The organism is Mycobacterium sp. IDUB_39 (genome assembly GCF_055419205.1).
In genome coordinates, this window is sequence record NZ_JBVAXF010000001.1 from 859,390 (window position 1) to 917,060 (window position 57,671).

At 67.1% G+C, this 57,671-nt stretch carries 46 protein-coding genes and 1 tRNA gene (2 of these 47 only partly in view); 18 read left to right on the forward strand and 29 right to left on the reverse strand.

The genetic code is table 11. The features are described from left to right. From ACZY0X_RS04145 to ACZY0X_RS04160, 4 genes are all read left to right on the forward strand, one after another. Window positions 1-684 carry the 3' portion of a TIGR03560 family F420-dependent LLM class oxidoreductase gene (locus ACZY0X_RS04145; RefSeq protein ID WP_463768309.1) on the forward strand. 249 nt of this gene lie to the left of the window's left edge, so the window shows 684 of its 933 coding nt (coding positions 250-933); its start codon lies off the left edge, out of view; its stop codon occupies window positions 682-684. Window positions 685-724: 40 nt separating this feature from the next. Next, window positions 725-1,204, forward strand: coding sequence for a hypothetical protein (locus ACZY0X_RS04150; protein ID WP_463768310.1), 480 nt, complete (start codon window positions 725-727; stop codon window positions 1,202-1,204). A 27-nt stretch (window positions 1,205-1,231) separates the two neighbouring features. Beyond that, window positions 1,232-1,795 (forward strand): hypothetical protein, encoded by a 564-nt coding sequence (locus ACZY0X_RS04155; RefSeq protein WP_463768311.1) that lies wholly within the window; start codon window positions 1,232-1,234, stop codon window positions 1,793-1,795. A 153-nt stretch (window positions 1,796-1,948) separates the two neighbouring features. Then, window positions 1,949-3,487 (forward strand): HNH endonuclease signature motif containing protein, encoded by a 1,539-nt coding sequence (locus ACZY0X_RS04160; protein WP_463768312.1) that lies wholly within the window; start codon window positions 1,949-1,951, stop codon window positions 3,485-3,487. On the opposite strand, the gene ACZY0X_RS04165 is transcribed toward ACZY0X_RS04160, so the two are convergent. From ACZY0X_RS04165 to ACZY0X_RS04180, 4 genes are all read right to left on the reverse strand, one after another. Continuing rightward, the gene (locus tag ACZY0X_RS04165) at window positions 3,484-4,977 is read right to left on the reverse strand and encodes a dynamin family protein (protein ID WP_463768313.1); all 1,494 of its coding nucleotides are present in this window, start codon (window positions 4,975-4,977) and stop codon (window positions 3,484-3,486) included. The two genes, ACZY0X_RS04160 and ACZY0X_RS04165, sit on opposite strands and share 4 nt — an antisense overlap. 22 nt (window positions 4,978-4,999) lie before the next feature. Continuing rightward, on the reverse strand, window positions 5,000-6,841 hold the full coding sequence (locus ACZY0X_RS04170; RefSeq protein WP_463768314.1) for a dynamin family protein: 1,842 nt from the start codon (window positions 6,839-6,841) through the stop codon (window positions 5,000-5,002). Window positions 6,842-6,945: 104 nt separating this feature from the next. Next, on the reverse strand, window positions 6,946-7,971 hold the full coding sequence (locus ACZY0X_RS04175; RefSeq protein WP_463768315.1) for an IniB N-terminal domain-containing protein: 1,026 nt from the start codon (window positions 7,969-7,971) through the stop codon (window positions 6,946-6,948). Window positions 7,972-8,229: 258 nt separating this feature from the next. Beyond that, entirely contained in the window at window positions 8,230-8,793 is a 564-nt protein-coding gene (locus tag ACZY0X_RS04180; RefSeq protein ID WP_463768316.1) for an Rv0340 family IniB-related protein, read from the reverse strand. A gap of 262 nt (window positions 8,794-9,055) precedes the next feature. On the opposite strand from ACZY0X_RS04180, the gene ACZY0X_RS04185 reads away from it, so the two are divergent. From ACZY0X_RS04185 to ACZY0X_RS04210, 6 genes are all read left to right on the forward strand, one after another. Then, the gene (locus tag ACZY0X_RS04185; protein ID WP_463768317.1) at window positions 9,056-10,972 is read left to right on the forward strand and encodes an Hsp70 family protein; all 1,917 of its coding nucleotides are present in this window, start codon (window positions 9,056-9,058) and stop codon (window positions 10,970-10,972) included. Further along, window positions 10,969-13,446 carry an isoniazid response ATPase/transcriptional regulator IniR gene (gene iniR, locus ACZY0X_RS04190; protein WP_463768318.1) on the forward strand — a complete coding sequence of 826 codons (2,478 nt, stop codon included), beginning with the start codon at window positions 10,969-10,971 and terminating at the stop codon, window positions 13,444-13,446. Before ACZY0X_RS04185 ends, iniR begins: the two co-directional genes overlap by 4 nt. Window positions 13,447-13,831: 385 nt before the next feature. Beyond that, on the forward strand, window positions 13,832-16,903 hold the full coding sequence (locus ACZY0X_RS04195) for a heterodisulfide reductase-related iron-sulfur binding cluster (protein ID WP_463768319.1): 3,072 nt from the start codon (window positions 13,832-13,834) through the stop codon (window positions 16,901-16,903). A gap of 438 nt (window positions 16,904-17,341) precedes the next feature. Then, a complete protein-coding gene (locus ACZY0X_RS04200) occupies window positions 17,342-18,760 on the forward strand; it encodes a hypothetical protein (protein ID WP_463768320.1) in 1,419 nt (472 codons plus the stop codon). Between the two features lie 403 nt (window positions 18,761-19,163). After that, complete coding sequence (locus ACZY0X_RS04205) at window positions 19,164-20,456, forward strand: pyridoxal phosphate-dependent aminotransferase (protein ID WP_463768321.1); 1,293 nt, start codon at window positions 19,164-19,166, stop codon at window positions 20,454-20,456. A gap of 54 nt (window positions 20,457-20,510) precedes the next feature. Continuing rightward, window positions 20,511-21,740, forward strand: a complete 1,230-nt coding sequence (locus ACZY0X_RS04210) for a YibE/F family protein (RefSeq protein WP_463768322.1) — start codon at window positions 20,511-20,513, stop codon at window positions 21,738-21,740. Here the strand turns inward: ACZY0X_RS04210 and rfbA are convergent. From rfbA to dcd, 7 genes are all read right to left on the reverse strand, one after another. After that, window positions 21,691-22,557, reverse strand: a complete 867-nt coding sequence (rfbA, locus tag ACZY0X_RS04215) for a glucose-1-phosphate thymidylyltransferase RfbA (RefSeq protein ID WP_463768323.1) — start codon at window positions 22,555-22,557, stop codon at window positions 21,691-21,693. The two genes, ACZY0X_RS04210 and rfbA, sit on opposite strands and share 50 nt — an antisense overlap. 9 nt (window positions 22,558-22,566) lie before the next feature. Then, a complete protein-coding gene (locus tag ACZY0X_RS04220) occupies window positions 22,567-23,316 on the reverse strand; it encodes a maleylpyruvate isomerase family mycothiol-dependent enzyme (protein WP_463768324.1) in 750 nt (249 codons plus the stop codon). 1 nt (window position 23,317) lies between these two features. Then, window positions 23,318-24,634, reverse strand: a complete 1,317-nt coding sequence (locus ACZY0X_RS04225) for a cytochrome P450 (RefSeq protein WP_463768325.1) — start codon at window positions 24,632-24,634, stop codon at window positions 23,318-23,320. Between the two features lie 9 nt (window positions 24,635-24,643). Then, window positions 24,644-25,975 (reverse strand): UDP-glucose dehydrogenase family protein, encoded by a 1,332-nt coding sequence (locus ACZY0X_RS04230; RefSeq protein WP_463768326.1) that lies wholly within the window; start codon window positions 25,973-25,975, stop codon window positions 24,644-24,646. A 101-nt stretch (window positions 25,976-26,076) separates the two neighbouring features. Next, window positions 26,077-27,717 (reverse strand): DUF7159 family protein, encoded by a 1,641-nt coding sequence (locus tag ACZY0X_RS04235; RefSeq protein ID WP_463768327.1) that lies wholly within the window; start codon window positions 27,715-27,717, stop codon window positions 26,077-26,079. A gap of 183 nt (window positions 27,718-27,900) precedes the next feature. Next, window positions 27,901-29,226, reverse strand: a complete 1,326-nt coding sequence (locus ACZY0X_RS04240) for an ammonium transporter (RefSeq protein ID WP_463768328.1) — start codon at window positions 29,224-29,226, stop codon at window positions 27,901-27,903. A gap of 114 nt (window positions 29,227-29,340) precedes the next feature. After that, on the reverse strand, window positions 29,341-29,910 hold the full coding sequence (dcd, locus tag ACZY0X_RS04245; protein WP_463768330.1) for a dCTP deaminase: 570 nt from the start codon (window positions 29,908-29,910) through the stop codon (window positions 29,341-29,343). 164 nt (window positions 29,911-30,074) lie between these two features. Here dcd and ACZY0X_RS04250 point away from each other — a divergent pair, with 164 nt between their 5' ends. Both ACZY0X_RS04250 and ACZY0X_RS04255 read left to right on the forward strand, forming a co-directional pair. Next, the gene (locus ACZY0X_RS04250; RefSeq protein ID WP_463768331.1) at window positions 30,075-30,920 is read left to right on the forward strand and encodes a cutinase family protein; all 846 of its coding nucleotides are present in this window, start codon (window positions 30,075-30,077) and stop codon (window positions 30,918-30,920) included. A 68-nt stretch (window positions 30,921-30,988) separates the two neighbouring features. Next, window positions 30,989-31,062, forward strand: a tRNA-Gly gene (locus tag ACZY0X_RS04255). A 12-nt stretch (window positions 31,063-31,074) separates the two neighbouring features. Here the strand turns inward: ACZY0X_RS04255 and ACZY0X_RS04260 are convergent. Continuing rightward, window positions 31,075-32,448 carry a wax ester/triacylglycerol synthase domain-containing protein gene (locus ACZY0X_RS04260; protein ID WP_463768332.1) on the reverse strand — a complete coding sequence of 458 codons (1,374 nt, stop codon included), beginning with the start codon at window positions 32,446-32,448 and terminating at the stop codon, window positions 31,075-31,077. A gap of 37 nt (window positions 32,449-32,485) precedes the next feature. Continuing rightward, on the reverse strand, window positions 32,486-34,375 hold the full coding sequence (locus ACZY0X_RS04265) for an AMP-dependent synthetase/ligase (RefSeq protein ID WP_463768333.1): 1,890 nt from the start codon (window positions 34,373-34,375) through the stop codon (window positions 32,486-32,488). 265 nt (window positions 34,376-34,640) lie between these two features. On the opposite strand from ACZY0X_RS04265, the gene ACZY0X_RS04270 reads away from it, so the two are divergent. After that, complete coding sequence (locus ACZY0X_RS04270; protein WP_463768335.1) at window positions 34,641-35,741, forward strand: ferritin-like domain-containing protein; 1,101 nt, start codon at window positions 34,641-34,643, stop codon at window positions 35,739-35,741. 10 nt (window positions 35,742-35,751) lie between these two features. Here ACZY0X_RS04270 and ACZY0X_RS04275 read toward each other — a convergent pair whose 3' ends face one another. After that, entirely contained in the window at window positions 35,752-37,953 is a 2,202-nt protein-coding gene (locus ACZY0X_RS04275) for an Ig-like domain-containing protein (protein WP_463768336.1), read from the reverse strand. A gap of 241 nt (window positions 37,954-38,194) precedes the next feature. Further along, window positions 38,195-39,052, reverse strand: a complete 858-nt coding sequence (locus ACZY0X_RS04280; protein ID WP_241405881.1) for a glycoside hydrolase family 16 protein — start codon at window positions 39,050-39,052, stop codon at window positions 38,195-38,197. Between the two features lie 328 nt (window positions 39,053-39,380). On the opposite strand from ACZY0X_RS04280, the gene ACZY0X_RS04285 reads away from it, so the two are divergent. After that, window positions 39,381-40,844 (forward strand): hypothetical protein, encoded by a 1,464-nt coding sequence (locus ACZY0X_RS04285; protein WP_463768338.1) that lies wholly within the window; start codon window positions 39,381-39,383, stop codon window positions 40,842-40,844. Window positions 40,845-40,859: 15 nt separating this feature from the next. On the opposite strand, the gene ACZY0X_RS04290 is transcribed toward ACZY0X_RS04285, so the two are convergent. The 10 genes from ACZY0X_RS04290 to ACZY0X_RS04335 form a co-directional block, all read right to left on the reverse strand. Continuing rightward, on the reverse strand, window positions 40,860-42,128 hold the full coding sequence (locus ACZY0X_RS04290) for an amidohydrolase family protein (protein ID WP_463768339.1): 1,269 nt from the start codon (window positions 42,126-42,128) through the stop codon (window positions 40,860-40,862). A gap of 33 nt (window positions 42,129-42,161) precedes the next feature. Further along, window positions 42,162-42,935 (reverse strand): class II aldolase/adducin family protein, encoded by a 774-nt coding sequence (locus ACZY0X_RS04295; RefSeq protein ID WP_463768340.1) that lies wholly within the window; start codon window positions 42,933-42,935, stop codon window positions 42,162-42,164. Next, on the reverse strand, window positions 42,932-44,572 hold the full coding sequence (locus tag ACZY0X_RS04300; RefSeq protein WP_463768341.1) for a class I adenylate-forming enzyme family protein: 1,641 nt from the start codon (window positions 44,570-44,572) through the stop codon (window positions 42,932-42,934). The genes ACZY0X_RS04295 and ACZY0X_RS04300 overlap by 4 nt, the downstream gene beginning before the upstream one ends. A gap of 30 nt (window positions 44,573-44,602) precedes the next feature. Then, the gene (locus ACZY0X_RS04305) at window positions 44,603-45,382 is read right to left on the reverse strand and encodes a FadR/GntR family transcriptional regulator (RefSeq protein ID WP_463768342.1); all 780 of its coding nucleotides are present in this window, start codon (window positions 45,380-45,382) and stop codon (window positions 44,603-44,605) included. 45 nt (window positions 45,383-45,427) lie between these two features. After that, window positions 45,428-46,306, reverse strand: coding sequence for a cytochrome c biogenesis CcdA family protein (locus ACZY0X_RS04310; RefSeq protein WP_463768343.1), 879 nt, complete (start codon window positions 46,304-46,306; stop codon window positions 45,428-45,430). Window positions 46,307-46,318: 12 nt separating this feature from the next. Continuing rightward, entirely contained in the window at window positions 46,319-46,825 is a 507-nt protein-coding gene (locus tag ACZY0X_RS04315) for a protein disulfide oxidoreductase (RefSeq protein ID WP_463768344.1), read from the reverse strand. Window positions 46,826-46,936: 111 nt separating this feature from the next. Continuing rightward, a complete protein-coding gene (locus tag ACZY0X_RS04320) occupies window positions 46,937-47,596 on the reverse strand; it encodes a biliverdin-producing heme oxygenase (RefSeq protein ID WP_463768346.1) in 660 nt (219 codons plus the stop codon). Window positions 47,597-47,704: 108 nt separating this feature from the next. Further along, on the reverse strand, window positions 47,705-48,265 hold the full coding sequence (locus ACZY0X_RS04325) for a TetR/AcrR family transcriptional regulator (protein WP_463768347.1): 561 nt from the start codon (window positions 48,263-48,265) through the stop codon (window positions 47,705-47,707). Between the two features lie 39 nt (window positions 48,266-48,304). Then, entirely contained in the window at window positions 48,305-48,973 is a 669-nt protein-coding gene (locus ACZY0X_RS04330) for a hypothetical protein (protein WP_463768348.1), read from the reverse strand. A 330-nt stretch (window positions 48,974-49,303) separates the two neighbouring features. Then, complete coding sequence (locus ACZY0X_RS04335; protein ID WP_463768349.1) at window positions 49,304-50,071, reverse strand: hypothetical protein; 768 nt, start codon at window positions 50,069-50,071, stop codon at window positions 49,304-49,306. A gap of 319 nt (window positions 50,072-50,390) precedes the next feature. Between ACZY0X_RS04335 and ACZY0X_RS04340 the strand changes: the two genes are divergently transcribed. Both ACZY0X_RS04340 and ACZY0X_RS04345 read left to right on the forward strand, forming a co-directional pair. Then, window positions 50,391-51,149: a type II restriction endonuclease gene (locus ACZY0X_RS04340; protein ID WP_463768350.1), complete on the forward strand. Its 759-nt coding sequence runs from the start codon at window positions 50,391-50,393 to the stop codon at window positions 51,147-51,149. Window positions 51,150-51,224: 75 nt separating this feature from the next. Beyond that, window positions 51,225-52,292 carry a DNA cytosine methyltransferase gene (locus ACZY0X_RS04345; RefSeq protein ID WP_463768352.1) on the forward strand — a complete coding sequence of 356 codons (1,068 nt, stop codon included), beginning with the start codon at window positions 51,225-51,227 and terminating at the stop codon, window positions 52,290-52,292. Here ACZY0X_RS04345 and ACZY0X_RS04350 read toward each other — a convergent pair. The 3 genes from ACZY0X_RS04350 to ACZY0X_RS04360 all read right to left on the reverse strand — a co-directional run bounded on the left by ACZY0X_RS04350 (window position 52,270) and on the right by ACZY0X_RS04360 (window position 55,166). Further along, window positions 52,270-52,440: a hypothetical protein gene (locus ACZY0X_RS04350; protein WP_463768353.1), complete on the reverse strand. Its 171-nt coding sequence runs from the start codon at window positions 52,438-52,440 to the stop codon at window positions 52,270-52,272. The two genes, ACZY0X_RS04345 and ACZY0X_RS04350, sit on opposite strands and share 23 nt — an antisense overlap. 55 nt (window positions 52,441-52,495) lie before the next feature. After that, window positions 52,496-54,307, reverse strand: a complete 1,812-nt coding sequence (locus ACZY0X_RS04355; RefSeq protein WP_463768354.1) for an Hsp70 family protein — start codon at window positions 54,305-54,307, stop codon at window positions 52,496-52,498. 82 nt (window positions 54,308-54,389) lie between these two features. Then, entirely contained in the window at window positions 54,390-55,166 is a 777-nt protein-coding gene (locus ACZY0X_RS04360; RefSeq protein ID WP_463768355.1) for a DUF3159 domain-containing protein, read from the reverse strand. Between the two features lie 45 nt (window positions 55,167-55,211). Here ACZY0X_RS04360 and ACZY0X_RS04365 point away from each other — a divergent pair, with 45 nt between their 5' ends. Next, entirely contained in the window at window positions 55,212-55,673 is a 462-nt protein-coding gene (locus ACZY0X_RS04365) for a nuclear transport factor 2 family protein (RefSeq protein WP_463768356.1), read from the forward strand. Here the strand turns inward: ACZY0X_RS04365 and ACZY0X_RS04370 are convergent, their stop codons facing one another. Next, window positions 55,674-56,327 (reverse strand): L,D-transpeptidase family protein, encoded by a 654-nt coding sequence (locus tag ACZY0X_RS04370; RefSeq protein WP_463768768.1) that lies wholly within the window; start codon window positions 56,325-56,327, stop codon window positions 55,674-55,676. 101 nt (window positions 56,328-56,428) lie between these two features. On the opposite strand from ACZY0X_RS04370, the gene ACZY0X_RS04375 reads away from it, so the two are divergent. Beyond that, a protein-coding gene (locus tag ACZY0X_RS04375; protein WP_463768357.1) for a diacylglycerol kinase family protein crosses the window boundary here: on the forward strand, window positions 56,429-57,671 show its 5' portion. 242 nt of this gene lie beyond the right edge of the window; 1,243 of the gene's 1,485 nt are visible here — the first part of the coding sequence; the start codon lies at window positions 56,429-56,431; its stop codon lies off the right edge, out of view.

Below are 57,671 nucleotides of genomic sequence, written 5' to 3' on the forward strand. Positions count from 1 at the left end.
CTGGCGATCTCCGTCGCCCAGGTGGACGAGATGAGCGGTGGCCGTGTGGAACTCGGCATCGGCGCGGGCTGGTTCGAGTCCGAGCACCAGGCGTACGCGATCCCGTTCCCCGCGCTGGGTGAGCGCTTCGACCGCCTTGGCGAACAGCTCGACATCCTGACCGGGCTGTGGACCACGCCAACCGGGCAGACCTTCGACTACACCGGAACGCACTACAGCGTCGTCGACTCACCCGGACTGCCCAAGCCCGTGCAGACCCCGCATCCGCCGATCATCATCGGCGGCGGCGGACCCAAGCGCACCCCCGCTCTGACGGCCAAGCACGCAACGGAGTTCAACATCCCGTTCGTGCCGCTGGACACGCTCAAGGCGCAGTACGCCCGGGTGGCGGCGGCCGTCGCCGACGCCGGCCGGGCCCCCGACTCGCTGACCTACTCGGCGGCATTCGTGCTGTGCGCAGGCCGCGACGACGCCGAGGTGACGCGTCGCGCGGCCGCCATCGGACGTGAGGTCGACGAACTGCGCAGCAACTCACCGCTCGCGGGCACGCCGGGCGAGATCGTGGACCGGCTGGCGCCGTTCGTCGAGGCCGGTGTGCAGCGCGTCTACCTACAGACGCTGGACATGTCCGATCTCGACCATCTCGAGTTCTTCGCCACCGAGGTGATCCCCCAGCTCGGCTGACCGGGCACCCCGACCGCCGGCGCGGCTACTATCAGTGCCCGTGACCGGCGACAGTGACAACCGCGACTCGGGCGAACCGCCAGAGCCCGCGTGGCACGAGCAAACGTCAACCCTGGTCGCCGCGAGCGCAGCGGCCATCGCCGTCCTCCTGATCGGCTACTTCCTGATCTCGACGATCGTCGGTGACGACGACCCCGACCCTGCCCGGCAGTACTACCTGGAGCCCAGTGCCACCTCCAGTCGCACGTCATCAACGACGACGACCCAGACGGTGACCAGCACACGCGCGCCGATCACCACCGACATCAATCCGGGCGACGAGACGACCACGTCTGGCACGGAGACCACCTCGGGTACCGAGACGACCTCGGGCGACGAGACGACGACGTCGGAGACCAGCGAAACCACGACGACGACCACGGAGACGACCGAGGAGACGACGACGGAGACGACCGAGGACGGAACCTCCCGGACACGACCCCGCCTCAACGAGACACGCACGCTCTACCCTCGGCCCTGACCGGTCGGCCGCATAGCATCTCCCTACATGACTCGTAGCGGACCTCCCGACGATCCCAACGATCCCAACTACTACTCGGACAGCGAACCCACCGCCTACGCGAACTACGGCACCGGCGGCTACGCCGAGCAGGGCTATCCGGGCGAGCCGACGCAGCAGATCTCGTATCCGCCCGAACCCGAGACACCCTGGTACCGCAAGCCGCCCGCACTGGTGGGATTCGGCGCCGTGGCCGCGCTCCTGGTCGCGGCGATCATCTACGTCGCGTTCAACATGGGCGCAGACGACTCCGCGCCGTCGGACGCCACGACCACCAGTTCGCAGACCAGCACGTCGGCCGCCGTCGTACCCGCGCCTAGCGGCACCGTGACCGTCACGCAGTCACCGACCGCCACCGAGACCACCGCGCCACCGACGACGACCGAGTCGACGTCCACCACCACGACGACAACCACCACCCCCACCACCACGACGACGACCACCACCACCACGGTTCCGCCGACGACGAGCACGAGCACCAGCACCGTCACCGAGACCAAGACGGAGACCCAGACGGTGACACCACCTGCGCCGGAGGCCGAGCAGCCCTGATCCGGGCGGTCCCGCCGGGCCCCCTACCCCTGGACTCCGACAGATTCGGTGTGTCTGCCCGGAGTTATCCACAGTCGTGAATTCATCCACAGATCGCCGCGACCAGCGACTTTCCTTCTGCCATGAGCCCAGCGAGCGGGTAAATTCGTACACATGTTCGATGAATTGGTGGCCGAGGCTTCCCCCGCCCGTGGGGGTACCGCCATCGGGGCATGGGCGCGGGTGGAGGCCGCAGCCTGCGCCCGCCGCCTGACCGCGATGGTCGCCATCCTCGATGCCCGCCAATCCGCCGACGACTCCGCCTCCCGCGAGCAGTGGTACCTCGACAACTGGGCAGCGGTCTGCGCCGAGATCGGCGCCGCCCAACAGATCACCCCCGCGGCCGCCTCCAGCCAACTGCTGGTCGCGACCTCACTGCGCGACCGGCTACCCAAGGTCGCCGCGGTGTTCGCCGACGGTGGCCTGACCTACCAGCTGGCCTCGACCATCGTATGGCGCACCGCAGCGATCAGGGATCCTGCCGCACTACGCGCGGTGGACACCGAACTGGCCGAGGCATTGACCGATTGGCCGGCGATGTCACAGCAGAAAACGGTCGACGCGATCGACGCCTTCGTGATCCGCCACGACCCCCACGCGCTGCGCCGCACCCAGAACCGCGCCCGCGGCCGATCGGTGAACATCGACATCAACGACGCCTCCGGCCTGGCGACACTGTGGGGTGAGCTGTTCGCCCACGACGCCAAAGCCCTGAACCAACGTCTCGACACCCTCACCGACACCGTCTGCGACTCCGATCCCCGCACCCGCGATCAACGCCGCGCCGACGCACTCGGCGCACTGGCCAACGGCGCGGACCGGCTGGCCTGCCTGTGCGGCCAACCCGACTGCGACGTGGCACCGGCCCGCAGTTCCGCGGTGATCTACGTGATCACCCACGACGACACCCTCACCGATCAGTCCGAGGCAACCAAACGGCAGGACGCCGCCCTCGACGGAAAGCAGCCCCGACTGTTCGACAAGCCGGTGCGCGAGCTCACACTGACCGAGGCCCTGACCGACACCGACCCCGGCGAGCCCGCGACCACCCGCCCCGGAGTGATGCTCGGCGGCCCGGTCCTGGCCGGCCCGATCATCCGCCGCCTCGCACTGCAGGCCGTGATCAAACGCATCATCCACCCCGGCAACAAGCCACCAGAACCGCGCTATACCCCATCGAGCGCGCTGGCCGACTTCGTGCGCTGCCGCGACCTCACGTGCCGGTTCCCGGGCTGCGACATCTCCGCCGAGCGCTGCGACATCGACCACACCATCCCGCACCCCACCGGCGCCACCTGCGCGTCGAACCTCAAGTGCCTCTGCAGATTTCACCATCTGCTCAAAACCTTCTGGAACGGGCCCAAAGGTTGGCGCGACCGCCAACTACCCGACGGAACGGTCATCTGGATCGCGCCGGGCGGGCAGACCTACCGCACCCGGCCAGGTAGCTACCTACTGTTCCCGTCGCTGTGCAAACCCACCGCGCCCGTCGCTACCAGCACCGTGCGCGACGCCACCCCCAACATCGGGCTCACCATGCCCCGCCGCGAGACCACCCGCGCAGAGGACCGCAGCCGACGCATCGACGAGGAGCGCCGAGAGAATGAGCAGGCGGCGCAGCTGGCGATGGCCGACTCCATCCCACCGTTCTAACGGTTGTGTGCCGCATAGTCGGCTACCAGCGCCTCGGCGCTGCGCACCGCGGCCCGGCAGGCACGAGTGGTGAACGGATCGTTCAGCGGGTGGTCGGCGCGGCGCCGCCACCGCTGGGCTGCGGCGAATGCGGCACGTGGCCCGTCGTATGGCGCGTCGGGCTGCAGCCCCAGCCGGCTCGCGGCGTCGGTGCCCGAACCGCCGATGATGCGGCGCAGCGAGGCCATCTCGTCGTCGTTGAGCGTCGTCTGCCGTGACCGCAACAGGCTGAGCAACCGGAGCTCCTCGAAGGCGTGCGTGTCGGCGAGCAGCGGGTCGATATCGGCCAGGATGTAGGGCGCGGCGTAGATCGGGTTGGCCTCGACGAAGCGCCGCAGCGACACCAGCGCGGTGTGGGCCTTGAGCAGATCGGAGCGCTGCGCGAACTGCTGGTCGATGACGTCGCGCAGCGCGATCAGGCCGCTGCGCTCCAGCAGTTCGTCGGCGAGTGCCACCGAGTCGCTGATTCCCGCGCGCAGCACCGCGATCGAGATCCGGATGCCGAACATCCCGAACCGGTCCAGCAGCGCGGCGCGGGTCGCCGCGTCGACGGGCAGCGCGGCATCCTCACGGACGAACCGGTCAACCGAGAGCATCGCCTTGGTCAACTCCGCCGCATCGACGCCGGCCAGCTTCTCGAGCGCGACGAACTCACTCTGCCGCAGTGTGCGCCCGGTCAGCGCGAGCAGACCCGACACCGGGACGACGGCCTGACAGATTCCCGTCTTGTCCATCTCGGCGGTGAACCGGGTTGCGACGTCCTTGGCCGACAGCATCGCGTCGATGCGCCCGGCGCCGATCTCGTCGGCGCGCGATGCCACCCCGATGACACCGAGCGCACCCGAGGACCCACCGACGAGGGTGCCGATCTGCTTCAGCAGCGCGATATCGGCGGCGTTCAGCGTGCGCAGCAGGAACACCACCGCGTCGACGCGGGGCACGCCGTCATCGGGCACCAGCAGGCGCAGGGTGCGCTCGGAGACGTCGCGGTTCAGCGACGACGTGCCTGGGGTGTCGATGATCGTGGTGTCGATCAGCTCGGCGGCCGGCCAGTCGACGTCGAGATCGACGACGTCGTTGGGGTCGAGGCTGGCGAAGTCGAACGTCAGGCCACGATCAGCGGGGTCACGGGTGATGGGCACATTGGACCGTCGGCCGCCACGGTGATTGGCGGTCACCCGCGGCGTCGGACCGTTGCGGAACCACGTGACGATGCGGGTGGCCTCGGTGGCGTCGGTCGGGGCGATGTCCTCGCCGACCAGCGCGTTGACCAGGGTGGACTTGCCGGCCTTCAGCGTGCCCGCCAGGGCGATGCGGATCGGCTGGTTGAGCCGTCGGCCGATCCACTCGAGTTCGTTGTGCAGATCCGGACGCTGCGCATATGCCGGGTCGGTGCGATACGCCCGCACGGTTCCGGCCAGGATCGCGCGCACTCGATCACTTGTGCTCATCGGCTCACCAGCTTAGGCAGCCTCAGCTCGCGACGGGATCACCCTGCGTCGCGAGGTTCACGGAGTGCTCGGTCACCTGGCGCAGGATGTTGAGCTGACGCTCCAGTTCGGCGACCCTGGTGTTGCGCTCGTTCTCCTCGAGCTTGGCCGCCGACAGCGTGGCCTGCAGCGATTCGTTGAGCGAGCGGGTGGCCTGGTTGGCGATATCGCGGTAGTGGTCGCGGAGCTGACGCTGGACACCCTTGAGCCGATCCCTGGACTCCTTGCTCACCACGAACGACACGTCGTCGACGAAGCGCCGCATGTTGACCTTGGCCTCGTTGCGCACCCGCATCATGCGGTTCTCCATGTCCTCCTTGTAGGCCTTGCGGCCCAGCACCAGACCGGCACCCAGGGACAACGGGTTGAACATGCCCAGGCCCGCGAATGACGTGAGCATGCCGAACATCAGGACGCCGCCGTAGGAGCCCCGCATACCGGTCACCACCTTGTGGCCGGCCTTGATCGGCTTGGCCTCGAGCCTGGCCAGGGACTTGAACTCGCCGAAACTCGCACCGATCTGGCGGGCGTCGACGTTGGGCATCTCGACCGCACCCAGCCCGGCCTCCTCGAAGTTCCGGGCCACCTCCTGGGCCAGCGCGTCGGCCCGCTGGTAGGCCCACACGAAGTTGTCTCCGACCGCGGTGGCGATGGCGTCCTCGAGTTCACCACCGATCTCGGCCCAGTGGTGAGTGGGATCGCAGCCGTCGATGACCTGCTCGGTGTGCTGCGTGATGGCGCGGAACCTGGCCCGCATGTCGTGGTCGACGTCGGCGGTCAGGTCGGCGATGCCGTCGGTGAGCACCTGCTGCCACAGCGCGCTCTGCGCAAGGGCGTCCTGGGCCTCCTGCTTGCGCCGCTCGAGGTCGGCGGTGAGCCGCTCCCGTTCTCCTGGGTCGTTGATCGCCGACAGCTCGGACTCGATGGCCATCGTCAGATGCTCTGCCGCCGAACGCACTTCGGCCAGCACCTGATCGCGGACCCGGTCGTTCTCACGGGACAGCACGCGCTCGCTGAGGAACTTGACGAGCGCCGGGAAGTTGGACTCCTCGTTGAGTTCCTTGTCGTTGAGCGATATGGCATGGCTGCGCAGAACCGACGACACGGGGGTGACCGGCACCGTCACACCCGCGCGCTGCAGGTGGGCCTCATTGGCGGCGACGATCTCGCGCCAGTGCGGGTACAGGTCGATCTTGGTGGCCAGAATGGTTGCCAGCGGGCAGATTTCGACCGCCTGCCGGATGAATGTCATCTCGGGCTCGGTGAACTCCTGGCTGGCGTCACTGATCATCAGCATGGCGTCGGCGTCGGGAAGCAGGCCCAGCGTCGCGGAGAGGTGCGGCTGGCCGTGCCCACCGACACCCGGGGTGTCGACGAACGCCAATCCGTTGCGCAGCAGCGGACTTGGTGCGGTCACCTCGACCCGCAGCACCTCCCGGCGGCCGGCCTGGGGTGCGCGCCGCAGGTCGGTCTGGACCTCGGTCGGCGGAATCGAGATGGCCTCGGGCTCCTCGCCGTCACCCCTGGCGACGATCAGCTTGGCCGAGGCCGTCTCCCCGTAGGACACCACGGTGGCCAGCACGGTGGTCTCGTCGTCGCCGACGCGGGCAACCGGCACGTTGAGAAGCGAGTTCAGCAGCTGGCTCTTGCCCTGCTTGAGCTGGCCGGCGATCACCACGCGGATCTGCGGGTCGTTGATGCGCTCTCTGGCTCTGGCCAGGCGGTCGACCAGGTCTCCACGATCGTTCGTCGTGGCGATCTTGATGCTGTGGTCGATGAGTTCAGTGATGACCTTGACCTTGCGGGGGTCATTGGGTTGCGTCATGGACCTCTCTCGCTCCAAAGGTGTCACCAACCGTAGGCGTGCGAACTGGCGGGGACCAGCCCGCCTAAGGGGGTCCCCGCCAGTCGCGTGGTGGTGCGGTCAGATCAGAACGCGTCCAGAGCGGCCGTGTTGTGCGACGCCAGGTCGGTGTCGTTGTGCGACGCGATGTCCGTGGAGTTGCCCGACCCGATGGCGCTGTTGAAGCTGTGGTCGTCCACGGTGCTCTCGGTCTCTGTCTGCACCGAGGTGTTCACCGAGCTGTCGACCGACGCGTCGATCGAGTTGTCGGTGGCGTTATCGCTGCCCAGGTCGCCACCGGCGGTGGTCTGGTTGCCGCCGACGGTGCTGCTGCTGGTCGAGTTGTCGACGATGACGATGCCGCCGCCTCCGCCGTTGCCACCGGTGGCGTCGTTGCCGCCGTTGCCGATGCCGATCAGGCCACCACCGCCGCCGGAGCTGGCGCCGCCGCCGTTGCCGGCACTGGCGTCGACGTCGTTGAGGACGGGGCCCTCGTTGTCCTGGATGACGGTGCTGCCGCCAGTGGCGGTGGTGCCGTTGTCCTCGATGTCGCCCTCGCCGATGTTGACGTTGGAGCCGGTTCCGGCGATGACGTCACCGTTGTTGACGTGATTGTTGTTGCCGAGGACCGCGCCGTCGCCGGAGACGATGTCGCCCTTGTTGTCGCCGTCGACGACCACGCCACCGTTGGTTGCGGTGTTGGAGGTCTTGTCGCCGAAGGTGATGTCACCGAAGCCGAGGTTGAAGGCGCCGTTCTGCGCGTTCGCACCGGCGTGCTGATCGGGGCTGGCGAAATCGTTGTTGCTGGCGAGGTCGGTGTTGTTCCGGCTCGCGAACTCGGTCTGGGTCTGCGGCGCGAACGTCGTCTGCGGCGAGAACGGCGAGGCGATGCTGTGGTGGTCGGCCACCGCGCGCTGCAGGCCCAGAACCGGATCGCCGCCGCCGAGGGCATAGCCCGCCGGTGCGGCAGTGGCTGCGACCGAGGCCAGCTGCGCGGCGCTGACGTTGGGCAGGCCAGCGTCACGCATCGCGCCGTCGGGGTCCGCGATGAAGGACGCGGCGACCTGGGGGCTGCGGAACAGGTCGAGGATGTAGTCGATCAGGTTCGTCATCGGAGTGCCTTTCGGTTGTGTGTGTCTGGGTCTGGTTGCCGGCGTTCCGGCGAACTGATGACCAATCTATGGACCCCAGCAGAGGCCGGAAACGGGGTCGAAACCCGTGCCTTCACGACGCCATTACGGGGTTCGCTAGGGGTGTCGATTAGGGGGTTAGGGGATGCCCGGGGATACCTCCGAATCGCCCTCTACGTGGGCAAACGCGAGAAAGGCGCGGCCATCGCTGGCCGCGCCTTCGTCGCACTAGGGGGTGAATCAGTCGAACAGGTCGAACCCGGTCGGGTCGGATTGGGGGGTGTGGTCAGCCCCGACGGAATCGACGCCGGGGGTGGCATCTGGGTGGTCCCAGTTGGGGGCGTCCAGCACGGGCACGTCGTCGATCACCGGCGCATCGAAGGCCAGTGCGGCGTCGTCGTCGGTGACGAGCGACGGAACGCCGGGGTCTGCGGTGTCGATGACGGTCGACAGGATGTCGTCGTGCTGGGTGACCAGATCGGTCACGACGGCATGGGTGTCGTCGACACCCTGGACCGGCAGGTGGTCGTCGAACGCGTCGAACGCCGCCGTCGCGGCGCCACTGGCCCACACGTTGGCGCCGGCATCCCCGAAGACATCCAAGCCGGTCTGGTCCACACCGGCCGACGCGGCCGCCGACGGGAACGATTCGGCGACGACGGGAATCAGATTGTTGACATCTGATGCGGTCACACCGCTGAGGTCGGCGTCGGCGATGGCCTGAGCCGGGTTCGCCGCATACTGGGCAGCGATCTCCGGGTCACGCACCACCGACATCACGAAGTCGAGGAGCGAATTCGCCACGGCTGGCCTCCTTGGTTTACAACTGCTTCACGGTGTCGAGAGTTCGTCACCGGATTCGTCTTCGAATGCTATCGACGGAGGCAGCGCCCGGAATCGGTGCCGATCCCACCCCCTCGAACACCCCATTAGGGGGAACGTGATTAGGGGTTTGGTGTCGTTAGGGGGTTACCGCCGGATCCCCATCCCGGCGGTTATGGTGGGGAACTGAATTCTCGTGCTCGGCCCCCGGGCCACCTCCATCCGGCAAAAGGTCTGGACATAGATGAGCGACTCCCTCGGATTGTCAGTCGGCACCACGAATCTGGTGGCGGCGGCCGTCGGCCGCGCCCCGGTCGTGCGCCGTTCGGCACTGGCCCTGTTCAACGACCGCGCACCGGAGGTCGGTGATCAGTTCGGGCCGAATCAGCCGAGGCTTGTCCTCACCGGCTTCGTCGAACGCGTCGGCGACCCCGTTCCGCTGGTTGCGTCGGACGGTTCGTCGCACCGCGGTGAGATCGTCCTCGTCGAGGCGCTCGACGCCATCGCCCGCGACGCGGGTGGCGGCGCACCGGTCACCATCGCCGTGCCAGCACACTGGGGACCCGGCGTGTTGGGTGCACTGCGAAACGCGTTGCGCTCCAAGCCGTCACTGGCCCCTGGCGGTGTTCCACCGGAGTTGGTCCCGGATTCGGCCGCCGCCCTCGCCGCGCTTCGGGTGACACCCGGGCTACCCACCGACGGTGTTGTCGTGCTGTGCGACTTCGGCGGCAGCGGCACCAGCATCACGATCGCCGATGCCCGCGCGGGAATGGCCACCGTCGGCGACACCATCCGCTACCCGGAGTTCTCCGGTGACCTGATCGACCAGTCGCTGCTCAACCACGTCATCGCCGGAGTCGCCGACGCCGGCGACTCGGACCCCGCGGGCACGGCCGCCGTCGGCTCGCTCGCCGCGCTGCGCGACTCGTGCCGGCAGGCCAAGGAACGCCTGTCCGCCGAGACCACCGCCGTCATCCCCGTCACGCTGCCCGGGTTCTCCTCCGACGTCCGGATCACGCGCCCCGAACTCGAGCGGCTCATCGACCAACCCCTGTCGAACGTGCTGTCGGTCATCGAGGAGACGTTGCAGCGCTACCGGGTGCCGCTGGCTGCCGTCACCGCGGTCGCCACGATCGGTGGCGGCGCATCGATCCCGTTCATCACACAGCGGCTGTCGGAGCGCCTGCGCGCCGAGGTCGTGACGACACCGCAACCCCAGGTCGTCAGCGCTGCCGGTGCCGCCGTGGTGGCAGCTGCGGGTGGTCTTGCCGCGGGCGGGCTCGCGGCCGATGCCCCCACCGGGCTGGCTCCCGCCGTTGACGCGCCCACCGGTCTGGCCCCGACGATGGGTTGGGCGGCGAGTGCGCCACCGACCCAGGCTGCCCCGAGTGCGGCCGACACGGCGGCCGCCGACTCGTTGGCGTGGTCCGAGGGTGCTCAGTCCGACGAGCCCGTGCCCTACGAGGGCAATGAATGGACCGGCGAGGACTGGGGTGGGCCGACCGACGCCCGCCCACAGATGGAGTTCGCCCGCGATGAGGCCGTCGAACCCGTTTCGGAACCGCTGCCCTGGTACAAGCGCCCGCCGATCCTGTTCGGTGCGGCCGCGGCGGCCCTGTTGTTGGCGGCCGGCGGCCTTGCCGTGACGTTGACCGGCACGTCGAGTCCGCTCGACCCGGTGATCGAGAACGTGACGATCACCCGCACCGGTGAGGACGGCCGGATCACCACGACCGTCGTGCCCTCGACCGAGACCACCGCCCAGAGCGAGGACGTTCGGACCACGACCGCCACCGCTCCACCGTCCTCGACCACTGCGCCGACCACGACTACAACCACCACCACGTCGCCGACCACGACTACCACCACCACAACAACGACCACCACCACCACGACGACCACCACCACGACCACAACGACGACGACGCCGCCCACCACCACGACGACGCCTCCGCCGACGACGACCACAACGCGCCCGCCCATCACGACCACGACGGTTCCGACGCAGCCCGATACCCCGGACGCCGATCCGCCGACGACCGCCCCGGACCCGGTGGTCCCGTCGACGCCCGCGGCCATGCCCGTCGTCGAGACCATTCCGGAGGTCGCGGCCGTGCCACCTCCGGCCGCCGAAGTCCCCCTGGTGCCTAGCGTTCCGTGATCGCACCCGATGTCGTCGCGACGCTGACGGCCACCGAGCCCATGAAGGCTCTGGTGTCGGGTGGGATCGGTACCGGCAAGACCACGCTCCTGAACACGGTGCGCGCAACACTGCGCGACGCGGGGGTGAGCGTTATCGCGCGTGCGCCACGCGACGGCGATCCGCCGGGCGCCGCGGTCGTGATCGATGACGCCCACATGCTCGACGACGCCGAACTGCATCGCCTGGTCGACATCGTGGACGATGCTGCGACGACGGTGGTGATCTCGGCGCAACCGCTGGTGCACCACGCCGGGTTGACGGCGTTGTCGACCGCGACGGAGAGACAGTCGCCCGCGATAGTGCTCGGACCGCTGACACCACCCGAGATCGCCCGCGTCGCAGCCGAATCACTCGGTTCGACACCACCGGCGGACGTGATCCGGTCGTTGGTCGCCGCCACGGCGGGTCTGCCCTTCCTGGTGCACGCGGCGGTCACCGCCCTCGGGTCAACCGACGCCGAGGCACCCGCCGCGGTCATCGCTCGGGCCGCCCGCGCCGCCCTCGTCGACCGCCTGCGCCGCGTCGACGACGGCGTCCTGGATGCCCTGCTGATCTCGTCGCTGAGCCCCGAACTCGGTCCGGATGACGTCGCGGCGGCGGTCGGACTCAACGGCGCCGAGGGTGCACGCCTGGTCGATCACGCCAGGGCCACCGGCCTCATCGCACCGTCGCACAGCCAGACCTTCCTGCGCGCGCTGCATCAATGCCTCACTCAGACGGTGGGCACCACGCGCCACCACGACCTCGAGATCGCACTGCTGCGCGCCCAGACCGAGAGATCCTCGCTGTCAATGGATCTCGCGTTACGACTGGCCGATCACGGGATGCGGGACCCACTGCTGGCCGATGCGCTGGCCGAGTTCGCCGAGCGCCATCAGGATCATCCCAGTCGGGCCGCCCGGCTCTACCGTGCCGCCGTCCAGGTCGGTGCGAGGACCCCCGACGCGCGCCTGGCCGACGCCCTGGCCGCCACCGGCGACTGCGGCGCTGCCGGCGGGTTGGCCGACGAACTGCTCAGCTCCGAGGACCCCGCCGAACGAGCCGCGGCGGTACGGATCGCCGCCAGCATCGCAGTGCACGACGGCGCCGCCGCCCAAGCCGCCGAGTTGTTCGCCTGGCTCGGCCCGTACCCCGATGCCGTCGTGTCGGCCGCGGGAGTCATCGCGGCGATGGGCGTCGGTGATGCCGCGGCCGCGCGGGCGGCGGCCGGGGGTGACGACGTGGGTCCACCGACGTCGGCCGCCAGAGCCGCCCGCAGCCTCAGCGAGGGTCTCCTCGCGACGCTCGACAGCCCGTATCCGGCTGCAATGTCCCGCCTTTCGCAGGCGATCGGTTCGGAGCCCGCGGCCGCGGGCGTAGCACCGGACACACCCGCGGCACTCGTCACACTCGCCGCGCTGCACGGTGGCGATCCCGTGCGCGCCCGCAGTGTGATCACCCGCGCCGTACGGGCCACCGACGGCGACACCGGCTTCGCCACGCATCGACACCGGCTCCTGCTCGGCTGGATCCGGATGCAGGACGGTCAACTGTCGGCGGCGGCCGCAGACGTCGCCGCCGTCGCCGGGGTGCCGGATCTGCACCGCCGTGACGCGTTGTGGTCCGCGGCCCTGCAGACTGCCATCGCCCGGCGCAGCGGCGACAGCGGCGCCCTCCAGAAACACTGGTATGCGGCCGTCGAGGTCCTCACCGAGTACTCCGTCGACCTGTACTCACTTCTGCCGCTCGGCGAACTGTGGGTCGCGGCCGCGCGGTTGCGTCAGGTCCAGCGTCTCGAGCACGTCATCACCGACGCCTTCGGACTGCTTGCCGCACTGGGCAATCCGACGCTGTGGTCGCTGCCGCTGCACTGGGCGGGAGTCCACGCGGGCATCCTCGCCAACTCACCGGAGTCGGTGGCACCGCACGGACAGGCGTTGACAGCGGCCGCCGGACACAGCGCGTTCGCACGATCGCTGGCGACGGCGGGCCGCACCTGGTTGCGGGTGCTGGCCAATCATGTCGAGGTCGACGACGTGACGGCCGCCGCCCGCTCGCTGGCGCAGTTCGGTCTCGGCTGGGACGCGACGCGGCTGGCAAGCCAGGCCGCGCTGCAGACACCGGACGGACGCGTGTCGGCGGCGATGCTTGCGCTGGCGCGCGACCTCAAGGTCTCGGTGACCGCCCAGGACGACGCGGACAACGCGCCGTTGACGGTGGCCGCGCCGGGGCCGGCGTCGTCGATGCCGACGTGGTCGCGGTTGTCCGACCGTGAACGCGAGGTGGCCGAACTGGTGCTGCAGGGCATGCCCTACCGCGATATCGGAAGCCAGCTGCTCATCTCCGCCAAGACCGTCGAACACCACGTCGCCCGCATCCGTCGCAGGCTGGGGGCGGAGTCCCGGTCGGAGCTGATCTCCATGCTGCGAGCCATCCTGAGCACCCCGGCGTAGGTCGCAGTCCGTGTGACTATGGCCACTGTCACCGCGGCGGCTGCGTGGGCCAGCAACGCATTGGCGCCGGGGGCCATGTGCGGCATCAGGAGCCGATCGACAGCTCCGACCACGGTCATCGGCGCGCTTGGCCCCCAGCGATCGCGGGTATAAGGCATCGGGCGCTCGACCACATCACGTCAAACAGCCTCGAGAATGGCAGCACAACCGGGTTTGTTAGGTGAGCCTTCATAGCGTCATTTGTCGCATGGATGTAACTATCATCAGGCATCTAGCATAAGTTACCCGTAAGTAACATGTCTAAGTTACTGGTCGGTAGCTTGAACTTGGGAGGCACGCGGTGCAGCACACGCTCGAAGTGAGCAGGTTGGTCATTGGATTACTGATGACCGCGGTGGTCTTGATCTTCGCCGCGAAGCGCGTGCTGTGGCTGACCACCCTGATCCGCTCGGGGCAGAAACTCGGCGACGAGCGCGGCCGCAAGGACGACCTGCTACGCCGCTTCCTCAACCAGAACAAGGAAGTCTTCGCCCAGTCGAAGCTCCTGAAATGGTCCATCCCCGGTCTCGCGCACTTCTTCACCATGTGGGGCTTCTTCGTCCTCGGCTCGGTGTATGTCGAGGCCTACGGTGTGCTGTTCAACCCCGAGTTCCACATCCCGTTCGTCGGCCGGTGGGCCGTCCTGGGCTTCCTGCAAGATTTCTTCGCCCTGGCCGTGCTGGCCGGCATCACTGTCTTTGCGATCATCCGCATCACCCGTGAGCCCAAGAAGCTCGGACGGGAGTCGCGCTTCTACGGATCCCACACCGGCGGCGCGTGGGAGATCCTGTTCATGATCTTCCTGGTCATCCTGACCTACGCGATCTTCCGCGGCGCAGCGGTCAACACGCTCGGCGAGGAGTTCCCGTACCAGAGCGGCGCGTTCTTCTCCGACGGTATGGCCGCACTGCTGGCCCCCCTGGGGCACACCGCCAACATGTGGATCGAAACCATTGCCCTGATCGGCCACATCGGCGTCATGCTGGTGTTCCTGCTGATCGTGCTGCACTCCAAGCACCTTCACATCGGCCTGGCTCCCATCAACGTCACTTTCAAGCGGTTGCCGGACGGCTTGGGCCCGCTGCTTCCGATGGAGCACGAAGGCGAGAAGATCGACTTCGAGGATCCTGCCGAGGACGCGGTGTTCGGTCGCGGCAAGATCGAGGACTTCACCTGGAAGGGCTACCTCGACTTCACCACGTGTACCGAGTGCGGCCGCTGCCAGTCGCAGTGCCCCGCGTGGAACACCGGAAAGCCGTTGTCCCCCAAGCTAATCATCATGAACCTGCGCGACCACATGTTCGCCAAGGCTCCCTACATCCTCGGCGAGAAGCCGATGCCCGACGAGAACGCCGTCGAGGAACTGACCTCGACCGAGGGCGGATTCGTCGAGACCAAGCACGACGCGCACGACCACGTTCCCGAGTCCGGTTTCGAACGGATCATGGGATCGGGTCCTGAGCAGGCCACCCGACCGCTCGTCGGCACCGCCGAGCAGGGCGGCGTCATCGACCCCGACGTGCTGTGGTCCTGCACCAACTGCGGCGCGTGCGTCGAGCAGTGCCCCGTCGACATCGAGCACATCGACCACATCGTCGACATGCGCCGCTACCAGGTCATGGTCGAATCTGAGTTCCCCGGTGAACTCGGCGTGCTGTTCAAGAACCTCGAGACCAAGGGCAACCCGTGGGGGCAGAGCGCCCGCGAGCGCACCACCTGGATCGACGAGGTCGACTTCGATGTCCCGGTCTACGGCCAGGACGTGCACTCCTTCGACGGCTTCGAGTACCTGTTCTGGGTCGGCTGCGCGGGTGCCTTCGAGGACCGCGCGAAGAAGACCACCAAGGCTGTCGCCGAGCTGCTGGCCGCCGCGGGCGTGAAGTTCCTGGTCCTGGGCACCGGCGAGACCTGCACCGGCGACTCGGCCCGACGCGCGGGCAACGAGTTCCTGTTCCAGCAGTTGGCCGCGCAGAACGTCGAGACCATCAACGAGCTGTTCGAGGGTGTTGAGACCGTCGACCGCAAGATCATCGCCACCTGCCCGCACTGCTTCAACACCATCGGCCGCGAGTACCCGCAGCTGGGCACCAACTACACAGTGCTGCACCACACGCAGCTGCTGAACCGTCTGGTCCGCGACAAGAAGCTGGTCGCGGTCAAGCCCGTCGGCCAGGACGTCACCTACCACGACCCGTGCTTCCTCGGCCGTCACAACAAGGAGTACTCGGCGCCGCGTGAGCTGATCGGGGCCTCGGGCGCCACGCTCACCGAGATGCCACGGCACGCCGACCGCGGCCTGTGCTGCGGCGCGGGCGGTGCGCGGATGTGGATGGAAGAGCACATCGGCAAGCGCGTCAACCACGAACGCGTGGAGGAGGCGCTGGACACCGGCGCCAAGACGATCGCCACCGGCTGCCCGTTCTGCCGTGTGATGATGACCGACGGTGTCGGCGACAAGGCCGAGGAGCTGGGCAAGTCGGCCGAGGTTCTCGACGTGGCCCAGCTGCTGCTCGCGTCGTTGGACAAGGACGCAGTCGCGTTGCCCGCCAAGGGTGCTGCCGCCGAGTGGTCGGCAGTGCTCGCCGAGAAGCGTGCTGCCGCCGAAGAAGCCGCAGCACCCGCCGAGGCCGCGGTTGTCGAGCCAGAGGAAGAAGTCGAGGAGTCCGCTCCCGAGCCCGCCGCCAAGACCGAGGCCGCGGCTCCGGCCGCACCGGCCAAGGGCATGGGCATGGCCGGTGGCATCAAGAAGCCCGGCGCCAAGAAGCCCGCCGCTGCAGAGGCTCCAGCAGCCGAGACCCCGGCACCGGCCAAGGGCGGCCTGGGTATGGCCGGCGGGATCAAGAAGCCCGGCGCCAAGAAACCGGCCGCCGCGGCACCCGCAGAGGCTCCAGCCGCGGAGACCCCGGCACCCGCAAAGGGCGGCCTGGGCCTCGCGGGCGGCATCAAGAAGCCCGGCGCCAAGAAGCCCGCGGCTGCGGCACCCGCCGCGGAAGCACCCGCAGCCGAGGCGCCCGCCGCCGAAGCCGCTCCCCCGGTTCCGACCGCCAAGGGTGGACTGGGACTCGCCGGCGGCATCAAGAAGCCCGGCGCCAAGAAGCCCGCGGCTGCGGCACCGGCTGCGCCTGCAGAGGCACCAGCGGCCGAGACCCCGGCACCCGAGGCACCCGAGGCACCCGCAGAAACTGCCGCGCCGAAGCCGCCGACCGCCAAGGGTGGATTGGGACTCGCGGGTGGGATCAAGAAGCCCGGCGCCAAGAAGCCCGCCGCGACAACTCCCGCTCCGGCTGAGGCCGCAGCGCCGGCGCAGGCCGAACCCGAACCGCAATCGGAGCCCGAGGCAGCGTCAGAGGAAAAGCCTCGCCCACCGGTCAAGGGTCTGGCGATCGCACCCGGCACGAAGCGGCCCGGCAAGCGCTAGGCCGAACCCGCCACGCACGCGCACCCTCGGCAGCCCAGCAAGCGTTTGCTGGGCTGCCGCCGTCTGAACCCTCGACCGCAGGGGCTTATCGGGCTGGCGAGCTGGCCGATCATCGCGCGCCAGTTGCGTCAGCTCGTCTCGACGTACCCCGAGAGGGGTCTTACAACTACGCGTCGTCGAGGTGGCTAGCGCGTGAGTTGACGCATCGGTACTATTTATGGCTCATCAAAACGTGCATGTCAGCGTCGTGCTGTCGCATTGAACATTTTCATGCGCAACTTTTAGCGAATTTACATTTTCGTAAACAGCAACACGTTCTAGGTGCTAGCGTGCGCTCGGTTGGCTGATAACTACCTGTGAGATTTCAGGCCCATGCACGCAGATCTCCATGAACAGCTCGGCCAGCACGACACAAGTCCGCCATAGGTAAGGATTCACATGCAGGTAGCTGTTCGCCCACGTCTCGCCGTCGGAGCCTCGCTGGTCGCTGCCAGCGCCCTCCTCATCTCGCCGATCTCACCGTCGGCGCCGGCCAACATCCAGGTCCCGGCCATCAGCTCGGCCATGGTCGACCTCGCGGCATCGACTAACCCCATCCAGCAGTGGGCGGACGTGATCGGAGGCGTCGTCACCAACGTCGTGGGAATCGGGCAGTCGGTTGCAACCGATCCCGCCCCGATCCTGCGGGCGCTGCTCACCAACCAGCTCGGCTACGCCCAGACCGTGGTCAGCAGCCTCGGGGCCCTGGGCCAGAGCTTGGGCACCTGGGCCACCGCCATCGTGGTGCCGGAAATGCAGAAGATGGTCACCGCCATCTCCCAGGGCGATGTCGTCGGCGCGGCCAACGCGGTCAACAACATGATCGGGCAGCTGGTTTTCGCGGCATTCCCGATCGCCGAAGTCCTGACGATTCCCCGCCAGATGGCGGACACCCTGGTCAGGGTGGTCGCGGCGGGCACCGATCTATTCACGATGCTGCTTCCCCTGGCCGTTGGCGCGCTGGGCCCGGTCATGGGCACCGTCGAGGCGCTCGGCGACCAGGGCCAGGCCCTGGTGAACGCGCTGCGCACAGCTGATCCGCTGGCAGCGCTGGGCGCCATCATCAACACCCCCGGCGTGCTCGCCGGTGCAATCCTGAACGGGTACACGGCCGCTTACGAGGTTGACGGCTACAAGACCTTCTACCCGGGTCTGCTCACCTGGGATCCCGCGGCGCCGCACAACAACGGCATCATCGCCTCCCTGTTGGTGACCATTCCCAAGCTCATCGCGAATGCGATCGCCGGGCCCGCGTCGTTCGCCTTCAAGACCACCGCCCCGGTGGAGACTCCCGCTGATGGCATCGCCTCGATTCCGAACCTGACCACAGCGACCGTCTCCCTGGAGACACCCACTGACACGGTGGTCGAGACGCCGAAGACCGAGGTGGACCCGGGGTCCAACACGGCTGAGACGAAGCCCGTCACCACCGAGCCCGTTGTTGTGACACCTGTCGCCGTGGAGCCCGTCGTCGTCGAGCCTGTCGTCGTCGAGCCTGTCGTCGAGAAGGTCACCGTGACCGAGGAGACCGACAACGTCGCCGTCACCAAGGAAGACACCGCGACCGCCGCCGAGAAGGAGAAGCCGGCCGACACCCGCACCGATACCAAGGACGGCAACAAGGCCGAACCGGGCAAGGTGAACACCGGTGTGTCCAACAACGGCTCTTCGACGACGACCGCGCCGTCCAAGACCGACACCGAGACCGTCGCCACGCCCGACAAGCCTGCAACGGGTACCGGCACCGCCAACACCGGGTCCGGCTCGGACAGCTCCGGCTCGGACAGCTCGGGCTCCGGCGACTCGGGCAACGAGTAACCACCACCGGTGACACCGGTGTGAGAACACCCTGATCGGTAGGCCCCCTCCCCGCGGAGGGGGCCTACTGTGTTCTCACGTGAGATGTCGTCATATACCTGGAACAACCGATCTTGAAATCCCAAGCTGAACTGGAACTTGACATCTAGCCTGTTCAAGGGCTTCCCGGACGTTCCAACTACTTGATGATGCAAACATTCAAATACTTGCCATTCGGTAAACGGCAACACGTTCCTGCGGTGTCGATACCCTGCTCTTGGTTCACACCAGAGACCCAGTTCCGGACCCCGGCAGCACGTGGAACTGGGCGACTGTCCCCTCGAGCCAGTAAGCCCCCTCCACCCCTAGCGGAGGGGGTTTACTGCTTCCCGGAGCAGCGCACCCCGCCTGGCCAGCTAATTGGGTGGACGGTAATGAGACCATTGAACGCGTGACCACCCATCAGCTTCCCTGGCATGGCACCGGGAATCAGCCACGACAGCGCACGTTCGCGCAGTCGTCCAAGCTGCAGGATGTCCTGTACGAGATCCGCGGTCCCGTGCACGATCACGCCGCCAGGCTTGAGGCCGAGGGACACCGCATCCTCAAGCTGAACATCGGCAACCCCGCGCCGTTCGGCTTCGAGGCACCCGATGTGATCATGCGCGACATGATCCAGGCGCTGCCGTACGCGCAGGGATACTCCGACTCCAAGGGCATCCCCAGCGCCCGGCGTGCGGTGTTCACCCGCTACGAACTGGTCGACGGCTTTCCCCGCTTCGACATCGACGACGTGTACCTGGGCAACGGCGTCTCCGAGTTGATCACCATGACGCTGCAGGCGCTGCTGGACAACGGCGACCAGGTACTGATCCCCGCGCCGGACTACCCGCTGTGGACCGCGTCGACGGCGCTGGCCGGCGGCACTCCCGTGCACTACCTGTGCGACGAGACCCAGGGCTGGCAGCCCGATATCGCCGACCTCGAGTCGAAGATCACCGAGCGCACCAAGGCACTCGTCGTGATCAACCCGAACAACCCCACCGGCGCGGTGTACAGCCGCGAAATCCTGCAGCAGATGGCCGATCTCGCGCGTAAGCACCAGCTGCTTCTGCTCGCCGATGAGATCTACGACAAGATCCTGTACGACGACGCCGAGCACATCGCGATGGCATCGGTGGCGCCCGATCAGCTGTGCCTGACGTTCAACGGCCTGTCCAAGGCCTACCGGGTGGCCGGTTACCGCGCGGGCTGGCTGGTGATCACGGGCCCCAAGGAGCACGCCGCGAGCTTCATCGAGGGCATCAGCCTGCTGTCGAATATGCGCCTGTGCCCCAATGTGCCTGCGCAGCACGCTATTCAGGTGGCACTCGGTGGACACCAGAGCATCGACGACCTCGTCCTGCCCGGCGGTCGTCTGCTCGAACAGCGTGACGTGGCCTGGGCCAAGCTCAACGAGATCCCCGGGGTGTCGTGCGTGAAGCCCGAGGGTGCGCTGTACGCCTTCCCGCGGCTGGACCCCGAGGTGCACGACATCCGCGACGACGAGCAGCTGGTGCTCGACCTGCTGCTGCAGGAGAAGATCCTGGTCACCCAGGGCACCGGGTTCAACTGGCCCGCGCCCGATCACCTGCGCATCGTGACGCTGCCGTGGTCGCGCGACCTCGCCAACGCCATCGAGCGGATGGGCAACTTCCTGGCGAGCTACCAGCAGTAGCCCGCGTTCACGTGGGTACCGTGGTGCCCTGTGTCTGGATCGCATACCCACTCCATGAGTGGGCCCGCGCCCCTGGGGCCGTTGGCCGCCAGGATCGTCGTGGGCCTCCTGATCGCCATCGGCCTGGCTGTCGTCATCGGCGCCGCGGTGCTGTGGCCGAGCCAGGAGAAGGCCGACATCCCGCTGCCATTTCAGAACGCGACCGGCGGCGCGGTGACCACGGAGGCGGGTCACGTGCGCTCCAGCGGTGCCGCGGACTGCGGTAGTCCGTCGGCGGGCGCGGTACTGACCGCCCCGCCTGTCGCCGCACCCGCTGGCGGAGGCGAGTGCGTTCAGTCGCTCGTCGCGATCGACTCTGGACCCAATGAGGGTGCGAACACCCTCCTCGAGTTCAGCGGCGGCCCAGGCCAGCCGCATCTCGCGGTCGGTGACAACATCAGGATCAGCCGGCAGGTCGACCAGAACGGCTCCACCACCTACTCGTTCTACGACTTCGAGCGGACGTGGCCGCTGGTCGCGCTGGCCACCGTATTCGCCGTCGTGGTCGTGGCGGTGGCGCGGTGGCGGGGGCTGCGGGCAATGATCGGGATTGTCGTCGCCTTCGCGGTGCTGGTGGTGTTCCTGCTACCCGCGCTACGCGATGGCGCGCCAGCGGTTCCCGTGTCACTCGTCGCGGCCGCGGTAATCCTCTACGCCGTCATCTATCTGGCACACGGGGTGAGCCTGCGTACCAGCGCGGCCCTACTCGGAACCCTGGCCTCCCTACTGCTGGCAGCCGTACTGTCTTGGGCGGCAATCGAATTAGCGCACTTGACGGGACTCTCGGAGGATCAGAACAACGAGGTCGCCGCCTATATGGGCAACGTGTCGATCACGGGTCTGCTGCTGGCCGGGTTCATCATCGGCTCGCTCGGCGTGCTCAACGATGTGACCGTGACGCAGGCCTCGACGGCCTTCGAGCTCGCCGAGCACGGGGCCTCGCGGACAGCGGTCTTCGTCGGCGCGATGCGGGTGGGACGCGACCACATCGCCAGCACCGTCTACACGCTGGTGCTCGCCTACGCCGGTAGCGCGCTTCCGCTGCTGCTGCTGTTCAGCGTCGCCAACCGGTCGCTGAGCGACGTGCTGACCAGTGAGAGTGTGGCGATCGAGGTCGCCCGATCCGCGGTCGGCGGGATCGCGCTGGCGTTGTCGGTGCCCTTGACGACCGGCATCGCCGCCGTGCTGGCCACCCCTAGCGGCGAGCCAGCAGCTCCAGCAGATAGGCGCCATACCCCGACTTGAGCAGAACGTTCGCGCGGGCCTCGAGCTGTTCATCGGTGATGAAGCCCATACGCCAGGCGACCTCCTCGGGCACACCGACTTTCAGGCCCTGGCGGCGTTCGATGGTACGGACATAGTCGCTGGCGTCCAGCAGCGAGTCGAACGTTCCGGTGTCCAGCCAGGCCGTGCCGCGGGCCAGCACCTCGACCGAGAGTCGGCCCTGCTCGAGGTAGCGCTGGTTGATCTCGGTGATCTCGAATTCCCCACGCGCGGAGGGCTTCAGCGACTTGGCGATCTCGATGACGTCGTTATCGTAGAAGTACAGCCCTGGTATCGCGTAGTTCGACTTGGGGTTCGCGGGCTTCTCCTCCAGCGACAGTGCGGTGCCGTCCTCGCCGAACTCCACCACACCGTAGGCCGTGGGATTGGCCACCCAGTAGGCGAATATCGCGCCGCCCTTGACGTCGTGGAACCTGCCCAGGCTGGTGCCCAGCGTCGGCCCGTAGAAGACGTTGTCCCCCAACGCCAGTGCGACCGAGTCCGTTCCGATGTGGTCAGCGCCGATGACGAACGCCTGCGCCAGACCGTCGGGTTGGCTCTGGGTGGCGTAGGTGATGTCGACGCCGAATTCACTGCCGTCACCGAGCAACCGGTGAAATGCCGGCGCGTCGCCGGCAGTCGAGATCACTTGGATGTCGCGGATGCCCGCCATCATCAACGTCGACAGCGGGTAGTAGATCAACGGCTTGTCATACACCGGAAGCAACTGCTTGCTGACGCCCATCGTGATCGGGTACAACCTCGTGCCCGATCCGCCCGCCAGGATGATCCCTCGCATCCGGTCAGCCTAGAACGGCGAGCGGGCCAGCCACCCGTCCCACACCGCCGCATCGCCGAACACCTCGAGCGAGGCCTCCGCGGCGCTCCGCCGCCGGGTGATGCCCAGCAGCAGGTCGACGGCCCTGCCGCGAACCGCCGCCTCACCCTTGGCGTGGTTGTGCGACCAGCTCAAACCGTCCTCGTCGTTGACGATCGTCCACTCGCCCGTCGGGCCCAAACCGTCGTCGGTGGCGTGCAGGTGCAGCGTGCGCCCCGGCTCCAGCGGCGGCGCGTGGCGGTCGGCACCGTTGATGATCAGCTCGATCCACTCGCTGACTGCGTCGGCGGCCTGCGCGGCGGGCAGCTCGAACTCTGATCCGAGCGCCAACGCGGCGTCGGCGCGGTGCACTGTCATCTCGTGCACACGGCGCCGGATCCACCAGCCCGCGGGCTTGGACCCGTTGAACGTCCACACCCGCGCATCGGCACCGACATGGTCGACGGCGTCGAGGACCTGCTGCGCGCCGGATTCCAGCCAGGCGATCGCGCCGTCGACGTCCTCGGGCGGCTTGCCGTCGCGCACCTCACGCGGGTCGAGCGGCTCCTGGCGTCGGTCGTTGATGATCTGTGCACACCAACGGTTGCCGCGGCCGACGTGTTTGAACAGTTGGTTCAGGGTCCAGCCGGGACATGTTGACACCGGCGTCGTCGGGTCGGCGTCGCGATAGAGATCGCCGAATGCCTTGGTCTCGGTGATGAGCGTTGCCCGGACGTCCATGCTAGGAACGTACCGCTGTCTGCGCCTGGCCAAGGTTGATCGGAAGGGATGCCCATCCGCGCAGCACCCGTGTGTCACGCCGACTTCCCGCACCTGCCAGAGCGGCGTCCGGGTAGCGCTCGAAGAATGTCCGCAACCCGACTTCGCCCTCCGCCCGCGCCAGTGCCGCGCCGAGGCAGAAGTGCCGACCGCCGGAGAACGACAGGTGCCTGCCCGCGTTCTCGCGGGTGACGTCGAAGCGGTGCGGGTCGGGAAACACGTCGGGATCACGGTTGGCGCCGGCGAGATAGATGATGACGGGGTCACCCGCCTTGACCGTCTTGCCCGCCACCTCGGTGTCGACCTTGGCCACCCGTGCGCTCATCTGCACCGGCGACTCGAGCCGCAGAATCTCCTCGACGGCTCCGGGCCAGAGGTCGGGCTGCTCCAGCAGCAGCGCGAGTTGCTCGGGATGCTCCAGCAGAATCCGGATCCCACTACCCAGCAGGTTGACGGTCGTCTCGAATCCCGCGGCGAGCACCAGACCTGCCGTGGCGCGCAGTTCCTCGTCATTGAGGCGGGCGCCGCCCTCACTCGCGTCGATGAGCTGACTCATCAGGTCCTCACCCGGCGAACTGCGCAGATGACGAATGTGGTCGGCGAGCCAGACGTTGAATCCGTCCAGCCCACGCTCGACCCGGCGGTATTGGTCCCAGGCCAGCCCGATGTCCAGGCTTGGGGCCGCCAACTCGCCGAACTCGAGGATGCGCGGCCGGTCGTGGTCGGGCACGCCGATGATGTCACCGATCACGGTCACCGGAAGTTGCGAGCAGTAGTGCTCCACGATGTCGACGGTCCCGCCGGCGGTGTCCAATCCGTCAATCAGCCCCATGGCGGCCTCTTCGACCCGTTCACGCAGGGCGGCAACGGCTCTGGTGGTGAAAACCGACGACACCATCTTGCGGTAGCGGGTGTGCTCGGGCGGCTCGACGGATAGCAGTGACGGCGGCCGCAGCGGGTGCAGTCGCCCCTTGACCACCGTCTTCTGCTCCAGCCAGTACAACGGCCGCGGCAGAGTCTTGCCTATCGCCAAGACGGCGAAGTCATCCGAGCGCAGCAGTTGATGGGCGACTGCGTGGTCGGTGGTCAGCCACGCCGCGCGGCCGCGGACCAGCCGTCCCATGGCGCGGAGTTCGTCGGCGTAACCGCCGGGATCGGCGCGCACCGCGGGGTCCGCGATCAGCCGACCCTGCGGCTCGCCCCGTTTGGCGCCAAACGACGCGAGTCGGCGGATCACCCCGTGCAGGGCGAACCAGTGCAGGCGCTGCCTGACCGTCATGACCCGAGCTTAACGCTCCGGAATGCGCCGGCCCAGGGCGTGCACCCGCCACCCCGCGTCCTGCCACATGTCGACGTCCAGGCAGTTTCGGCCGTCGACAACCACTTTCGCGCGCACGGTGGCCGCCAGCCGATGCGGATCGAGGTCCACGAACTCCTGCCACTCGGTGAGTACCAGTACGGCGTCGGCCCGCTCGCACGCCTCATCGATCGTGGTCGAGTAGTTCAGTGTCGGAAACAACCGCCGCGAGTTCTCCATGGCCTGGGGGTCGTAGACGTTGACTCCTGCCCCGTTGAGCTGCAGCAGCCCGGCGACATTGAGCGCAGGTGAGTCGCGCACATCGTCGGACTCCGGCTTGAACGCCGCACCGAGCACGGCGATGTTGGCGCCCAGCAGCGACCCGCCGCACGCCCTGGTGGCCAGCTCGACCATGCGGGTGCGTCGGCGCATGTTGATGCTGTCGACCTCGCGCAGGAAGGTCAGGGCGTGGTTGGCGCCGAGTTCGCCGGCCCGGGCCATGAACGCCCGGATGTCCTTCGGTAGGCAGCCGCCGCCGAATCCCAGTCCAGCGTTGAGAAATCGACGTCCGATCCGTGGGTCGTGGCCCAGTGCGTCGGCGAGCACAGTGACATCGGCGTCGACGGCCTCGCAGACCTCCGATATCGCGTTGATGAACGAGATCTTGGTGGCCAGGAAGGCATTCGCCGACACCTTCACCAGTTCCGCGGTCTGCAGGTCGGTGACCAGGAACGGCACATCCTCGTCGAGCAGCCGCGCGTAGAGGTCGCGGATCGCGGCCTCGGCACGCACCGAACCCCGCTGCACACCCAGCACGATGCGGTCGGGATGCAGGGTGTCGTGCACCGCGAAGCCCTCGCGGAGGAACTCCGGGTTCCAGGCGATCTCGACGTCGACCCCCGCAGGGGCGAGGTCGCGGGCGCGCGCGGACAGTTCGGCGGCGGTGCCGACCGGCACGGTGGACTTTCCGACGATCACCGCGGGGCGGCGCAGCCGCGGCACCAGCGTGTCAACCACGGCGTGCACGTGCCGCAGATCAGCGCCGTACTCCCCCTTCTTCTGTGGGGTGCCTACGCCCAGGAAGTGCACGTCGGCGAACTCGACCGCGGCGTCGTAGTCGGTCGTGAAGTGCAGGCGACCGGCTTCCAGGTTGTCCCGCAGCATCTTTCGCAGGCCTGGCTCATAGAACGGGATGTCGCCGGCAGCCAGCTTGTCGATCTTGCCGGGGTCGATGTCCACACCGATGACCTCATGGCCCAACTCGGCCATCCCGGCCGCGTGTGTCGCCCCGAGATAGCCCGTACCAAACACAGTGCATCGCATATGCCCTGGATATGCCGTCGCGATGAGCTAGTTGCTACGCGACACCGAGCAGCAGACCAACGGTGGGTGTCTAATCGTGGTCGCTCGCCGCGACCAGCGCCCTACCCGCAGAAGATCAGGAAGCAGTTCCCGCCGCCACCCGAGCCGCCCGAACCACCAGGGCCCCGGGATCCACCCGAGTCACGGGATCCCGAACCGGAGTGTCCACCCGATCCCGATCCCGATCCCGATCCCGAACCCGGCCACTGCGGCCACTGCGGCTCCTGGGGTTGCTGCGTCTGCCGCGGGGGTTCCCAGGGCGGCTGCCATGGCGGCGTCTCGGGTTCCTGCGTCTGCTGCGGCGGCTGCCACGGCGGGCGCTGTGGCCAGTCGTCGTCATCGTTATAGGACGGACGCTCCGGCCGCTCCCATGGCGGACGCCACCTCGGCGGCTGCCAGACAGGCGGCTGCCAGATCGGCGCCGGAATGATGACGGGCGCCGGGATCACGGGTGCCGCCGGCGGGGGCGGCGGTGGGGCCGCGGGCGGCGGCGGAGCCTCGGGAACCGGGGCGGGTGCCTGCGGCTGCTCGACGTAGACGGTGCGCGGCGGGGCGGCCGGCGCCTGCTGCACCACGGGCACGGGCGCCTGGATCGTCTGGGCAGGCGGCGGCGCGGGCAGCGGTGCCGGTGCGGCCTCCTCGACCGGAGGCGCGGCGGGCGGCAGCGCGCTCGGGATGATCGCGGCCTGGCCGGGGTCGGGCCGCTGGTCGACGGTGGGGCGAATATTGACGGCCAGCGTGATCACCAGCGCGACGACACCGAACACGAAGATCGACGTCAACGCGCTGCCGACGAGCAGGAACGGCTTGCGTCCCTCCTCGGCGCGCGGCGCGTCGACGGGTTCGTACGCGTCGGCGTCGGGGTCACCGTCGAAATCGTCGTCGTATGCCGAGTAGGCCATCGCCGCCGCGGCGGCACCGTCGACCGGCGCCATCTGGGTGGCGGCGTTGGCGAGGGCGACGGGCTTGCCTGCCGTCGTCCCGTCGGGATCGAGTGAGTACGCCAGGCCCGCGGTGGTGGCGTCGAATATCGGGGCGTTGGCCGCGGCGAGGGCGGCGCCACGCGCGAGCGCGAGCCCGGACTCCTCGGGGGCGTTGACGGGAAGCGAGACGAGATCGGCCAGGTGCGCCTTGACCGAGGCGATGTCGACGCCCGCGCCGACAACGAACATGCCCTGGGGCGGCGCGCCCTGGGCCTCGACGGCCGAGACCATGTCGGTCAGCACCGCTAACGCGTCGGTGCTGTGCAGACTGCGGCTCAGGACCTTGACTATCGAACCGTCGTCGCTGCGCACCACCGACAGCGTGGCGGCGTCTCGGTCGATGAACAGCAGCGCGGTGCGCTCGTAGCCGACAGCGCGGCCAGCCGCTTGGGCCAGCGCACCGGCGGCGTGCAGTTCGGAGACCAACATGACGTCGGTGACGCCGCGGGCGGCCAGTCCGTCGCGTAGCGCCGCGGCCTCCGTGCGGTCATTCCACGTGACGCCGATCGCCTTGAGAACGTGCCCACCCTCGGTGGCGCTCTCCTGGGTTCCGAGCACCGCGGAGACCAACTGATCGGTCGCCGTCGAGGTTGCCGAGCCATCGCCACCAGATACTTCGAAGGTGTCGTGGTCGACGATTGCCCCGTCGCCCTTTTCGCCTTCGACCAGCACCATCCGGACCGTCTTAGGTGTCAACGACACACCCAGTACGATGTCCACTGACTCCTCCAAAATCTTTGCTACAGCGCATATATCGACTAGCCGCGTCAGTTCAACGCGAACCGCCGACTAGATGTTTCATCGGCGCGACCAGCGCAGTCGTTACACCTGATGCCATTAGCTGATGAACCCGCGCCGACGGCTCGGTTCGACCCTACCCGCGTCGTCGGCGGGTGGGTCAACTCAGTTCTCGTCGGCCGATTCAGTGGCGGTTTCGGGGCGCGTGGGGCGGGGCCCGAAGTCGCCGAAGGGTCCCGGGCGACGCGATGCGAGGTGGCCGTGCACGCCCTCGGCGTAGGCGGTCTCGGCGTGCTGGGTGAAATCGACGCCGGTGGTCTCGTCGTCGGCGCTGACCCGGAAGCCGATGACGCGATCGATCGCCTTGGCAATCAGATACGAGACGCCGAAAGCGTAGGCGGCGACCACGACGGCGCCAAGGGCCTGCTTGCCCAGCTGGGTGAATCCACCGCCGTAGAACAGGCCCTGCGGGCCGCCCGTCATGACCTCGGTGGCCAGCAGTCCGATGAGCAGCACGCCCACCACGCCGCCGACGAAGTGCACGCCCACCACGTCGAGGGAGTCGTCGTAGCCGAACCGGAACTTCAGGCCGATGGCGAACGAGCAGACGACGCCCGCAGCCAGCCCGACGATCACCGCACCCAGCGTGCTGACGGTTCCGCACGACGGCGTGATCGCGACCAGGCCGGCCACCACACCGGAGGCGGCGCCGAACGTGGTTGGTCTGCCGTCGCGGATCTGCTCGACCGACAGCCAGCCGAGCATGCCGAGGCAGCCCGCGACGAGCGTGTTGAGGAATATCGCGGCGGCGGTGCCGTTGGCGGCCAGGGCCGAGCCGGCGTTGAAGCCGAACCAGCCGAACCAGAGCAGGCCGACGCCGAGGAGCACGAACGGCAGGTTGTGCGGTCGCATCGCGTCGGTCTTGAAGCCGATGCGCGGGCCCAGCACCAAGGCAAGCGCCAATGCCGATGCACCGGAGACGATTTCGACGACCAGGCCGCCGGCGTAGTCGAGTGCGCCCAGCCGGAACAGCCAGCCACCGGGAGCCCAGACCCAGTGCGCGACGACGGCGTAGACCGCGACGGTCCAGATCGGCACGAACGCCACCCACGCCGCGAACTTGGCGCGATCGGCGATGGCGCCGCTGATCAACGCGGCGGTGATGATGGCGAACGTGAGCTGGAACGTCACGAACAACAACTCCGGTACCGATCCGTGCAGCGTGTCAGGGGCTATGCCCGCCAGACCCATGTGCTCGAGCGTGCCGATCAGGCCGCCGGCACCGTCACCGGTGAACGCCAGCGTGTAGCCGAAGAGCAGCCAGGCCACGGTGACCAGCGGGATCGAGATGAAGCTCATCATGATCATGTTGAGCACGCCGGTGGTGCGGACCATGCCGCCGTAGAAGATGGCCAGCCCGGGCGTCATGAGCAGGACCAGCGCCGTGGCCGTCAGAAGCCAGGCGGTGGCGGCGGGATCGAGTTCTTGCATCAGGCGAGAATGTCGGCCGCGCGTTTCACCCACACGGCGAACGTGTTTCCGAAATGTTTCGCGTTTCGGCGCGGTTACCGGCTGCTCACAGCGGGTTCAGATGGACCGACGGGGTCAGGACTGAACGAAGTTCTGATACGAGCGCGACGGCGTCGGGCCGCGCTGGCCCTGGTACTTCGATCCCGCCGCGCTGCTGCCGTACGGGTGTTCGGCGGGGCTGGTGAGCCGCAGCAGGCACAGCTGGCCGATCTTCATGCCCGGCCACAACGTGATTGGCAGGTTGGCGACGTTGGACAACTCGAGGGTGATGTGGCCGGAGAAGCCAGGGTCGATGAAGCCCGCCGTCGAGTGCGTCAGCAGACCCAGCCGGCCCAGCGAGGACTTGCCCTCGAGGCGGCCCGCGAGGTCATCGGGCAGCGAGCACCGCTCCAGCGTCGAGCCGAGCACGAACTCGCCGGGGTGCAGCACGAACGGCTCGCCCTCCTTGGGCTCGACCAGCGTGGTGAGGTCGTCCTGGCGCTTCGCGGGGTCGATGTGGGTGTAGCGGGTGTTGTTGAAGACCCGAAACAGGGTGTCGAGGCGGACGTCGACGCTGGAGGGCTGGATCAGGCCGTCCTGGAAGGGGTCGATCCCCAACCGCCCGGAGGCGATTTCGGCCCTGATGTCACGATCGGAGAGCAGCACCCGACGAGACTAACCGCTGGAACTACCGGCTCGACGGTTGCGCTCAGCCATTCTGAGCACCGGAATCAATGCCGTTCTTAAGGAATGCCGCTCGTTCTTGGTATATCTCTGTGCATTCACGTGCTCGGCCGGCGCCCCGTGAATTCGCGTGACAGCATCGGCCGATGGGGCGATTGGCACGGATCGGGGCCATCGCGGCTTCCGCGGCGGCAGCCACGGTGGGGGTGCAATGTTTCGCCATGCCCACGTCGGGCGCAGCGCCGTGCCCCGACGCCGAGGTCGTCTTCGCCCGTGGCACCACCGAACTGCCCGGTCCCGGCCCCACCGGCGAGGCATTCGTCGACGCGCTGCGCACTCGAGTCGGTGGAAAGTCGGTGGGGGTGTACGCCGTGGACTACCCCGCCACCATGGCCTTTTCGACCGCCGTCCAGGGCATCGCTGACGCGCGGTCCCACATCCTCGCCACCGCCGCCAACTGTCCCAAAAGCAAACTGGTGCTCGGCGGCTTCTCCCAGGGTGCGGCGGTGATGGGGTTCGTCACGGCAGGCGTTGTGCCCGAAGGTGTTTCGGCCTCGGATGTTCCTGCGCCGATGCCGCCCGAGGTAGCCGACCACGTCGCCGCCGTCACGCTGTTCGGCAAGCCCTCGACCCGCTTCATGAGTGCGATCAACGATCCGGACATCGTCGTCGGACCCAGATACGAAGCCAAGGCGATCGAGTTCTGCGTTGACAACGACCTGGTGTGCGACCCCCATGGCAGGAGTCTGTCCGCGCACAACCAATACGCAGACGCCGGCCTGGTGGACCAGGGCGCGGCGTTCGCGGCGCAGCGTCTGCAGGCGATGTGGGCCGCCGATGCGGCCGCCGAGACGGCGGAAGCGGCGCCGGACGCTTCCGGACCGGCCCCCACACAGTTGCAGCCCATCGGCCCACCGCCTGGTCCATCAACCGGCCCGCTTCCCGGTCCCGCACCGCTTACACCGCTCGCCACGTTGGCCTATCCGTCCTGATCCAGCCCATGGCCGCGTACCCCACCACCCGGGTGCTAGCCTTTCTGCTCACCAGCACCACTGGTAGCGCCGATGTAGTTCAATGGCAGAACATCAGCTTCCCAAGCTGAATACGCGGGTTCGATTCCCGTCATCGGCTCCACGATTCCGCTGTTCAGCGGGTGTTCGCTGAACCGAGAGCCAACACCTCGTCAAAACCTTCGTCGAGGCAATCGAGGAAGACCTCGAAGTCGGGGATCGCGCCGGTGTCCACATCGATGCCCAACGTGCACACGTCCACATAGGTGAGCAACGTGACGTTGACCGCCGCACCGATCGTCGGGCCGAAGGCGTACTGGGTCACCACACGGGCACCGCCGAGAGACACCGGGACGGGAAGCCCCGGGACGTCACTGCACAAGAAGTCGACGTGGCGCAGGATCGAGCCGATGTACCACCGCGGCATCACGTTCAAGGCTCCGGCAATCCATTGCGTGTACGGCAGCGATCTCTCATCACGCACGCTGCGGGTCCTCTTGTGGATCTGGCCGATCCGCTCCGCGGGATCAACGGTGCCGACCGGAATGTCGAACCGCATCAGCGTGATTCGGTTACCACCCAGCTCGTCGTCGTCGTCGCGCAAGCTGATCGGCATCGTCAGATGCAGGTCCCCCACCGTGGCGCCATGGCGTTCGTGGTACCGCCGCAGACCGCCGGCCACACCCGCGACGAACGCGTCGTTCAGCGCGCCGCCGCCACGGTGCGCGGCGGCCAGAAGCTGCGAAAACGGAACCTCGAGCACGCCGAGCCGACGGATCAGGCTGCGCTTGGCGATAAGCGTCGAGCCGGAGCGGTTCACCGGACGTACAGTGCGGTAGACCGACGCTGCTATCTCCGCGGCCGACGACACGGCGTCGACCGGCCGCAGAATCGCCTCGGATACCAATTTGGGCGCCAACTTCAGGGCGCCCGCCACCGCGCCGCTGATCAAGCTGGCGTCGTATCGCGCAGTGTCACGGTAGCCGCGCAGCCACGGCGGCAATGTGGCCTCTGGCGCGGGCGCAGTACCGTGCCGAGCGGGCATCTCCGACAGTTCGAAGAGGATCATCCCGATTCGGACACCTCCGATGCCGTCGGTCAGCGCATGGTGAAATTTGAGCAACAGGGCGGCGCGGTCGTTTTCGAGGCCATCGATCAGCGTCGCCGTCCAGAGCGGGCGGGCCCGGTCGAAGTCCTCCATCGCAGCGAGCCGCGCCAGCTCGAGCACTGTGTCGATCGTGCCCGGCGTTGGTGCGATCAGTCTGCGCATGTGAAAGTCGAGGTCGAAGTCGGGGGCGTCCTCCCACCTCGGCGGTGCTGGCGGCGGAGAGGGGACCACCCTTTGTCGCACCATCGGCACGGTGCGCGAGATGACGTCGAACCGTTCGCGCACTTGCGCCCAGTCCGGTGAGCGGTCGAGCAGGATCACCGTGACCACCGTTGAGCGCAGTCGCGGATCACTTTCCATGCCCCACGTGAAGGCGTCGCTGTTGCTCATGAACTTGGTCATCGTCGTTCACCCGACCGAATCGAAGCGGCGCGCCACCTCACTCGTAGAGGCGCTCGATGACATCGGCGGACTCTTTGAGGATCACGTTGCGTTTTGCCTTCAGGCTGGGCGTGAGATCGCCTGCTGCAATGGACAATTCGCGGTCAAGAATAGCGAACTTCCCGATTCTCTCCCAGCGGTTCAATTGCTCGTTGAGCGTGGTGACGTATCCACCAATCAACTTCCGCGTCGACTCGTGACGGGCGACCTCGACGAAGGACTTGCCCGCCAGCTCGTTGGCGGCTGCCCAGCCCATGATCGCGTCGGCATCCAGGCCGACCAGTGCCACGCAATGAGGACGCGCCGCACCCACCACGATCATCTCGCTCGCGTACGGACAGATCGCCTTGAAGGCCGCAGAGATCGCCGACGGCGCCACGTACTTTCCCTGCGACGTCTTGAACAGGTCCTTCTTTCGGTCGGTGATACGCAGGAATCCGTCGTCGTCGATCGAGCCGATATCCCCCGTGTAGAGCCAGCCATCCCGATCGAGCGCCTCGGCGGTGGCCTCGGGGAGGTCGTGATAGCCGGTCATGACACCCGGGCTCCTCAAGAGGATCTCGCCGTCTTCAGCGATCTTGACCTCGGTTCCGAGGAAGGGAAGCCCGACCGTTCCGAATCGGTAAGCGTTGGGGCGGTTGATGAATGACGCTGCGGCCGTTTCCGTGAGGCCGTAGCCCTCGAGCATGGGGATGCCGATGGCATCGAACCACTGCGCGATGTCGTGATTCAGTGGCGCTGCTGCCGAGACGAAGAACCTCAGTCGACCGCCGAAGCGCTTCCGGATCGTCGAGAACACCAGCCTGTCGGCGATCCCGTGCTGAAGCGACAGCAGTCGTGAGGGCTTTCTGCCGGCTTCCCTTGCCTCCGACGCCCTGATCCCCACGCCGATCGCCCAGTCGAAGACACCCTTCTTCAGGCGCCCCTCATCGGCCATCAAGGCTTGGATACGGGCGTACGCCTTCTCGAAGATGCGTGGCGCGGCCGCCATGAACGTCGGATGCACGACCGCCAGGTTGTCGACGATCCGGTCGACCCGACCATCGATCGCCGTCGGATAGCCGATGATCAGCGGCAGCGCGAGCATCACCTTGCCGAATGCATGCGCAAACGGCAGCCACAGGTAGTTGAGGTCGTCGGGTCCAAGGATGTGGACCGCGTCGATGGCCGCGGCGGTGTAGGTCCACGCCCGGTGCGGAAGCCGCACACCCTTCGGCCGTCCGGTGGTACCGGAGGTGTAGATGATGCTGGCCAGGCTGTCTGGGTGGATCGCAGCAACGCGCTTCTCGATGACGTCCGGAGACTCGATCAGAAGCTGCTGGCCAAGGATCTCGAGTTGGCCCAAGGTGATCACGAAGTCGCTGTCGCCCACCCCGTCGATGATCACGACGTGCTCCACCTCAGGTAGGTCGGCGCGGTGCGCGAGCACCTTGTCCAGCTGTGCCTGATCTTCGGCGAACACGACACGGCTGCCCGAGTTCGCGATGATGAATGCGATGTCTCTGGCATTCGTCGTCGGGTACAGAGTGGTGGTGGCGGCCCCGGCGCACAGCACCGAGAAGTCGATCAGGGCCCACTCATAGCGCGTCGAGGAGGCCAGCGCGACACGCTGCTCGGGTTCGATGCCCAGCGCGACCAAACCCGCCGCCAGGCGAATGGCGCGGTCGCCGACCTGCTGCCACGTGACGCTCTGCCAGCCGCCGTCGTCGGGAAACCGGAACGCCTCTGCGCTCGGCGTCGCGGCAACGCGGTCCAGGAACAAGCGCGCGACCGACGGCACCCGTTCGGCGACCCAGCCGAGGTCGTCGGCATATCCACCCTGACCGGAGGGTGAGATCCCGCGTTCACCAAGCATGATTCCCGTGGCCCGTCTGGTGTCGTGCTCCATTACGACCTCCTCCGTGGGATGCGTCGCCATCACGATCGATTCACGGCGACGATCGAACTTCCATCGTGCGAGCGTTCACTCAGGATGGGAATGGCCACTCGGTCCCTTCCGCGAGGGCCGAACGGCCCTATTCGCCGCGGGGCCGCTGGCCCCGCTGCGACGCCGACGTGGCCCTCGGTCAATTGACCCGCCCGTCAGCATTGACGGCGTCGCCGAACGCTGCAACCATGATTTGTCGGCATATGCCCACCTGAGGGGGTAGCACGTGACCACCAAGGACAAGTACACCGAGGTGCCCGAGCCGTACTCGTGGGAGGTCGCCAGCGCCGGCGACGCGCGCTTCACGTGGGAGTACGACGAGGGGCGTGCCCGGCTCCTTTCCCTGTATCAAAAGGGAAAGGACAAGCAGTGGGATGCCCAGTCGCGCATCGACTGGTCGCAAGACGTCGACCCGACGAACCCGATCGGACTGCCCGATGAGTTCGTCCCACTCTTCGGCAGCCCGGCATGGGAGGCAGCCGACAAAAAGGGTCGAGACGAGATGCGACAGCACTTCCAGGCCTGGCAGTTCTCGCAGTTCCTGCATGGCGAGCAGGGAGCGATGGTGTGCGCGGCCAAGATCGTCGAGGTCGTCCCGGACCTGGACGCGAAGTTCTACGCGGCCACCCAGACCATGGACGAAGCCCGGCACGTCGAGACGTTCTCACGGTTCCTGCAGGAGAAGGTCGAGCTGGTCTACCCGATCAACACGCACCTGACCGCGCTGCTGGAGGACACCCTGCGCGACTCCCGCTGGGACATGCCCTACCTCGGCATGCAGGTCCTCATCGAAGGCCTCGCACTCGCCGCCTTCGGGGTGCTGCGGGACATGGCGCCGCCCGAGTCGCTCGCCAAGCAGCTGCTGGCCTACGTCATGCAGGACGAGGCCCGGCACGTCGCCTTCGGCCGGATCTCGTTGAAGGACTACTACTCTGCGCTGACCGACACCGAGCGGGACGAGCGGGAGGAGTTCGTCGTGGACGCCTGCTACCTGATGCGCGACCGTTTCCGCGGCGAGGAGGTGTTCGAGACCCTCGGTCTCAACGTCAAAGAGTGTGCCGAGTGGGTCGACACGTCGCCGCTGATGATCCAGTTCCGCTCGCACTTGTTCAGCCGCATCGTGCCGATCGTCAAGGACATCGGGTTGTGGGGCGACAAGGTACAGAAGGCGTTCTCGGACATGGGTGTCCTCGACATGGGCGGATTCGACATCGAGGCGCTGATGAAGGCTGATGAGGATCAGGCCGACGACCTGGACAAGGCACACGCCGAGATGGCCGACCGGGCCCTCGAGGTGGACCAGGTGATCGCAGCAGGCGCGAGCTAACTCATTCGGCTCAGAGCTCGACGGACCACGGCGTCACCGGCAGCTGATGGTTCAGGTGCGGGGGCGGGCCGAAGAACAGCATGTGGACGAACTGCCCGATCGGACGGACCACATCGTTGACCACGAAATCATAGACACTCCACACGAATCCCCTGAATCCACCCGGCACCGTCTGGACCGAGTAGTTGGCCGAGGCCGCCGTACCGATGAGGGAATTCCCCGCGGCATCGCTCACCCCGGCCCCGGTGCCGTTGAGGGTGATCATGTTGGTCGAGTCTCGGACGTAGGACTTCGGGGTGAACGTCGCGGTGTAGGTGAGGCCGCCGTCGGCGGTCGACAATGCTGACAGCCTCCCGTTGGCGACGGTCACGTCGCCGATGTCGAATCCAGTCACCTTCTCGGAGAACGTGAACGTCACCGTGGTGCTCTGGCCGCGCTTCAGCGCCGTGTTCGCCATGGTGATCGTTGCCGTGGGCGCCTGGGTGTCCTCGACCGCGTAGTTGTTCGAGTCCACGATGCCGACGCCCGCATTACCGGCCGCGTCGGTGACCCCGGTCATGGCCACGGAGATCACGTTGGTCGCATCGGTGACGTTGGTGTCCGAGGTGAAGGTCGCCGTCCATGTCACACCGCCGTCGATGCTGGACACCGTCGACAGCGTCCCGTTCGCGACCGTGATGTCAGAGTTGTTGAACCCTGTCACCGCCTTGGAGAACGTGAACGTCACGGTCGTGGACTGACCGTCCCGCAACACCGTGTCCGCCACGCTGATCGTCGCCGTGGGCCGCTGGGTGTCAATGCCAAAGTTGTTCGAATTCGACACTCCCACACCAGCGTTGCCCGACAGGTCGGTGAAGCCCGCGTTGTTGAGCGTGATCACGTTCGTGGTGTCCGTGATACCGACCGTCGGGGTGAACACCGCTGTCCACGTCATGCCACCGTCACTGCTCGACACTGCTGACAGCGTCCCATTCGGAATAACGACGTCTGCATTGGTGAACCCGGACACCGCCTCGGAGAAGGTGAAGGTCACCAGCGTGTTCTCACCGACGCGCAACGACGAATCGCTGATCACGATCGTCACCGTGGGCCGCTGGGTGTCAATGCCAAAGTTGTTCGAATTCGACACTCCCACACCAGCGTTGCCCTCCGAGTTGACGACGCCGGCCAGGTCGAGAGTGATCACGTTGGATGTATCGGTGACGTTCATGTTCGGCGTGAGCATCGCCGTCCAAGTGATGCCGCCGTCGGCGCTCGACACTGCTGACAGCGTCCCGTTCGAGACCGTGACGTCAGCGTTGGTGAACCCGATCACCGGCTCGGAGAACGAGAACGTCACGATCGTGACTTCGCCGAGCCGCAATGACGAGTCCGCCACGGTGACAGTCGCGGTCGGCAACACACCGTTGACTGCCACATTCGAGTTGGCGCCCAGTGATTTAGCGACAGATGATGCTGCGGCAAGCAATTCGGCGGCGGGTGAGGTCGCGGCGGGTGACGGTATCACTGCGGGCACCACCTCCGCGGTGGAATCGGTGTCGCGGCGGGCCGCACCGAGCATCTGCACGACTGACGCCATCCCTGCCGGATTCGCCGGTGAGTTCGGCTTGGTCGGCGGCGCCGTCGCCTCGATGATGGTTGTCGCACTCGGCTCAACCGGCAGAGCGGAAACCGGCTCAGGCTCAGTGGTTTCGATGGTTGTGTCGGTCAGGCCAGCGGGAGCTTGGGCGCTCTCAGCGGCAGAGCCGGCGGCCGGCGCAGCGTCTGCACGGGCGTCGGTTTGCGAACTGCTGCGGGTCTGGGCGTCTTCTGAGGTGTCTGACTGGTCAGAGTCCGACCGGTCGGTTGCCGATGACGAACCCGGTCGCCGGCTGGGCCCGGCGGTGCTCTCGGATTCCGCGTCCGCGGACTCCGCGGACTTTACGCCGGAGGCCTGGCTCGACACTCGGGGCAGCTTCGGTGACCTCTTGGTCGCCGGGCTGTGGTCGTTGCTCTTGGGGTCGGCGGGTCCCGCCGAGGTGTTGGCGTCGGTGCCACCGGAAATGGGGGCGGTCAAGCCGGAGTCTGAAGTACTCGAGGCGCTCGACGATGCGCCACCGTCGGAATCGGAGTCCCCGGTGTCAGCGGCGGCCACGCCACTGGCCATCGCGACGCCGACTCCGGCGGCAATCGCCAATCCGCTGACCTTCGCTACGTATTTGACGCGGTCCATCGACAGAACTCCTCCGACGCAGTGAGATTGATGGAACGCGTACTGACGCGGAAGGCACCGCCGAATTCCCAGGCAAATGGTAGCCCGTAATTAACGTTTGCGTCACAAATTGATATCAACCCCGCAGCGCGGGTGGAATTTGGAAATGTCCGCGGGCAGCTGCTTAATGCGCGGGTCCAATTCCCATCGTCGGCCCCAACGTCCAGCCGACATCACCCGGTTCGCGGGTGAACCAGTTCGATCAGCCCTGGAAGACCCTGATCCAGTCGATCAGCATCTCAGCCGGGTAGTTACCCCCCGCGGGCTCACGGCCACCCGAGCCGCCGACCGCGATGTTGAACACCGGCACCATGGTGTAGCCCGGGTCATTGAACGGCCAGTCCTGCAACGAATTCGCCGGAACCGTGAAGAACGGTTCCATGCCGGGGGCGTAGTCCTTCCAGAAGTACATCCCCTGCGGCGTCCACGACATCCGCCAGGTGTGCCACGCGCTGTCGATGGGGTGCCGGTCGGTGGCGAACGACTCTCCGTCCAGCCGGGCGTGCACCGTGGTGCCCGATGGCCAGTCTCGGTTGCCGTACCACTCCACCAGGTCAACCTCGCCACCGCGGACGGGATCGTCGTTGAGTAGCCAGAACGCCGGCCAGGCTCCGTCGGTCAGGCAGTTGAGCTTGACGCGCGCCTCCCAGGTGGTGCCTATGCCGCCCCGCCACAGTCCGACGACCTTGGCGCTGGCGTACTTCTCCTGGATCGTGGTGCCCGGCCCCCGCGTCGCGCGGATGACCAGGTTGCCGTTGCCGTCCTGGAACGCGTGTTCCTGATCGGTCACGTACCGCCCCATGTTGAACGGCTTGTCCCACTCATTCGGGTTCTTGATGGTCTCGCGCGCGGGCACGAGGTGCCACCACGCGGGATCCGGCGGCGACCCGGCCGGACCGTTGAACTCATCCTGGAACAAAAACGCCGGGGCTACGTCAGCCACCGGCGGTGTCGGCACCCCGGGCACCGGCGCGACAGGCTCGGCGCTGGCCACCCCGGCGGGCAACGCTGCCGCTGCCGCCCCCAGACCCATCATGAACATCACTTTGCGGCGATCCATCTCAGGCACAGCCACACGATAAAGGGCGGGCGGGGGATATTGCGCATTTCGGGGTGGCGAATGCCGCGAGTTGACGCCACCTTGAGTCGGCAGACACTTTGCCCAGGTAGCGATGTGTCGCCATTCGGGCGGCGGCCCGATCAGGTCGCACTCTCTTCTCCTCCGTGCTCTTTCCGTACGTCCGCGCAGCTGAAGACCCATGACGTCGCAAGTCGCCGGGTGGCTCCAATTGTTTGCGGGAGGCGACGTTGGCGTGTATAGACTTCGTCAGCCGAATACGGAGGACGCGGATGGCCCTGGTTATCCGCGAGGGACTAGGGGGATAGCCGTGGGCCGGCACAGTGCCTCACACATCGAAGCGCAGAAACGGCTTTCCGGAGCGACGGCGTTGAGTGCGGCATCGTTTGTGGGCCGCGTCGGTTCGTTGGCACTCGCCCTGGGTATCGGAGCGGCCGTTGCCGGCGGTACCGCGATTGCCAACGCCGAGGGCCCCACTGACCACGCTGCGGGCGATTCCGCTGCCCAGTCCTCACCTGACCCCTCGACAGCTGAGGCCGCGTCCGAGACACCGTCTGACGACGGATCGACCAGTACCGGGTCAGTCGACGTCAAGACTCGCCCGCCAGGGTCGACGAACGTCCCGAAGATGCAGTTGGGCAACGGCCGCGGCGCTGAGTTGATCTCGAGTATTCCGCAGAGGCTCGCGACGGCCCTGAACGCTCACGCCCCCGCCACACCTCGGACCCGGATCCGACCACACGCGAGCGAAACCGTGACCGCGGTCCCGCGTCAAGCCGATCCGACACAGAGCGGCCCGCCCGCGGACGATGTCGAGAACCCGGACCCCGTCACGAGCCGTGTGACCAACGCCGCCGCGGTACGCACCGATGTCCAGCCCCCGGTGCCTGCGCCCGCCCCCGCGGTGAAAACCATTGCGTCAGTTCAGATCAAACCGACGCAGCCGACGACGGCGCCGACTCAGACACGGTCAGCCCCGGCCAATCCGATCGCGATGGCGGTCACCAACGTCCTGTCCGCCCTCGGGGTCTCACCACAGGCGAGCAGCACGGGCGATCCGCCGACTGCGCCGATGCCGTTCGTGCAGGCCGTGCTGCAGCTGATCCACCGGGAACTCGAACGCTTCAACATGCTCCCGCGGAACACCGTTCCGTCGATCTCCCCCGGGATCCCCACGCCCGCCGACGAGGCCCCGACCGTGTACGGCGACATCGGCAAGTGGATGCTGCAGTCCAACGGGCAGATCTCGAACTACGGCGGACTGCCGTATCGCGGCAAGACCGTCCTGGAGTCGGTCAACGTCATCATCGTCGACCCGACATCGACATCCGCCGCCGAATCCGCCCGCAAGCTCAACACCGCCATGTTCTGGGCCGGTTACCCGGCCCAACCCATTCACAGCACCGGCTTCCAGGGCACGATCGACGACATCACCTACGGGCAACAGCCCACCGGCCTGCTCATGGGGTTCTCCGACAACTTCTTCCTGTTCCCCAACAATCACGGCCGTATATTCGGCCCCGACCCGGTGGAGACCAGCACCGGTTACGTCTGGAGTGGTGCCTTCAGCACCGAACAGTTCGTCATCTACGACCTGCTCCCCCGACACGCGTATGTCTCGTCAAACCTGGCCCGCAACGCACTCGCGATGCGGCTCATTGCCAGTGGCCAGGCGACGTACGGCGGCATGGTTCCGTTGAACAACTCGTACAACAACGCGACCACCACAACCGGCGACCATGACGGCTACGCCGTGGTTGTCGTCTTGAAGTAGGGCCAGCAAGCACCCTCAGTAGGCGTTCGGATCCTCCTGGACCGCGACGGGAACGGGATGCTGGTAGAGCCGCGATGCGTTCTCCCACGTCACCTTTCGGATGATGTCATCGGGGAGCCCGCTGATCTGCTCGTGGATCTTCTGTTGGGTGTGCGGCCAGGTCGAGTCGCAGTGCGGGTAGTCGGCCTCGAGCAGAATGTTGTCCTGGCCGATCCGCTCGTACTGGACGAACGAGGACTGATCCTCCACCGCGCAGAACCAGAAGTTACGGGTGAACACCTCCGCAGGCGTCAGCGATTCGCCGAGATCGCGCCACGTCCCGTACATCTCGTGGTAGCTCAGCATGTGATCGAGACGGTCGAGAAGCCCTGCCACCCAACCGATCCCACCCTCGGACAAGCAGATCTTCAGATCCGGGTACCTGGTGCAGACTCCGGAGTACAGCCAGTCCACCGCCGCGCTGATGGCGTAGGCGAAGAACAACACCCCCTGCACATCCGGCGGGGCATCCTCGGTGGTCGACGGTGACGTCCCCGACGAGCCGATGTGCAGGTTCACCACCGTGCCGGTCTCCGCGCACGCCGCCATCAGCGGCTCCCAGTAGCCGGAGTGAATCGTCGGGAATCCCAGCATCGCCGGGTTCTCGCTGAATGTCACGGCGTGATACCCGCGCTCGGCGTTCTCGCGGATCATCTTCGCGCCGACCTCCGGGTCGAGCAGCCACGGCAGCTGACACGGAATGATCCGGTCGGGATAGGCACCGGCCCAGGCATCGATGTGCCAGTCGTTCCACGCCCGCACCGACGCCATCGCCAGGTCGCGGTCCTTGGTCACCTGCTGTAGCCGCTGGCCGGCGAATCCCGGCAGAAACGACGGGAAGTTCAGCGACGCATACACACCGTTGAGATCCATGTCCGCCACGCGTGCGTGGATGTCCCACGCGCCGCGGCGCATCTCGTCGAACCGGGTCGGCTCGAATCCGTACTCGGCCACCGGCCTCCCGACGACCGCGTTGAATCCCACGTTGGGCAGCGCCTGACCGTCATACAGCCACGTCTGGCCGCCGTCATCGGTGTCGACCACTCGCGGCGCACGATCGGCGAACTTCTTCGGAACGCGCCCCTCGAAGGTGTCCGGAGGCTCCACGATGTGGTCATCGACCGAGATGACGGTGTAACGCCGCTGCGCCCGTTCTGGTTCGGGCAGGAATGTGACGGTGCGATCGGCACCGGTCTTGGCGGTGGTGAAGCTCAGATTCGCCGACATCTCGTCGATGGAAGCCATGGGCCCAATCTCCTTCTCTCGTCGTCGATTCAGTCAGTCAAGGACGCTGTGGTCGGCCTTGATGGTCATGCGCGCCGCTCCGGCCCAGTACACGTCGGCGGCGCGTTCGATAAGCGATGCCTGCATGCCGACCATGTCGCCTCGATTCATCGGCGACGGGGTGCGACCGGTCAGCATCACGTCGTAGGCCAGCCGGCACACGCGCTCGATGGACGCCGCCCGGTAGACCGCCTCGGGGAGGTTGCGTCCGGTGATGATCGCGCCGTGGTTGGCCAGGATCGCCAGGTTGGCCGATCCGATCTGGCTGGCGAGTTCGACTGCGCGCCATGGTGCGTCGATCTCACCGTCGTACTTGTCGAGCAGGTACATGTCGTCGAGGAATAACGAGCCGGTCTGATGGACCAGTTCGGGCAGCATGCCCAGCGCGGCGAGCAGGCTGACGTAGTAGGGGTGGTTGTGGATCACCACGCGGGCGTCTGGCCGCAGCCGGTGCAGCTCGGTGTGGAGGTGAATGGCGGGCGTGACGTCCCAACGGCCGCGGACCACGTGGGCATCCTCGTCGACAACGCAGATATCGGACGCGGTCAACTCCTGCCACCACAGTCCCCACGGATTGACCAGCATGTCGGTCTGCCCGTCGAGCTGCCAGGTGATGTGTCCGGCCATGTTCTCGGCGATGCCGATGTCGGCGAGGTGGCGGAATGCCACTGCCAACTGCTGTTCGTTGGTGAGGTCGACGCCGATGGGCGGCACCTTCGACGGTGCCCAGACTCCAAGACCGCCCCGCCGCACTTCGTCTGTGGTCATGACCGCTGCTCCTGCCGAAGTTCGAGGCCCGCCTCGAGCGCCGATCGGATGTCCTCGCGAAGTTGCCCCTTCGCGACCTTGCCGCCGGAGGAACGCGGCAGCTCGTCGAGGACTTCGAGTCTCTCGGGCAACAATTCCTTGGAAACACCCTGCTGTAGCAGGTGTTCGACGAGTGCGGGCAGGTCGAGCACACCGCCGTCCTTGAGTTCGACATACGCACACACCCGCTCGCCGAACATGGGGTCGGGCATCGCCACGGCGGCGGCCACGGCCACGGCGGGATGTGTCGCCACGACCTCCTCCACGGCGACGGCGCTGATGTTCTTCCCACCCCGCAGGATGAAGTCGGAGGTGCGGCCGGTCAGGCTGAGATAGCCCTCGGCATCCACCTCGCAGATATCACCCATCCGCATCCAGCCGTCAGAGGTGAACAACTTGTCATGGTCGCTGCCACCCAGGTAGCCCAGGCTGGTCGCCGGTCCGCGGCACGCCGGTTGCCCGCGACCGGATTCCGTGACGTCGCGATCGCCGTCGAACAGTCGCACCCGCATCTCTGGCACGATCCTCCCCGCGGTGCGGAGGCGGCGGTGCAGTGTGTCCGCGGTGGTGGTGGCGCTCAACATGCCGGTCTCGTTGGAGCCGTAGAACTGCAGGATTGTGACCCCGGTGAGTTCTTCGAACCGCGCCGCCTGCGTGTACGGGAGCGGTTCACCGCCGGTGAACACAACGCGCAGGCTGGTGAGGTCATACTCGCGGGACGCGGGGCTCGCCAGGAGCATCGCCAATTGCGTGCTGACACAACAGAGCACCGTCACGCGGTACCGCTCGATCGCGGCGCAGGTGGCGACGGGATCGAAACGTTCGATTCGTACTGCCGTCGCGCCCAGGTGGATTGGCGTGGTGTGCGACGTCCAGATTCCGAACCCGAAAGGCGTGGGGATGACGGGAAGGAAGACGTCGTCCGCGGTGAGTTCGCCGTTGGCGACCGCCTTCTGGTGGAAGTAGTACCAGCGATTCTGGGTGTGGACAACGCATTTGGGCAGACCGGTGGTGCCCGAGGTGGAGTTGATCAGAAAGACGTCGTCGGGCCCGAGGGGGGTCAGCCCGCCAGCAGCGCCCGGCCGAGAGGTGATGTCGATGAACAGCTCGTCGGCCTCATCTCCGAGCACCACCGCACGAAGGGATGACCCCATCGCATCGGCAGCGGCCTGGGTCGCCTGCCCACGGCGCTCGACATCGCTGACGAGCAACGACGGTTGCGCGGTCCGCAGGATCGCTGCCACCTCACGGACACCCGCGCGGGCTCCCAGGCCCACGGCCACGGCGCCACAGCGTTCGATGGCGACCAGAAGCACGTGAATCGCCGAGCCGTCGTGGTGCCACACCGCCACACCATCGCCGGGCCCGACGCCCAATGCCTGCAGTTTCGCCGCCAGGTTGGTGGCGGCGCTGTCGAACTCCGACCAGGTCAGCACGCGATCGGAGGATTCGAGCGAGAAATCGACGTAGGCCGTTTTGTCCGGCGACGACGCCGCGTTGTGCCGAACGCAGTCCGACAGCGTCGTATCCGACCACCAGCCGGCGGCGCGGTACTCGGCAGCCTCGGTACTGGTCACGGCGGCGGTGTCGACGGCCATCACCAAATCATATGAAAATAAGGATCGCCGTCAATGGTCTTTGGTGGATTGCCCGCGGTTACGCACCATCGAGGGATCGACGACACCCGATGACCCCGGGTAGTGCTGAGCATTGACGAGGTGCGCCGCGGCAAGGTCGTGTGCGCGCCGCGCATCGCCGTCATCGATGGCATCGATCACCTGCAGATGGTCCTCGAGGACCGCCAGGCGCTCGTTGACCGGAACGACACTGTGATCGGCCACCTGCGTCGACCAGCCCTGTTCGTGCGCCGACCAGAGCGTTTCCAGCGCTCCCGCGAGGATGATCATGGTCTGGTTCCCACACAGCGAGACCAGCGCCTCGTGGTAGCGCCGGCTCGCCGACGTCGCGCGCAGAAGATCGTCGACCGAGTCCAGCGCCTCGGCGTGCAGTTGGCGCAGCGCAGGCACGACGGCGGTCTTGCGGTCAGCCCGCTCAGCGCACAGCGCCGCGCACGCCGGTTCGACCTGACGCAGCGCGCTACCCACATCGGAGAGGCCGACCTCCTGCGACCCGAGCACTAGCCCGATCGTGTAGGCCACGTTTGCCGCGGTGGGCCGAATCACCACCGCACCGCCGAGCTTGCCGCGACGCACCCGCAGCAAGCCCTCGGCCTCGAGAATCCGCATCGCCTCGCGCAGGGATGGCTTGCTGACCGGGAACTCGAGGAGAAGCTCATCCTCCTTGGGCAGGATGCTGCCATCGGCCAGTTCGCCGCGCAGGATCCGCCGCCGTAGCTGGTCGGCGACCTGCTCGGCGAGACGGCGGAATTGAATTGTCGGCTCTGCCATGGTCCGGGTCTCTATCGCGCTTCCAAATGATTTGCATCGTACTCATCAGTGCTCCGCCCCGGTCCGGTCTGCGCGCGACCGTCTGACGCGCCAGGCCCAGGCCGACACCCCCACGACCGCGGCGGCGAGCACGATCATCCACGGCCAGACCCCGTGCCGATGGACCCAGCCGGCGATTGCGCCCTGCACCCGTCCCGCTCCCGCGATCACCGGATCCGCCGGATTGCCGCCCGCAGAGAACAACTGGACCTCGTAGTAGCCGTAGTAGGCGACATAGAGCCCGACCAGAATCAGCACCGCACCGCCAATACGGTTGACATAGGGCAGGATTCGTCGGATTCGGTCGGTCAGCGCCGAACCGGCGAGTGCGACCACGACCGCCAGCACACCAACCACCAACGCGAAGCCGCCCGCGTATGCCAGGTAGATCCACACTCGTCCGGCAACGGACGTACCACCGAGACCGGCGCCGGTCACCGCCAGAAACGGGCCCACGGTGCAGGACAGTGAGGCCAGCGCATAAGCCACGCCGTAGCCGAACATCGAACCGAGCCTCGATGTCGGCGCCCCCGATACGCCGCGGGTCATCCGGTTCGGCACCAGCAGAGCCAGCTCACGCCCACTGAGTAGCCAGACACCAAGCGCCACAAGCACAATGCCGATGGCCACGGTGACATACGGCACGTACTGCTGCACCGTGGATGCCAGCGAGACCGTCAGCAACCCGAAGACCGCGAACACCGCAAGGAATCCGAGTGTCATCGCCGCGGTCGCCGCCACGGCGCGTCCGACCGCGGTGGGAGCGCCGTCTCCGTTGCCCCGCACCACCAACGCGAGGTAGGCGGGCAGCATCGCGAAGCCACACGGATTGAGTGCGGCGACCATTCCTGCGGCGAAGGCCAGCCCAACCAGATCTTGCTGCACGCGGCGCGACTACTACGCGCTCAGCGCGGAAACCCGCTCCTGCAGTTCCTGTTGCGGCATCGCCGCAGTCGGGTTGTTCACGAATGTCGATGAGCCATCGGCGGACAAGAACACGTACGCGGGCTGCCACGGCACGTTGTAGCGCGCCCAGATGGAACCGTCGGCGTCATCGAGATTCGTGAAGTTCAGGTTGTACTTCGATACGAAGTTCTGCATGGCCGCGACGTCGGAGCGGGCGGCAACGCCCACAAACGTCACCTTGGGGTTGGCGGCGGCAACGCTGCTCACCGACGGCGCCTCGGCATTGCAGAACGGGCACCACGGCGTCCAGAACCACAGCACGGCGGGCTTGCCCTGCAGCGACGCACCGTTGAAGGGTGCGCCGGACAGCGTCGTTCCGGTGAAATCAAGGCGATCGTCGGCGAGCGCCGCCGGGGGGCTGGTCAGCGCCAACATGAGCACCGCGGCGACCACACCGATGGCGAGTGACCTGCCGCGACGGAGGAAGTGACGAATCATGACGGCTCCTGTCTGCGCCGGACCCACGTGCGGCGTGTCTGAGGGGTGCCCCTTTGACACGGGTCCAATCGCCTAGTGGTTCACCGTCGCCGGTTCAGCCGGCGGACAAGATCAGCGAGCGAACTCGCCGAGGCGCTGTCCGAGTTCATCGAAGAGTGCGTGGTTGAGGCCGAACGTCGCCTTGACCTCGGCGACTACGCGCTGCTGATCGTCGTGATCGAGGGCGAGTGCGTCGAGGCGATCACGATAGGCGTCCTTGTAGATCTTCGGCTTGCTGATCTGGGGAAAGTCGTAGAACGCCAGGCCCGCGCCGTCGAGTTCGAACGTCCGGTCGAGGATGCGGCCGATGGCCTGGCCACCCGACAGATCCCCGAGGTAGCGCGTGTAGTGGTGCGCGAGAAGCAGGCCGCCCCAGTCGGCGCTGGTCAGACGCTCGGCGTACTGCGCCGCGGCGGGACTGTCGGTGGCATACGAGGTGGCCTCGGGCGCCCAGTGATCGAGGTCGGCCTCAAGCGCCGCCAGACGCTCGAGGGCCGGGTCATAGACCGCGGCCACGATCGGGTCATCACGATGGCCGCGGACGGCCTCCTCGAGGGCGGCGTAGACGGTGTGCAACTGGCGCAGATAGGTGACATAGCCCGCCGGCGCGATCCGTCCCGCGAGGAGCTCACCGATGAAGTTCGCGTTCTCCGCGGCGTCGTGCTCGGACTGCGAGCCCTCCCGCATGGCGATCGACAGCGGCTGCTCAACGGCGGTGGACACAAGGGTCATCGGGGCTCCTGAAGGGGTACTCGCACGCGAGGATGCGTCAACTTTATGACACGTTGTCAGCATCGTACTGACAACTAGTCAGAAAGTGTGGCCTCCCTTTCCGGCCGCCTAGCTCGACACCGCCCGGAGCAGGAACCTCTCCACTCCTGCCTGGTCAAGATCCCGCGGACTCAGGCAGGAGTGAATGAGCAACAGCGTCGTGTCGACGTCATCGACGACAAATGCGCCCTGCGCCACCCCATCCGCGATGATCTGGCGCAACACCGCCTCCACCGCCAGCACGTGCTCTCTGATGGCGGTACGCGATGTCGGGGACACAACGCCGGACATCTGACGCCCCAGCCCCATGTGGAACTGCTCGCCGGAGGCCAGGTGGTGACGGATGTAGAGGCGCAGTGCGTCTGCCGGACTGTCGGCGCCCACCAGCTGTTCCTGCAGTGCGACGAGGTAGCGACCGGTCTCATGGGTGGCGAACGCCACCAGCACCGCTTCCTTATCGGGGAAGTGGTGGTAGATCGCCGTTCGGCCAACCTCGGCCCGCGCCGCGATCTGCGCCATCGAGATCGCGTCGAAACTGTGCTCGGCCATCAAATCGGCGAACGCCGCGAACACCCTGCGGTGCAGTGCCTCGCGGTGCTCCTCGACGGTGTCGGCATCGATCCGGGGCATAGTGGATCAAGCCTAGTCTCCGGCCTAACCGCGACTACGTCAGCGCAGGTATGCCTCGCCGCCGGTGGGGTACCCGCCGCCGGTGGTGGTGAGGTGGACGTGGTCGTAGTGCCCGTAGCCACCGCTCTGCGGGCCCTTGGGGGTGTAGTACACGCCACGCCAGATCGCATCCTGCAATCCGAACCGCTCGGCGTTCTTGAACGCGAACGCGACGATCTGGTTGCCGAGCGCGATGCCCGCGGCGGAGCTGGGGTTGGGGATCATCACGTCGAGTGCCAGGCCGTTGGGATGCCATCTCAGCGCGTCCGCCCGCACACCGCCGATCGAGTGGATCTCGGGGAACGCCGCGCTGACCGCGCGTGCGGCCAGGATGGTCTTGACCTGAAGGCCGCGCTCTGGCGCGACACCGACGGGCAGCAGACGTGGCCGATCATCGACCCGCCACCTCGACGCCGCGACCATGCGGTCCGGCGCCGCAGCCATGCTCACCTGCCCGATGGACGGCTGCACCGAACCTACGGCCGGTGCCAATGCCACGACCTCGAGGCAACACACCGGAGCGTCGGCTGCCACAGGCGTGGGTTCCTCGGTCACCACGGTGGGGTACGCACTCCCGCCAGCGGCGAGGAAGACGGCGGCCGGCGCGATCAGAGCGGCCAGGCCCACCGATCGTTTGCGACGGGGGCGGGCCAACGCATGTCTACCCACGGGAAGCACCATACGAGCAAAACGCAGGTTGTCCAGCAACTCCCGAGGAACCGAAGGGCGAGAACACATCCGTCTAAGAAATTGGGCGGACGGCGCAGCGACCACCGCCGCGCCGGCCGAACGCGTGCGATCCGTGGCCGATTCCACTCGACGTCAATCCCATTTCCGCAGGTCAAACATGCCGACACAGCACGGAGACGTATCCGATATCCGCCCGAGACCAAAACGTTACCCAGCAAGGAAGTGACCAAACCGGCGCAATCGCCGCTAGGCCAAAAATAAATTTGTTGCAAGGGCAACGTTCTGGATCGGTTTCAGGCGGTATTCGCGCTAGGCGTGCGAGAGCGCACCGCGCCACGTCGGCGCCGCCGCGGTGCGGTCGGTGACGACCCCGCGCCGGGTTTGGGCGATCTCTCCGATGATGGCGGAGACCTGGACGGGATCTCCGTGAGCGGCGAACGTGCGCCGGTCCCACCACATCATCTGGGTCTGGTAGTGCTCGTTGGGGTACGGCGCGGCGGGGATGTCGGCCACGACACCGCCCGACGAACGCCACTGATCCAGGATGTGTGCCGCCGAGGTGGCCATGCAGTAGGTGATGTCGAACAGGCCCATCGCGTGGAAGCCGCTTCGAGCGATCATCTTGGCCCGACGGCGACCGCCTCCGGGCTCCTTGTCCAGCCACGCCGCCTTCATCTCGAGGATGCCCAGCGGGACGCGCTCCGAGATCGCGGTATGCACCTGGTCCTCACCGGGATGCCCAGCCCACTCCACGACCGCGTGCGAGTCCTCCGGCCCACGCAGCGGACCCTTTGCTCGCACCCCACCGACCACCTGGCCGCTGATGTCAGTCAGCACCCAGAACAGCGCGGTGTCCTCGGCGCAGCGGTCCACGTCGGGATCCAGCGCGTCAGAGACTCCGAATCGCGCGTAACTCGCGACAGCGCCGCGGTGGTACCGGGCGAAGAGTTCGGGCTCGGCAGTCGGCCTCGCCATGGTCATGGTGCATTCGGCCACCGGATCCCAGCAGGCAGTGCGCCTGAAACCACCGAAGGTGGCCAGTCCGTCATGGGAGGGGGCAAGGGCGGGCGCGGTCATGTCGGGCGGTGCTCCATCGTGCTCGAGAGAAAGCTGCCGACGGTCCGCCGACAGCGGATAGGGACGCAAATGGCAATGGGATTGTAACGCTACAAAACGTCACAACCTTGTGCTTCCGTTTGCCTCGATGATTACAGCAATGAATTGCGTTGCCGCAGCTCCGGTCCCGTCGGCACCGGCCCATCCGACTTCACATCGTTGACAAGCGGGCAAATAGTTACAGACATCACGTGGACGCCTCGGCGCGTCGCTCAACGCACTCGCCCCCGCAAGCCCAGCCCGTCCGAATCGCACGCCTGTCTCTGGCAAGCTGCCAACCGTGGTGGCGGTGGAGCAGTGGCTGCGGGAACAGTGCGCGGAGTACGGGTGGGGTCTGGGCGGTGTGTTCCGCAGCCGGGGCGATCACGCCTGGCCGCTGGTCGCGACGGGGCCCGAGGATCTCGAGGCACAACTCCTGGCTGGCGGGCACATCCTGCCGCTGCCCAAGGAGCCCGCGGCGCTGGCAAACGTGCTCGAGGTCGGCATCGTCAGCTTCCTGATCGACCGAGCCGCCGACCTCTCCGGATCAATCGCCGCCCGGGGCACCGAGCGTGGCTACCCCGATGTCGAACTCGGCGGTGACGCGTTCGGTGGCGGATTCCACGCGATCGACATCAAAGTGGCCCGACGCGCGGTCGGTGCCCGCGGCAACGCATTGGGCCGGACACAGAGCCGCATCACCCTCTACACCGGCAACACCTATTTCAGGCACCCGAAGATCCTGTTTCCCGGAGTCATGCGGCCGTTCGCCGAATACGCCTCCCACCTCGACGTACTCGGGATCTACACGCTCGACGAGAACACCCCGGGCCGGGTGGCCGACCTCGAGCTGATCGTGGCCCACCCGTGGAAGATCGCGAGCAGGCACAGGTCGTCGACGACGCGTGAGTACATCGGAGCTGTCGACAAGATCGATCAGCTGCGCGCCGGTGAGGGTGAGTTCGAGACCGAGGCCGAGTTCTACGCGTACTGGCGCAAGTTCCCGTTCAAGACCGCCAGGGCCGTCGAACTGCTGCTCGCCAAGCAACTCGACAAATAGGCCCCCACAAATAGGCCCCCGCCGACGCCGGTTGCCTATCGGCTTTTTGTGGGTGGGTCATGGGATGCTCTTGCCATGGCGAGCACAAAGGGAGTGGCGATCTCGTTGTTCTCTGGCGCCGGGGGTCTGGACCTCGGTGCGGAGGCTGCCGGATTCGACGTCCGCGCAGCCGTCGAGCGCAACCGCGATGCCGCGCTCACCATGGAGAAGAACTTCACTGCGCTTGCCTCGCCCGTCATCCAGCAGGACATCCTCGAGACCAGCACCGACGAGATTCTGCGCGCCGCCGGGCTGCGCAAGGGGCAACGCCCCGACCTTCTCCTCGGCGGGCCGCCCTGCACCCCATTCAGCAAGAGTGGCTTCTGGCTCGAGTGGAAGCGCTCCGGGCTTGATCCGGACGCGTCGCTACTGCAGGAGTACACCCGGGTGCTCCGCGAGGCCAGACCTCGCGCGTTCGTCCTGGAGAACGTCTACGCCCTGACCTATGACAACCGCGCCAGCCGACCCGCCCTGCAACGGCTGCTACGCGAGATCGACGAGGCGGGTTACGCCTACCACATGGAAGTCCTCCATGCGGCGAATTTCGGTGTGCCGCAAGCACGCCCACGACTTTTCATCGTCGGCGCGCCGAAGGGAAAGCCGACACCTGTGCTCCCCACACCGACACACGGCGGAAGTTGGGAGCGCCGCACCACCGGCAATGGCGAGCGCCCCTTCGTCACCTCGGGTGAGGCACTCGAGGGGTTGGTCTGCGACCCCGAGCCCGAGGAGGTGCTCCGCGGTCAGTACGCCCCTCTGCTCGCCGAGATCCCGCCCGGCAGCAACTACCTGCACTACACCACCGAGCGCGGCCATCCCCGGCCGAAGTTCGAGTGGCGCAGTCGGTACTGGTCGTTTCTGCTGAAGCTCGACCCCGGTAAGCCCTCGCCGACCATCCAGGCCCAGCCGGGGCCCAACGTCGGGCCATTCCACTGGAACAATCGACGACTTCGCGCCGCAGAGATCAAGCGGCTCTTCACGTTTCCCGATCACTTTGAACTCGTCGGCAGCCGATCCAGCGTGCAGGCCCAGCTGGGCAACTCGGTTCCCCCGCTACTCGCCCGGCAGGTGTTCGAATCGGTCAAGGCGTCGCTGCCCGGCTGACGTGGTGTTGCGCGGGCGTCGTGGCCGCGCCGGAGTGCGCTTCGGCCGAGTGGATTCCGAGAAGTCCCACCGCGACAATGGCGCACGCGCCGAGGGTGACGAGCAGTCGCGCGGTGGAGCTATCGAGCCGCTGCTGTTTGACGTCCATCTCAGGAGCCTGCCGGGTGCACTGATCCTGCGGCTGAATCCCCGCTGTGACGTTGCTAGTAGCCGAATTGCGGAGGCTGCTGGTAGTACGGGGGCTGCTGGTACTGCGGAGGCTGCTGGTACTGCGGCGGATTCGGGTTCGACGGCACCTGGATCGGGATGGGCACCGGCAGGAACGGCACCGTGAGGTAGCTCGTCGTCATAGCCGGCGCCGTCGTGGTCGTCGTCGTGGTGGTCGTCGTGGTCGGCGGCGTCGTCGTGGTCGTTGTTGTGGTGGTCGTCGTCGTTGTGGTCGTCGGCGACGTCGTGGTCGTTGTGGTGGTCGGTGCGGGGCGCTCCACCGTGACGGTCTCCGGGGGCGGCGGAGGTGGCGCCTCATTGGTCACCGTCACCACGCTCGGCGGCGGCTCAACAGGGGGCGGCGGCTCAACGGGAGGCGGAGGCGGCAGCTCCGATGGAGGCGGCGGCAGGACTTCAGGCACGGAGGTCGCGGTGACCGGGGCCGTGCTGGGCTTGGGCGTCGAGTCGTCGGTCGCGCTCGTCAAGACGATCGCCACACCGCCGACGGCGACCAGTGCCACCACCGCGGCCAGCCCGAAGACCAACTGCGGCAACCGTTGCCAGGCTCGAGGTTCATCGTCATAGGTGGCGGCGGCCGGAACGTATTGCGACACCGCACGTGTCGTGCCGGTGTCGGCGGCGGCGTACGGGCTCTGTCCGCTGTAGGGGCTCTCGTAGGGATTGCCGGTGTACGGCAGCGGATCGGCGACGAGGTCATCGTCCTGCGACCAGGCCAGGGCGCGGAAGGTCGCCGATCCCGGGGCACTGGCATCGACGGCGCCCAGATCGATGGTGCCCGTGGCCAGTGCTGCCGACGCCACCCCGGTCTGGGCATCGGAGTCGGCGGCGAATGCGGCGAAGACCGCGGCCCCCACCGCGGCGTCGAGCGCCGGCTGCGGTGTGGTCACCACGGGTGACTGACTGTGTTCGGCCAACCGCCGAGTCACCAGCGGGATGCGCGCTCCCCCACCGACGGCGATCACGGACGAGACGTCAGCCCACGCAATCCTGTTGCGCAGCAATAATTCATCGAGTTCGGACAAGACCTTGTCCAATGGCGCCGCCATCAGCGTCTCGAGATCGTCCCGGGTGACCTGAACGGCGGATCGATGGCCCGGCAGTTCGACCGTCACCTCGGCCGCGTCCAGTTCGGACAGCGACTCCTTGGCCCGGCGGGACTCCTCTCGCAATACCGTCAACGACCCGACGGATGCGGTCCCCGCCGGATCGACGCCGTCGCTGTCGGCCACCGCGTCGAGCACGTGCGCCAGCAGAGTCTGGTCGATCTGGTCACCCGAGAAGTCGGGGACCCGCAGCGTCTCGATGGGCTCGAACGACGACGCGGCGTCAGCCAGGGTGATGCTGGTGCCACCACCACCGAAGTCCATGAGCGCAACGACGCCGCTGCTGGGCAGTCCCGGGTTGGCATGCAGCGCCGTCAGTGCCGCGACGGCGTCGGACACCAGTCGTGCGGGGACGCCGTTGGGTGAGAGTGCGGGTTTGGCCCGCATGGCGGCGCGCAGCGCTCGCAGCGTCGCACCATTCCAGTGCGCGGGCACCGCGACGGCGACCTGCGATGCGTCGCCGTCGCCGATCATCGCGTCGAGTGCCTCGACGACGAGGTTGTCGGCCAGATGTCGCGCGCCGTCCGCGGAGACCAGGGGCACAGGGTCGCCGACTCGTTCGACGAAACCGCTGAGTACCTGGTCGGATACGGTCAGCACGGATCGCCGCGTGACGGGTGGGTTGCCGACTCGAGCCGCAACCATGTTGGTGGTCCCGATCGACAACCCCAACGGGTCGCTCATAACGGACCCCACCATAGCCGCAACACCACCATAGGCGGCTCAGACACTCCGGTGGCAAACTATTCGAACAGCGTTCTGGCAGCTAGGTTTTGACCTTCTGGGTCTTGCGGAGCAGGGCCGAACCGGCAATGCCGACCACGATCATCGCGATGCCAAGCGCGGCGGGGGTCGCATCGGATACCCATCCCACGATGCCCGTCACCAGGATGAACGGCGGTAACCAGTCCAGCAGTCGGGCCAACGACTCGGGCGGGTCGGCGGCTTCCCCGATGGACTGCGAGAACTTGGCACCGGCGTAGTCGGGATAGAACTCGGTGAACTCGACGGCGAACAGAATCGCCGCGAGCGGCAGGATCCATCCCATCCAGAAGTCGTTGTCGGCTCGCAGCACAGTGCCGCCAAGCGCCCCGATGATGGCCGAGAACGTGAAGGCTCCGGCCCACACTGCCGAGATGGCGTAGTTGATCCGCATGAACAGCGGTGATTCCCAGTACTCCTCGGGCGTGGTGTCCTTGGCATAGGACATCGTGAAAGGCCGTCGGATCAGCAGTGTCACGATCGCGAAACTCGCGAGGGCGATGTTGCTGACCTCACCCGCCCACTGCTCGAGCCAGGTGATGACGCCGTCGGAGGCGACAAGTCCAAGGATTGCCATCACAACGAAGAACGCCGCGCCGAACACTTCGAGCAGGTGTATCGGGACACCGCGGCGCCACCCCACCCACAGGGTGAACAGGGTCAGGCCAAGGGCTGCGGACGCGGCCTCCTCGAACCTGCCGGGTCCGGACAGGATCGAAAGCAGCACCCACGGCGCGATGCCGGCGAGAGGCGATTTCACGTATCCGTCAATAAAACCCACGCCGGAAGCTTATGCGGACGCATGGACGTGTGTTGAAATGTCGAGATGGGTGACATCGACGAGATCCAGCAAGTGAAGTACCGCTACCTACGTGCGCTCGACACCAAGCACTGGGACGATTTCGCGGAGACACTCACCGAGGACATCGTCGGTGACTACGGCAGCTCGCTCGGCGAGGAGCACCACTTCACCGACCGGGACTCGCTGGTCGAGTTCATGCGCGCGGCGATGCCCGCCAACGTCATCACCGAGCATCGCGTGACACACCCCGAAATCACGGTGGACGGCGACGAGGCCACCGGCATCTGGTATCTGCAGGACCGGGTGATCGTCGCCGACTTCAACTTCATGCTCTCCGGTGCGGCGTTCTACGAGGACAGCTACCGGCGCACGCCCGACGGCTGGCGGATCAGCGCAACGGGTTACAAGCGCACCTACGAGGTGACGATGTCGACTGAGTCGATCACGAACTTCAAGGTGAAAGCCGGTCGCGCCGTCCGCACTTGATCACTTGGACACGGCGATGAGCGCACCGGGGCGCAGCCACTTGATGAGCTTGACCATCATCGCGTCATCGATCGCCACGCAGCCGGCCGTCGCCCCGCCATCGGTGGTGTGCAGGAAGAACGCGCCGCCCTTGCCGGGGACGCGCTCCTTGTTGACGCCCATCACGACCGCGTGGGCGTACTGCGGGATGTCGAGGTTCTCGGTGCCATCGCTCAGCGATGTGCTGAACGGGCACTTGCTCTTCTCGCACACCTGCATCAGGTTGTAGGTCGGGCTCTTCATGTCGCCGTCCCACCAGTGGTTGGGTCCGACCTGCTCGTACTGCAGTCCCCCGCCTGGATTCGGTTGTGTGCCAAAGGCGAAGTCGAGGGTATAGATGCCCATCGGCGTCAACAGCGAGCCGTCGTAGTGGTCGGGCGACATGCCCTTGGAGCCGATCTTGGCAGGCACCCCGGCGGCGATCGCTTGCCAGCCGGCCGCGGTGCGCTCGTACACGTCGAGCTTGGCGTCCGAGCCACCCACGCCCACAACCGAAATCACCTGGGTGGCGCCACCCACCTGGCTGGCGAACCACGGGATGAGTTCAGCACGGGCCACGGGCGCGGCCGCCAGGGACACCACCGCCACGCATAAGACGGTCAGCAGTCGGCGCACGTCCTCCATCGTTCGCAGACGACCGACGTCAGGTCAAGACAAGGATTGGACACAATCCGGTGCCGGTTTAGCCCGTGGCGCGCCCGGCTACGTTGGGTGCCATGGAACTGTGGCGACGCCGACGGGGCATTCAGCAGATCGGGGAGGGCCTCGGCACCCTCGACCGCGAGGTTTTCGAGGCGATCGCCGAGTCACCCAGCCCGTTGCTGGACGCGGTGATGCCGCGGCTGTCCTCGGCAGCCGACCACTCCAAGCTGTGGTTCGTGCTTGCGGCAGCCATCGGCGCGGTCGGCAGCACATCGGCCAAACGCGGCGCGGCCCGCGGTGTGGCCAGCCTCGCGGTGACCAGTCTGCTGACCAACCAGGTCGCCAAGCGGGTGTGGAAGCGGCCGCGACCGAACTGGGCCACCGTGCCCGTCGTGCGGCGCTCGCGGCGGATGCCCACCTCGAACTCACTGCCATCGGGTCACTCCGCCAGCGCAGCGGCGTTCGCCGTGGGAGTGGGGCTCGAGAGCCCACCCGTGGGGCTCGGCCTCGCACTGCTGGCAGGCATGGTGGGGGTTTCCCGCGTCGCCACCGGCGCGCACTATCCCGGCGACGTGCTGGCGGGTTTCGGGCTCGGGGCCGCCATCGCGGTGGTGGGGGCGCGAATCGTGCCCCCGATCGTCGAGGCCGGGTTGCCCACCGCCGACCCACTGCGGGTAGAGACCCCACCGCGGCCCGACGGCGCCGGGGTGGTGCTGGTCATCAACCCCACCTCCGGAAGCGGCACTGGGGCGCGCGTCGTCGAAGAAGTCCGCGAGGCGCTTCCGAGGGCCGAGATCGTGGAACTCGACGGTGCCGACGACATCCAGACGGCCCTGCGGGATGCGGCAGAACGCGCCGAGGTGCTCGCGGTCGGGGGCGGCGACGGAACCGTGTCGTGTGCCGCAGGCATCGCGCTGGAGACGGGTGTCCCCTTCGCGGTGTTCCCGGGCGGCACCTTCAACCACTTCGCCAAGGACATCGGCTGCGACACCGTGGCCCGCACCGTCGCCGCGATCCGCGAGGGCAGCATCGGCTGCGTGGATGTCCTGCGTCTCAACGAGACCGACACGGTCATCAACACGGCCAGTATCGGCGCCTATCCCGCGTTCGTCCGGACCCGCGAGAAGCTCGAACATAGGATCGGCAAGCCGCTGGCGGGCGCGTACGCCATCTTCCACACCCTGCGCCGCGAGGCACCCGTCCGAATCGCTTACGACAACAAGGTCCTTACGACCTCACTGTTCTTCCTCGGGAACTCGGTCTACCTCCCGTCGGGGTTCGCACCGTCACGGCGCACCCGAATGGACGACGGCCTGA

Bases quoted from the DNA above. Each gene is read 5' to 3' on its own strand.
- ACZY0X_RS04155 (WP_463768311.1), top strand. From the start codon at position 1,232: ATGACTCGTAGCGGACCTCCCGACGATCCCAACGATCCCAACTACTAC.
- ACZY0X_RS04160 (WP_463768312.1), top strand. From the start codon at position 1,949: ATGTTCGATGAATTGGTGGCCGAGGCTTCCCCCGCCCGTGGGGGTACC.
- ACZY0X_RS04165 (WP_463768313.1), bottom strand. From the start codon at position 4,977: ATGAGCACAAGTGATCGAGTGCGCGCGATCCTGGCCGGAACCGTGCGG.
- ACZY0X_RS04170 (WP_463768314.1), bottom strand. From the start codon at position 6,841: ATGACGCAACCCAATGACCCCCGCAAGGTCAAGGTCATCACTGAACTC.
- ACZY0X_RS04175 (WP_463768315.1), bottom strand. From the start codon at position 7,971: ATGACGAACCTGATCGACTACATCCTCGACCTGTTCCGCAGCCCCCAG.
- ACZY0X_RS04185 (WP_463768317.1), top strand. From the start codon at position 9,056: ATGAGCGACTCCCTCGGATTGTCAGTCGGCACCACGAATCTGGTGGCG.
- ACZY0X_RS04195 (WP_463768319.1), top strand. From the start codon at position 13,832: ATGACCGCGGTGGTCTTGATCTTCGCCGCGAAGCGCGTGCTGTGGCTG.
- ACZY0X_RS04200 (WP_463768320.1), top strand. From the start codon at position 17,342: ATGCAGGTAGCTGTTCGCCCACGTCTCGCCGTCGGAGCCTCGCTGGTC.
- ACZY0X_RS04210 (WP_463768322.1), top strand. From the start codon at position 20,511: ATGAGTGGGCCCGCGCCCCTGGGGCCGTTGGCCGCCAGGATCGTCGTG.
- rfbA (WP_463768323.1), bottom strand. From the start codon at position 22,557: ATGCGAGGGATCATCCTGGCGGGCGGATCGGGCACGAGGTTGTACCCG.
- ACZY0X_RS04220 (WP_463768324.1), bottom strand. From the start codon at position 23,316: ATGGACGTCCGGGCAACGCTCATCACCGAGACCAAGGCATTCGGCGAT.
- ACZY0X_RS04225 (WP_463768325.1), bottom strand. From the start codon at position 24,634: ATGACGGTCAGGCAGCGCCTGCACTGGTTCGCCCTGCACGGGGTGATC.
- ACZY0X_RS04230 (WP_463768326.1), bottom strand. From the start codon at position 25,975: ATGCGATGCACTGTGTTTGGTACGGGCTATCTCGGGGCGACACACGCG.
- ACZY0X_RS04240 (WP_463768328.1), bottom strand. From the start codon at position 29,226: ATGCAAGAACTCGATCCCGCCGCCACCGCCTGGCTTCTGACGGCCACG.
- ACZY0X_RS04250 (WP_463768331.1), top strand. From the start codon at position 30,075: ATGGGGCGATTGGCACGGATCGGGGCCATCGCGGCTTCCGCGGCGGCA.
- ACZY0X_RS04260 (WP_463768332.1), bottom strand. From the start codon at position 32,448: ATGACCAAGTTCATGAGCAACAGCGACGCCTTCACGTGGGGCATGGAA.
- ACZY0X_RS04265 (WP_463768333.1), bottom strand. From the start codon at position 34,375: ATGGAGCACGACACCAGACGGGCCACGGGAATCATGCTTGGTGAACGC.
- ACZY0X_RS04275 (WP_463768336.1), bottom strand. From the start codon at position 37,953: ATGGACCGCGTCAAATACGTAGCGAAGGTCAGCGGATTGGCGATTGCC.
- ACZY0X_RS04280 (WP_241405881.1), bottom strand. From the start codon at position 39,052: ATGGATCGCCGCAAAGTGATGTTCATGATGGGTCTGGGGGCGGCAGCG.
- ACZY0X_RS04290 (WP_463768339.1), bottom strand. From the start codon at position 42,128: ATGGCTTCCATCGACGAGATGTCGGCGAATCTGAGCTTCACCACCGCC.
- ACZY0X_RS04295 (WP_463768340.1), bottom strand. From the start codon at position 42,935: ATGACCACAGACGAAGTGCGGCGGGGCGGTCTTGGAGTCTGGGCACCG.
- ACZY0X_RS04300 (WP_463768341.1), bottom strand. From the start codon at position 44,572: ATGGCCGTCGACACCGCCGCCGTGACCAGTACCGAGGCTGCCGAGTAC.
- ACZY0X_RS04305 (WP_463768342.1), bottom strand. From the start codon at position 45,382: ATGGCAGAGCCGACAATTCAATTCCGCCGTCTCGCCGAGCAGGTCGCC.
- ACZY0X_RS04315 (WP_463768344.1), bottom strand. From the start codon at position 46,825: ATGATTCGTCACTTCCTCCGTCGCGGCAGGTCACTCGCCATCGGTGTG.
- ACZY0X_RS04320 (WP_463768346.1), bottom strand. From the start codon at position 47,596: ATGACCCTTGTGTCCACCGCCGTTGAGCAGCCGCTGTCGATCGCCATG.
- ACZY0X_RS04325 (WP_463768347.1), bottom strand. From the start codon at position 48,265: ATGCCCCGGATCGATGCCGACACCGTCGAGGAGCACCGCGAGGCACTG.
- ACZY0X_RS04335 (WP_463768349.1), bottom strand. From the start codon at position 50,071: ATGACCGCGCCCGCCCTTGCCCCCTCCCATGACGGACTGGCCACCTTC.
- ACZY0X_RS04345 (WP_463768352.1), top strand. From the start codon at position 51,225: ATGGCGAGCACAAAGGGAGTGGCGATCTCGTTGTTCTCTGGCGCCGGG.
- ACZY0X_RS04350 (WP_463768353.1), bottom strand. From the start codon at position 52,440: ATGGACGTCAAACAGCAGCGGCTCGATAGCTCCACCGCGCGACTGCTC.
- ACZY0X_RS04355 (WP_463768354.1), bottom strand. From the start codon at position 54,307: ATGAGCGACCCGTTGGGGTTGTCGATCGGGACCACCAACATGGTTGCG.
- ACZY0X_RS04365 (WP_463768356.1), top strand. From the start codon at position 55,212: ATGGGTGACATCGACGAGATCCAGCAAGTGAAGTACCGCTACCTACGT.